The sequence below is a fragment of the Janthinobacterium sp. OK676 genome, from assembly GCF_900103595.1.
In the GTDB taxonomy this organism is placed as follows: domain Bacteria; phylum Pseudomonadota; class Gammaproteobacteria; order Burkholderiales; family Burkholderiaceae_D; genus Janthinobacterium.
The window spans coordinates 1-57671 of record NZ_FNHA01000020.1 but is presented as its reverse complement, the minus strand read 5'-3'; the positions used below and the strand labels follow the sequence as shown (position 1 = coordinate 57671).

The window sequence follows — 57671 nt, the reverse complement described above, 5'->3', positions numbered from 1 at the left end:
CTGCTTTGCCCATCATCGGGCAAGGACCATAATGGGCTATTCGCGCGCCGACTCCCTATCGCTTCTACGGGCTTAAAGGCCACAGACATTCTCGGGTTCTGCCAGCGCCGGTTCGACCTGTTGGCCATCATCGGCATGTTTCGCAATCGTGGTTGGATACTCCTTTTTACGTACTAACTGCTCACTGCTTAGACCGCTTCCAGCTCAGGCTGGTAGTCGGTGCCTTTGGTCATCATCGCCCAGGCGATACGCGCCGTCTTGTTGGCCAGCGCGACCGCCGCGATGTTGTGATGCCGCGTCTCGGCGATATGCGTCACCCAGCGACTCATCCGATCATTCTTGCTGGCCGCTGTTCGTAACACTGAACGGGCCCCGTGAATCAACAACGTCCGCAACTGAGCGTCGCCGCGTTTCGTAATGCCCAGCAATCGCTCCTTGCCGCCTGAGCTGTTTTGTCGTGGCGTCAGCCCCAGCGACGCCGCCATCTGCCTACCACTACTGAACTGCTTCGCGTCGCCAACATTAGCCACAATCGCGGTAGCGATGATCGGGCCGACGCCGCGCAGTTGCTGCAACCGGGTGGCGACCGGATCGGTCGATGCCGCGATTTCTATTTCCTGATCCAGTTCCTTTACTCGCAGTTCCAGGTTCAGCAGATCGAGCCACAAACTGCGCAGCAAGCGTCGGAAACGTTGTGTCAATCCGTTCTCCAGATCTTCCAGCCACAGCGGAATGGCTGCTCGCAGTTGAATCATTTCCTTTGGCGCTACCAAACCATACTCACTGCACAGCCCACGGATCTGGTTGCCCTTGGCGGAGCGCTGACTCACCAGCTCCGCTCTGATCCGGTGTATCGCCTGCAGGTCCTGCTGCTCCACCGATTTGACCGCAACGAAACGCATACTCGGCCGGCTCATCGCCTCGCAAATCGCCTCGGCATCGTTGGCGTCGTTCTTGTTGCTCTTCACGTACGGCTTGACGAACTGCGGCGCGATGAGCTTTACCGTGAAGCCGCGTTTCTGCAATTGCCGGGCCCAATGATGCGCGCCGCCACAAGCTTCCATACCAATCTCACAGCCAGGTTCTATTTTCTCCAGCAATGCCGGCAGCCATTCTGCCCGACTTAGTTTCTTGCGCCAGACAACCTTTTCGCTACGATCAACCCCGTGCACTTGAAAGACACTCTTGGCGAGATCAACTCCGACGCGGATAATCTTCATGGTGGACTCCTTCTTTCAACTGGTTGTGTCGAAACTCCAGTTTAGGCGCTCAGACGCCGACAGGTGAGGAGGAGTCCATCCCATTGCTTCTGGCCGCTTGCCAGCGTTACCAGATTGCGCCGGAAAACAGACGCCTACAACGTATGAATTCATCATACCTGCGCGGCTTTCGCGCAGGCCTGCTTCGCTAAGGAAGCGCTGAACAATTCACTCTCGCGCGCGAAAGTCAGTGCGATCACTGGCTGAGTTTCGCGCTCTGCGGTTTTTGATCGAATCAGATGCTGTGGTGTCTCGAATCAGCCGTTTCGCGCGACATTTGTGGCCAATTTCCGACATCAGGACGGAACTTGGGCGTGCGCCGTTCCGAGGAATCTGCGTGCCAGGACCAGATTGGCGAAGCCGAACAGCGTGAACAGTTGGGCGTTGTTCTTCGCCAGGCCGCGATAGCGCGTCTTGCGATGCTTGAACAGGCACTTCACGACATGAAAGCAATGCTCGACCTTCGCGCGCACGCTGGCTTTGGCCTTTTCGAGCTTCTCCTTGGCTCGGCCCAGTGGATTTTTCTTGAGCGTCTTGCGCACGCTCGGACGCATCGCAACGTGCCAGTCGATTGTCTTGTCCGTGTTTTCCGGACGCTTGCCAACGCCCTGGTAGCCAGCGTCGCCAAGCACCACCTTCTCGCCGCCGTGCAGCAGCGCATGCGCCTGGGTCACGTCGGCTACATTGCCTGCCGTGCCGACCACCGAGTGCACCAGGCCGGTGGCCATGTCCACGCCCACGTGAGCCTTCATGCCGAAGTGCCAGTCGTTCCCTTTCTTCGACTGGTGCATCTCGGGATCGCGCTCTTTGTCGCGATTTTTCGTCGACGGCGGCGCGGCGATCAATGTCGCGTCCACGATCGTCCCCTCGCGCATGACCAAACCTTTCCTGGCCAGGTGCATGTTGATCTCATCGAAAATCCGGCGTGTCAGATTGTGCTTCTCCAGCAGTCGACGGAACTTCAACAATGTCGTCGCGTCCGGTGCCGATTCGTTCGTGAGATCGATGCCGACGAAGCCTCGAATGGACTGGCTGTCGTAGATCGCATCTTCGATTCCCTCGTCCGACAAGCCGAAGCACTGCTGCGCGATGTACATGCGCAGCATGCGCTCCAGGCCCGTCGGTGGACGGCCGCGGCCATCGCCCTTCGGGTAATACGGCAGCAGCGCCGCTACCAGCGGCGGCCACGGCGTCACCGCCTCGATCTCGGCCAGAAATCGGTCTCGGCGAGTCTGCTTCTTCTTGTGGATGAACTCGGCGTCGGAGAACGTGGTTTGCTTCATGGCTGTCTGGAAGGAATCGAAGACGTCATTGTGCCAGTTCGGGATGTCAGGCGGGCCGCTGCTGGTTCAAATCAATGCTTCCCTGGATACTCAACTATTCGGGCACATTCGCCCCTGTTCTGTAGGACCGTCCATAAGCTTATTCAGCTATGATGCTGTTCATCCGAACTCAAGCGAACAACGTCATGCTTGAACCCACGCCCGAAACTATCAGTGCGCTTACCGAACACTATCTTCCCGTGTCGCCAACTGTGCCCTACATCGGGCCAAGCAAGGTGACCCTGGTGACCATCCAGTTCGAACTCACCGCGGACCTGCCGGTTGCGATCCGCAAATGGGAGCAGTTGGGCTTTGTGCGGGTCAACCCGTGCGGTGAGACAGCGCTAGCAGACAACGTGGATCGGAGCGGCTTTCCCTTCGAGGCGGCAGCCATTGGAGCATCTGTCGTTGTGTCTACGGCTTGGCCGGCTCCGCCGCAAGCCGTCTATCTGGCGCCGGCCTCGTCACAGGCACGAGAGGCAGGCCGGACCGTGCGAGGCTATGGAAGCACGACGTTCGAACTTAGTGCGCCGCCCCCGGTTGCAACTTCCCATCTGGAACCGGAGACATGTGAAGCCGCGCGAATTCTGCTAGACCACACGCAGGATTTGCAAGCCACCGTGGAAAAATGGGAAAACGCGGGATTCGTGAGGCTGGGCGCCGCCGATGCGGTCATGAGAAACGATTTGATGGGTTTTTCGCACATCATCGCTTACACGGCCCTCGCGGTGGGGGCAACGCTGGTCGCCCTCCAGGGAACGCCGGCGAAGCAGCGCAGGATCCGGCGCCTGGATGACGGGCATATCGACATGGATGCCGTACATGCGGACCCGCCGGTACAGATGTCCCCGCGCGGGTCGTCGGTGATCCAGGCCGTCTTCCTCGCGCCCACCTCGATCGACGCAAGGGCAAGGGCCGAAGCGGCATTGACCTGTAGCCACGTGCCCACCAACCCTTGAACCGATCAAATCGGCTGAACCGCCTCTGCCAGTGCCTGGTCGTCGCCCAACCAGCATTGTTCCGTCGTGCAGGTAGCTAGATGGCAGTGATTAAATCAGCGGTTCCCTAACGGGCTGGACGCCAATCCCGTGGGATTCCCTCAGGACGTCTTCTGCACGAGCTGTTCGGCTAGCCCGATGAGGATTCCCTCGGGGCCACGGATATAGCAGAGCCGATACATGTTTTCGTACTGGACTACTTCGCCGACCAGCTGCGCGCCGCGTTTGATGAGCCGGACGAGCGTATCGTCGATATCCTCGACGGCAAACATGACACGCAGGTAACCGAGAGCGTTCACCGGGGCGTTGCGGTGATCGGCGACCACGGACGGCGCCAGGAAGCGCGATAATTCGAGACGGCTGTGACCGTCCGGCGTACGCATCATGGCAATCTCGACGCGCATGCCGTGCAGGCCGGTGACGCCACCTGCCCAGTCTCCTTCAATGGGGGCGCGCCCTTCGAGTACGAGACCAAGTTCTGTGAAGAACGCAATGGCGGCATCGATGTCTGCTACCACGATGCCGACGTTGTCCATGCGCTTGACTGTCATGTTGCCTCCTGGATGTCTAACGTATCCTTCAGTCAGGGAGAAGGATCGCCCCGCTACGGCAAGCTGTGCCGGAACGTCGGTTCGATATTACGCGCATGCAGCCAGCGCACGATATCTTCCAGGGTGGCGTCCTGCAACAGCAAGCCCGGCGCAGCGGCGGACGGTGCCGCTGGCAACGGGGCGGCGACGGGCGCAGGCACGGCGTCAAGCAGCCCCGCATGTCCCTGCAACTTGGCCAGCGCCTGCGCGAATTGTCCCGGGTTGATGCTGCGCAAGCTTTCCAGGAAGCCCAGCTGGGCGGCCGGGGGTGGCGGCATGTCCAGGCCCGGCTCGTCGACAAAGGCCGCGCCCATGCTGGGGTGGATGAAGGCGGCCCACTTGCCCGATGGCTGCAGACATGGCGGCAACGCTACCTGCTCCACGTCGGCGGGCGGCGCGGTGGCGAGGATGTCGGTCGAGGCAGGTAAAAAGGTGGAACGCAGCAGCTGCACGAACTGGCGTGCCTGGGCGACGGGCACGGGCGTGGCCAGGGACAGCCACAACTGGAACGCCGTGCCCGAAATGCTGACGGCGGGTGCCGGCAAGTCCAGCTCGTGCTGTACGGCATTGGCGATCGTGCACAGCGCGCTCCAGTGCGCTTCGCCGCCGCCCTTGCCGCCGAACTCCAGTACCAGCGCGCGCGTCAGGCCGCTCCCGGTCACCAGTTGCACCGCCACCGTCTGTTCGCCCGACAGATGGCGCGCCAGCACGGCCGGCGTCAGCAGCTGCGCGCCGCCGTCCGCATCGACGTATTGCTGCTGTTCATCGAACAGATACAAACGGGTGAGTTCGGAAATCAGTTTGTGCATGGGCGGCCTCGTAATGACGTTGAGCTAGACTTGTCAACATGCCCGGATTATAGCCTCCCCTGCCCCGGGTCTCGGCGCGGACGCCGTTGCCGCGCTTGAGCCAGCGCAATCGCCCACCGCACGCCAATAGCCGATTGCGCGTGCGCGCGTTGATCGCGCGGCGGCACAGGTCTATAGTGGCATCTTCCCCACCTGTTCAAGGATAGGATCGCCATGAAACTCTTTTACTCGCCGGGCGCCTGCTCGCTGGCGCCGCACATCATCCTGCGCGAAACGGGCACGCCGTTCACCCTCGTCAAGGTCGACCTGGGCCAGCACCGGACGCCGGAAGGCGGCAGTTACTATGAACTCAACCCCAAAGGCCAGGTCCCGCTGCTGGCGCTCGACGATGGCACGACCTTGAGCGAAGGCCCGGTCATCGCCCAGTACATCGCGGAACTGGCGGGCAGGCAGGATTTATTGCCGCCCGTGGGCAGCCTGGCCCGCTACAAGGTGCTGGAATGGCAGAATTACATCACGTCCGAGCTGCACAAGTCGTTCAGTCCCCTGTTCGATTCGCGCATCGACGCCGCGACCAAGGCCATCTTCATCGAGCAACTGGGCAAGAAATATGCGTGGATCAACCGCCGCCTGGACGGCCGGGCCTACCTGACCGGCGACACGATGACCGTGGCCGATCCCTACCTGTTCGCCGTGACTGGCTGGGCGCCGCAGCTGGGCGTGGACCTGTCGCAGCTGGCCAATGTGCAGGCATTCCTGGGCCGTATGACCGCGCGCGACAGCGTCAAGGCTGCCCGGGAAGCGGAAGGACTTGCCCAGGCCGCCTGAACGCCGTTGCATGGGGTTTCCCCGGGCTGGCGGCGCGCGACAGTCCCGTGCTAAGATCGTGGCGTCGAAAAAGGTGGACCGGCGTGGTGAGCCCCGGTCAGCCGTCCGCCTGCGGACGGTCATATTCCAGCCCTGGGGGGCGCGGACCACGACGAAAAGCGGGCGTGCGCCGTTTTTTCGTCGGCGTGCGTTCCGTCACCCTGCTGCCTGAACGGCGTTCCGCCTGCCGCGAAAAATCACCACGTCCTTGACCGAGTGTGCTCTGCACAACCTCCAGGACGACATCATGAAACCAGCTTCAATCCACACCCCTGTACTCATCATTGGCGGCAGTCTCGTCGGACTTTCAGCCTCGCTCTTCCTTGCATGGCGGGGCGTGCCGCATATCCTCGTTGAAAAACACCACGGCAGCGCCGCCCATCCCCGCGCCACGGGCTTCACGGAACACACGCTGGAATTTTTCCGCTCCGCCGGCATCGCCGAGCGCATTCCCCAGGTACCGCCCGGCGCCACCGTGCGCCGCGCCCGCGTGGAAAGCCTGGCGGGACAGCACTACGAGGAATTGCCATGGACGCCAGGCCAGCCGGAAGAGCGCGACGGCAAGGCTTCGCCCATGGCCGGCGCCGCCATCGCCCAGGACTTGCTGGAACCGATACTGCGCGAGGCCGCCCGCGCACGTGGCGCCGACCTGCGCACGGGCGTGGAACTGTTGTCCGTGCAGCAGGATGCGCAGCGCGTCACGGCCCAGCTGCGCCAGCGCGACACGGGCGCATGCTATGCCGTCACGGCCGATTACCTGATCGCCGCCGATGGCGCGGCCAGCCCCATCCGCGAACAGCTGGGCATCGCGCGCCAGGGGGCCGGTCCCCTGCGCGTGCTGCGCAGCGTGCTGTTCCGCTGCGCGGAAGCGGACGCCTTTCTGGAACGGGGCATCCGCCAGTTCGACATCGACCAGCCAGGCTTCAAGGGTTTCCTGGGCACGTATTCGGACGGGCGCTGGTTCCTCATGTTTGAAGAACAAAGCGAGAGCACCGACGCGCAATTGCGGGCGCTGGTCCGCCAGGCCCTGGGCAAGGACATGGCGATCGAGCTGATCACCACGGGACGCTGGGAGCTGGCCGGCCTGATCGCGGACAGGTTCAGCGAGGGGCGCATTTTCCTGGCCGGCGATGCGGCCCATCAATTGCCGCCCACGCGCGGCGGCTACGGCGCCAACACGGGCATCGACGACGTTTACAACCTGGCATGGAAGCTGCAAAGGGTGGTGCGGCAACAATCGCGCCCTGCCCTGCTCGACACCTACACGGATGAGCGCCGGCCCATCGCCTGGCTGCGGCACCAGCAAACCTTCGCCCGGCCAGACTACGCGAAATGGGTCGGCGACGGCTACCAGGACGCGCCACTGTATGGCAACCTTGCAATGGAACTGGGCCAGCTGACACGCTCCAGCGCCATCCTCGGCGCAGACGCGGTACTGCCGCCGGCCGCCCATCCGCGCGACTGGGCCGGCCAGCCAGGCACGCGCGCGCCCCACGTATGGGTACGGCATCGCGGCAACAGCGTCTCCAGCATCGACCTGTTGACCGAGGATTTCGTGCTGCTGACAGCCGATCCCCGCTGGTCCGCCGCCGCCGCGCACCTGTCGTTGAAGACCTTGCTGGCCGGCGCCGACGTGGTTTTCCCCGCCGACCAGGCGTTCGGCGACACTTTCGGCACAGGCGATGACGGCGCCGTGATCGTCCGGCCGGACGGCATCATCGCCTGGCGCTCGGCCCCGGCGGCAGTACCGGACGCCATGCTGCTGCGCGCCGTGATGGAAAAAATCGCCTTGCCGCACGGCTGACGGCAACGGCGCCGCCGCGCTGTGCGAAAATGCCCGCCTTCACCATTGCCGGACATTGCCCATGCCGCACGCTGCCATTGCTACCCTTGCTACCCTTTCCGAACGCGACGCGCGCCGCATCGCCCGCCATGCCCAGGCGGCCGATGCGGCCCGCTTTTTGCATCCGGTGCAGCAAGCCTTGCTGCACCGGCGCGGCTGGCTGACGATGCTGGCGCCGCGCGGCGCGGGTGGCGCCGAGCTGCCCCTGCCGCAAGTGGTGCGTCTGGAAGAAGCGGTGGCCGCCGTCGACGGCAGCATGGGCTGGGTGCTGACCCTGTGCGCGGGCGCGGGCTGGTTCGCGGGCTTTCTGGCGCCGGACATGGCGCGGGCCATCATCGGCACGCCCCGCGTCTGCCTGGGCGGCAGCGGCGCGGCGACTGGTTACGCGGACGAAGAAGGCGACGGCTACCGCATCACGGGCAGCTGGGACTACGCCAGCGGCGCGCCGATGGCCACGCACTTTACCCTGAACGCCCTGCTGCGGCGCGATGGCCAGCCCCTGCTCGATGCGGACGGCAAGCCGCGCATCCGCGCCTTTCTCGTCCCCGCCGCGCTGGTGCAGCTGGTACCCTCGTGGAACAGCATCGGCATGCGCGCCAGCGCCTCGCACAGTTACCGCATCGATGGCCAGTGGCTCGGCAAAGAACATGGCTTCACGATCAGCGCCGACACCGCGACGGCCGATGGCCCCCTGTACCGCTACCCGTTCTACTCGCTCGCCTACGTGACCCTGGCCGCCAACGTGGCCGGCATGGCCGCGCATTTCATGCAATTGGCCGAGGAGTGCATGCGCCACCGCCGCCACGCGCGCGCCGGCTTGCCGTTGCTGGACGTGCCGGAAGTAGCCGCCATGCTGCAAGGGGAAAAAGATGCCTGCACGGCCGCCCGCGCCCGCTTCTATGCCGTGCTGGACGATAGCTGGGCAACGGTTGCCGCCGGCGCGGCGCTGGACGCGGACGGCATGCAGGCCGTACAGACGAGTTCACTGGACCTGGTCGCCGCCTGCCGCGCGGCAGTCGATGGCCTGTACCCGTACTGCGGCCTGTACGCGGCCCGCGAAGACAGCACCATCAACCGCGTCTGGCGCGACTTTCATACGGCCAGCCAGCATTCATTGCTGCTGCCCTGACGGCCGCAGCTTGAGCGGTTCGGCGATCGTCAACACCACGAGGAAAGTCAGGCAGGAAATGGCCGCCATGAAGCCGAACACATAATCCCAGCCGTAATGATCCAACAGCATGCCGACGATCCACGGCGTGGCCGCGCCGCCCAGCTGGCCGCCCATGTTGACGACGGCGTTCGCCACGGGGAATTTTTCCTTCGACACGAACTGCATCGGATACACCATGTAGGCGGAAAAACCTATGCTCAGCAGCACGCCCGTGAGGAATAGCAGCGCACCGTATTGCAGCGGGTCGGCCGGCGCATGGATCAGCAAATACATCATGACGGCCGTCGACAGGGCGGAAATGAGCATGCCGGGCTTCCTGCGCTTGTCGAGCACGCGGTCGGCCAGCAAGCCACCGAGGATATTGCCGAAGACGGCGCCCACCCACGGCGCGGCCGCCACCATGCCCATGTTCATGATGGAAAACTGTTTGACGGTCAGCAAATACGTGGGGATCCAGGCCAGCAGCACGCTGGAAATGCCCAGCTGGCAGCAATAGCCGAGCGCGCAGCCAAGGATATTCCACGAGGCAAAAACGCCACGGCTGGTGGTAACAGCTGGCACCGCGCGCACGCGGATCAGCCTGTCAAGCCAGGGCATGGGCCGCGATGTGGCCGCCGTGCCGGTGCTGCTGCCATCCGGCGCCTTTTCCTCGATGACGGCCAGTTCTTCCCCGTTGACGAAGCGGCTTTCGCCCGGCTTGTTGGTGACGAGGAAATACCAGAAGATGGCCAGGATCACGCCGGGCACGGAAAACCAGATGAACACTTCGCGCCAGCCCCAGGCGGCGATGATGGCCGCGCCCAGGATGGGCGTGATGACGGGACCGAACTTGACGGCGGACAAGAACAGGCCCGAGGCCGTGCCCTTCTCGCGCGAGGGAAACCAGTGATTGATGGTCGTCGTCACGCCGATCGGCAACGGTCCTTCCGCCAGGCCCAGGCCGATGCGGCACAGCTTTAATGACAGCAATGAACCCACGAGCCCCGTCAGCCCGGTGGCAATCGAGGTGAGGATCATGGAAATGGTAAACACCCTGCGCACGCCGAACTTCGACAGCAGCCAGGCGGAAGGCAGTTGGGCCAGCGCATAGGCGACGAGGAACAGGCTGACGAGCCCGCCCGCGTCGGTATTGCTCATTTCGAACTCCTTGCGCAAAAACGGCAAGGCCACGCCCAGGTTGGCGCGGTCGGCGGCGGCAATCGTGTAGACGATGAAAAACAGGGCCGCGACGACCCAGCGGTAGCGCGTGGGATGGCGGGCGGCCAGCGGTGCGGCCGGCGCCGCAGCCGGGGCGGTGGTAATGGTATGCATGAGATGTCTCCTGATTTTTTTCTAGTGATGGCGGATGTCAGCGCAGTTCCAGCCGGCGCAAGGTCTCTTCCAGGCCCAGCAGGTCGACGGTCGTGGCGCCGTCTCGGATCTGCTGGCGAAATTGCGCTTCCTTTTCTTCGCGCTGGCGGCTTTTCCGCAGCACCGCGTCCACCTCGTTGCGCTTCACCACCACCACGCCGTCCTGGTCGCCGACGATGACGTCGCCGGGATCGATGGCGACGTCGCCGATGGTGACGGTCACGTTCAGGCGCCCCGGCTGGTGCTTGCCCGTGCCCTTGATCGACAAGCCCCGGCTGAAGACGGGAAAGCCGGCCTCGGTCATGGCGGCCGCGTCGCGCACGGCGCCGTGGATCACCAGGCCGGCAAGGCCGATCCGCTGCGCCTGCTCGGTAAACACGTCGCCCCACACGCCCGCTTCGAGGAAACCCTTGGCGTCGACCACCAGCACGTCGCCGGGCCTGGCCTTGAGCATGGCGTAGTGCAGCATCAGGTTGTCGGCCGGGCGCGTATCGACGGTCAGGGCGGGGCCGGCCAGGCGCATGCCGGGCGCAATCGGCTTGATGCCGCTGTCGAGCGCGCCTTTCGCGCCCTGTGCTTCATAGATGGTGGCCGCACCCAGCTGGCGCAGGGCGTGCAAGGTGGCAATGGAAACATGCTGGTCCATGGTGTGCTTTCTGAGAAGTAAATAAAGAGGGAGTTCAGGCGGCCGCGGGCTTGCGCTGCAAGGTGTGGTAGCCGAACTGGCGCCGCGCGTCGCGCAGGGACATGCCATCCAGCGCGGCGGCAACGATGCGCAATTCCACGGCCTGCATGGCCAGGGCGCGCTCGAACACGGCATGCGCCCGACCCGCCGGCACGATGACGACGCCATCCTGGTCGGCCACGACGATGTCGCCTGGCGCCACGCGCACGCCGGCCAAGGTGACGGGTGCGCCGACGGCGTCCACCTGCACCCGGTCCTTGCCGGTGCGCATGAAGCGCCCCAGCGCAAACAGCGGGTAGCCGGCGGCGTCCGCTTCGGCCGTGTCGCGGCACACGCCGCCGATGACGGTGCCGGCCACGCCCCGGTGGGCCGCCAGCTGGCTCATGATGCCGCCCCAGACCGTGCAATCGCCGCGGCCGGCGTTGTCGAGCACGGCAATGGCACCCGTCGGAATATCGTCGAGGTAATCGCCCACCGTGCCGGGCGACTGGCTGTCGACGGGGGCGAAGCGCACGGTGAAGGCGGGGCCGAACAGGCGCCGCGGCCCGGCCACGGGGACGAGGCCGGGCACGCTGCCGGGCAAGCCGAAATAGTCGAGCGCGTCCGATACTTCCGCGCTGCTCAGGCCCTGCGCCTGCGTGAATACACTGTCTTCCATGAAACGTCTCCTCGTCTTGTTGTCGTGGAGCCCAGTTTCATATAAAGTGTTTTCAATATCAAACATCGATTATTGACTCTTGGATCAATAAAAATGAACCTAAGACAGTTGCGGTATTTTTGTGAAGTAGTAGAAGCGGGCAGCGCGACGCACGCGGCCGAGCGCCTGCACGTGGCACCGACGGCCATCAGCATGCAGCTGGGGCAGCTGGAAGCCCACCTGGGCGGCGAGCTGTTCGACCGTTCGCGCCGCCCCATGGAGCCGACGCCGCTGGGCCGGTTTTTCTATCCGCGCGCCAAGGAACTGCTGCTGCAGGCGGCGCGGCTGGACGACGAGGCCAAGGGCCTGGCGACGGGTAGCCACGGCTGGCTGGGCATCGCGTTTACCCGCTCGGCCACGTTTTCCGTGCTGCCGCGGGCCATCCGCCAGTTTCGCGCCGCCTATCCGCAGGTGCAGCTGGACCTGGTCGAGGCCCTGTCCGAATACCAGCCGGCGCAGCTGCGCCAGGGCCGCATCGATATCGGCCTGTCGCGTTTCATCGGCCCCTGCGAAGCGCCGCCCGACCTGCGCCACGCGGTCACGCTGGACGACCCGCTGGTGGCCGCCCTGCCCCTGCGCCACCCATTGGCGGGACGCACGTCGCTGCGCGCGGCCGAGCTGGCGGACATCCCTTTCATCCTGTATCCGAAAGACCCGATCAGCCCGTTTGGCCAGCAGATCGTCGCCGCGCTGAAGGCGGCGGGCGCCGAGCCGGCCGTCGCGTATTCCGCCGTGGAAATCTACACGGCCCTGTCACTGGTGGCCGCCGGCCTGGGCGCCACCTTGGTAGCCCGCTCGATCGCCGAAAACAACCGCACCGACGTCGTCTTCCTGCCCGTGGACGACATCGCTACCAGCACCACCGTGGTGGCCGTCACGCGCGCCGATGAAAAAAGTCGCCTGGTGTCGGCTTTCCTGGAGATTCTGGCGCACGGCGAGGCACGCTGACGGCGCATCAGAGATCAAGGTGTTGCGTCCGTGTTCCAGGCAAAGGCTGGCGGACGCCATGCGGACTGTATTGCCTGATACTATGAGGCATTGCTACTTTTCGCTCTCCCACCCATGCACGTCAACACCCTCAGCAGCCTGGCGCAACTTTTGGCCAGCGCCGAAACGGAAACCCTGGCCTTTCCCACCAGCATCAATACGGCCCTGCTCCTGCAAAAGGAACTGGCCAACCCCGATTGCCACTCGACCGACATCAGCCGGCTGCTGCTGTGCGAACCGACCTTGTCGGCGCGCGCCGTGGCGCTGGCCAATTCGGCCATGTTCGCGTCCGGCCACACGCCCGCCATCACCAGCGTGCGCGCCGCCGTCGAGCGGCTGGGCCACCGCAACCTGTATGCGCTGGCGACGGCGGCCGTCATCCGCCAGCTGAACGCGGGCATCCGCGACGAAGCCTTGCGCGCCCGCGCCACCCAGCTGTGGGCGCACACCGTGCACGTGGCGGTGCTGGCGCATGGTCTGGCAGGCACCGTCACGCGGACGGACGCCGATACGGCGCTGTTCGCCGGCATCGTGCATGAAGTGGCCGGCTTTTATCTGCTGGCCCAGGCGGACAAGACCCCGGGCCTGTACGACCACCTGGAAACGCAGATGGCCTCCACTCTGGAAGTGATCGGCCGCGCACTGATGCGCCAGCTGGGCGTGCCGCAGCCGGTGGCCGATGCCGTCAATACCTTGCCCGGTTCGACCATCATGCTGCCGCCCGAAGGCTTGCGCGACACCCTGCTGCTGGCCAAGGCGCTGGCGCCCGTGCCTTCGCCGCTGCCGCAGGCCGGCATCACCGTCAGCACGTCGCTGCAAGAGTACCTGGAACACGATCCCGTGCTGCAGGCGCTGCGCACGCAGCCATCGGCCGAAGCGAAAGGCCTGATCGAGGTACTGCTCAGCTGATGGCCGATCTGCTATGATGGCGCAGGCCGGGATGGACCCGGTCCGCTTTCATTGATGTTGACTGGAAAACTGCCTTGACTACCTCCTTACGCATGCTCGGCCTGGCCGCAGCCCTGACCATGGCGTGCAACGCCAACGCCGACAGCTTCGTTTCGTCGGCCTCCAGCGCCGGCTCCCAGTCGAGCGGCAGCATTTCCGATTCGCTCAACGGTTCGAGCAACAGCTCCTCGCGCGACAACAAGGTGGCCAATGGTCCCTACCGCATCATCGACGTGGCAGGCACGCCAGGGCGTGACGGCATGACGCGTCTGACCATGCAGGCCGACGCCACGGCAACGCCGCTGGTGCTGGACTTGCCGCAAGCGGCGCTCGACAAGCAAAAGCTGGCGCAAGGCGACATGGTGTATGCGCAAAACCGCGCCTACGGCATCGAATTTTCGCGCAACGACACGCGCGCCGCCTTCTTCCTCGTGCTGGCCGACGACTGGTACGGCGAACTGGCCACGCGTCCCGTCAGCCTTTGATTCGTTTTTTCCCGCGCCGCCCGGCACTGCTGCTGGGCGTTTGCGCCATCTTCGGCGCCGGCGCCGCGCAGGCGGGCGCTTCGCTCGCCTCCTCGCGCTTTTGCGACCGCGCGCAGGAACTCACGGCCACGGAACAGGATCGCCTTTTGCGCTTTGCCGCCGTCGTGCGCGAGGAACTGGCCGCCAGCGAAGGCAGCGTGGCCCTGATCAGCCGCTCCGGCCTGGACCTGGCCCGCTTCGGCATCCGCTATTCGCATGCGGCGCTGGCCTGGCGCCACGACAGCGACAGCGGCTGGTCAGCGCGCCAGCTGTACTACGCCTGCGACGAAGGCCGCCCGCGCATCTTCGACCAGGGCACGGCCGGTTTCGCCATGGGCACGGAAAACCCCGCGCTCGGCTACATCTCGCTCGTCAAACTGCCCGCCGAAACCGTACCGCCTCTGCGCCGCGCCCTGCTCGACCCCGTGCGCGTGCAGCAATTGCTGGCGGGCCGCTACAGCGCCAATGCCTATGCCTACAGCCTGAAATACCAGAATTGCAATCAGTGGGTGGCGGAAATGCTGGCCGCCGCCTGGGGCGAACTGGCCACGGGTGGCGACTTGCGCGCGCGCGCCCAGGACTGGCTGCGCGCCGCGCCCTATGCGCCCGCCCCCGTCGACGTGGGTGCGCGCTGGCTGATGCTGGGATCGATCTTCGTGCCCCTCGTGCACATGGACGACCACCCGCAGGAAGCCATCGGCACGATGCAGCTGGAAGTGAGCTTGCCGGCCAGCCTGGAAGCGTTCGCGCGCCAGCGCCTGCCCGCCAGCGAGCGCGTGGAAATCTGCCACGACGGCAAGCAGGTGGTGGTGCACCGGGGCTGGGATGCGATCGCCAACAGCTGCGTGCCCGGCGCGAACGACCGGGTCATCGCCCTCGACGATACGCAGCACGACAGTCCCTGACGACAGTCCCTAAGCAGCGGCCAGCGCCGCTTCGACTTGCTCGAACAGGCGCGCCGGCTGCAACCCCTGCCCCATCCTGCGGGCCACCTCGACGCACGCCAGCTTGACCTCGGGCGCGGCCAGCAGGCGCGCCAGCTGCCGCCGCATGCGCCCCGCCGACAGGCGTTTCGCCAGCAAAACCTCCCCCACGCCGAGCCGTTTGACCCTCCAGCCATTGTCGAACTGGTCGTACGCGAACGGCACGACCAGTTGCGGGATGCCCGCGCGGAACGCGTCCGCGCTCGTGCCGATGCCGCCGTGGTGCACGACGGCCGCCACGCGCGGCAACAGGGCCGCGAACGGCGCGTGCGCCTGCCACATCACGCCAGGGGGCAAATCCTGCGGCACTTGCGCCGCATGGGGCGTCATGAACAGGCCGCGCCGCCCCAGCCGCCGCAAGACGTCCAGCGCGATGCTGAAATAGCGCTGCGCGTGCTGGTGGCCGGTACCGGGCGTAAAGACGATGGGCGGCGCGCCCTCGCCCAGAAAGCGTTCGAGCTCCGGTGGCAGGGCCGCGGCGCCATGCGTGGCGGCGCCGGCGAAACCAGTTTGCACGAAATGCGGCGGCCAGTCCGCCTGCGGGGCGGCGAACCAGGCGGGAAATAGCCCCAGCGAAGCATCCGGCGCGGCCAGCATGTGCGCAAAAAAATGCGACTCCGGCGGCAAGCCGTGCTGCGCGCGCGCGGCGTTCAGGCCAGGCAGCATCAGCGGGTCGATCATCGTGCGGTGGATCATCCGCCACAGGGCCTGGCGCCAGGCCAGCGGCACCCAGGCGGGAATGCGCAGGGAACCCGTCGTCAGCAAGTCATGGCTGCTGCACACATTCGATGGCGCCAGATATGCCGCGACGATGCGCAGGCCCGGACGTATCGAGCGTGCCAGGGCGGCCATCGGCACGAGGATGGGGTGGCACAGCACCACGCAATCTTCACCGTCCGGCAAGCCTTGCACGACGCCGCGCACGGCGCCCAGGTGCGGCACGAGGCCTTTCCATATCACGCCCCAGCCCTTGCGCTCATCCCACAGGCCGGGGTCCCCGAGCATGGCCTGGCCCTCTGCCGCGCTACCAAAGGTGTGATATGGCAGCCTGGACGCCTGCGCGGCCGCTTCCTGCCAGCCCGGCACCAGCAGCAACACGCGCCGGCCCCGCTGTTGCAAGCCCTGCGCCAGCGCGATAAACGGTTGCATGTCGCCGCCCGTGCCGCTGCTGGCGACAATGACGAGCGGCGCGGTGGCCGCCTGGCCCGCCGATGCGTCAGCCCGGGACAGCATCGAGCGCCTCGCCGATCGCATAGAATCGCCCGCCGGCGATGTAATGCAGGCTGCGCCACGATGGATCGGCGTCCTCGAAATGCCAGTGCCCGTCGCGGAATACGCGCGTGTCGGCCCAGGCGCCCACCACTTCGCCGATGAAGAGGTCATACGCGGCCTGGTTGTGCGGCTCGGGTATCAGGCGGCAGGCCAGCCAGGCGGAACAGCCGGCCACGAACGGCAAATCAAAACCGTCCATGTGCAACAGCCGCACGCCGGCGCGCGCCAGTTTGTCGGGCTGCGCATCGAGGCCGTGCGTGCCGACGGCGTGGGTCAGCTGCAGCTGCGCCGCCGTCGGCACCTGGATGACGAACGTGCCGCTGCCTTCGACGAGCGCGCGCGTGCGCGTCGCCTTGTCCAGCACCACGGTCAGTTTTGGCGGCGAGAAATCGAGGGCGCAGGCCCAGGCGGCGGCCATCACGTTGTCGACGCCGCCATGGCGGGCCGAGACGAGGATGGAGGGGCCGTGATTGAGCAAACGATAGGCTTTTTCCAGCGGCACGGCGGCGACGTGGCCGTGCGCATCGTCCCGTTCATTCAGCGGCAGCAGCATGTCCCACTGGTCGATGCCGGATCCGAAACCGTTCGGCGTCACCTTGACCGGTTCAAAGCCGAAGCGCGCATAAAAGGCCTGCGTATGCTGGCTGGTGTTCATGCTCACCTTGACGACGCCCGGCACGGCGCGGATGGCGTCCAGGCGCGCCTGCGTCAGCGCGCGGCCCAGGCCCTGTCCATGCATGTGCTGCGCCACCATGCCCCAGCACAGGCTGGCGACGGTGCCGCCCGCCTCCAGCGCATGGCCGCCGCAGGCGACGATGTTCCCGTCGCGTTCGATGACCAGGTAGGGATGGGTCGAATTTTCCAGCCAGGCGGCAAAGTCCGCGCGCTCGGACGGGTCGAAAAAGCGCGGCGTATTGCCGTCGAAAAGGGCGAGGCAGGCGTCGCGGTCGCCGGCCTGGTAAGGACGCACTGTTTGCATTTTTTGTACTCAAAAAAACATGAATGGCAATTATAAGGGGCGCGCGGTCAAGCCAGCTGTTCCGGGCCGACGACGTGCACGCCCGGCGTGCCGGCCAGCGCCGCTTCCAGCAAGGCGCTGGCGATACGTGGCGCGGGATTGATGCGCCAGCGGCGCGGCAGCACGGGGCCCAGCACACGCAGGACGCGCAAGGCGGCACCCTCGCCCGCCCGCGCCTCCTCGCGTTCGCCGCCGATCAGTCCGGGCCGCACGTGGGTGAGCGATGCAAAGCCCAGCGCTTCGAGGTCACGTTCCAAGTCTCCCTTGACGCGGTTGTAGAAAAAGCGCGAGGCCACGTTGGCGCCGGCGGCGGAATTGAGCGCATACGTGCGCGTGCCGGCCGCCAGCGCCAGGCGCGCGGCGGCCAGCGGATAGTCATGGTCGACCCGCCAGAACGCCTGCCGCGTACCGGCCACCTTCATCGTCGTGCCCAGGGTGCAGATGACGGCATCCGCCTGCCACCAAGGGGCGTCCAACGGCAAACGGTCGAAGTCGACGCGCGGCGCCTCGAGCTTGGGATGGCCGGGCAACGATTTGCGCACGGGCGCGACGATGGCCGTGACGCGCGCATCCATCAACGCCAGGCGCAGCACTTCGCGGCCCACCAGGCCCGTGGCGCCCATCAGTATCAGTTTCATTCCTTCTCCCCGCAAGCACTGGACGCCACACGATACAGCATCAGGCGCCCGCGTGCGTGTGATAGATCTTGTTCACGATGGTCCATTCGCCCTGCACCTTGAGCAGATTGAAAAAATCGGTGAAGCGGAAGCCCGAGATGTCGTCCGTATCGACGCGCGCGCTGGCCGCCGTGCCCACGATATCGATCCGCGCGATGGCCGCCCTGGCCTGCGGCGACGGCCGGAAGGCGCTGTCGATGATTTCAAACAGGCCTTCGATGGGACCGCCCGTCAGTTGATCGTCGCCGTCGACGCCGAAAATGGTGGCCTCGCTGCTGAAGGCCGGGCGCATGATGCTGCTGTCGGCCTGCGCGCCGCCCGCATTGTATTGATTCAGCACGGCGACGATGGCCTGGTATTCCTGCACATAAGTGGTGGTGTTCATGTTGCGCTCCTTGGTTGGGTGAAAAGAAAAATCAGTACTGGCTTGCGGGCCAGTCGGTGTAGCCGCTGGCGCCGCCGCCGTAATACGCCGCGCGCGGCGCCACGGCCAGCGCCACCCCATGGCGCAGGCGGGCCACGAGGTCCGGGTTGGCGATGAAGGGACGGCCAAACGCCACGGCATCGATCTTGCCGGCGGCATGGCGCGCCTGCGCCAGCGGCAAGTCGTAATGGTTGTTGCCGATGTAGGGCCCATCGAACAGCGCCCGCAACGCGTCGAGGTCGACGCCATCGGGCACGTCGCGCGAGGTGGCCGTCGCGCCCTCGACGAAGTGCAGATAGGCCAGTCCGTGCCGGTTCAACTGTCCGATCAAATAGCCATAGGTGGCCATCACGTCGCTGTCGACGGGCGTGTTGCCCGCGTCGGGCGTGACGGGCGACAAACGGATGCCTACCTTCGCTGCGCCCCAGATGTTCACCACGGCCTGCGTCACTTCCAGGGTCAGGCGCGCGCGGTTGTCGATGCTGCCGCCATAAGCGTCCGTGCGCCGGTTGGTCGAATCACGCAGGAACTGGTCGAGCAGGTAGCTATTGGCCGAATGCACCTCGACGCCGTCGAAACCGGCGCGCAGCGCGCATGCGGCCGCATGCGCATACTGGGCGACGATGCCGGCGATTTCCCGCGTTTCCAGCGCGCGCGGCATGGAGACAGCTTGCATGCCGCTAGCCGTGTAAGTGCTGCCCTCGGCCCGGATGGCGGATGGCGCGACGGGAGCGGCGCCGCCGGGCTGCAGGCTCGTGTGCGAAAAGCGTCCCACATGCCACAGCTGGCAGACGATCTTGCCGCCGGCCGCATGCACGGCATCGGTGACCAGCTTCCAGCCCGCCACCTGCTCGTCCGTCCATATCCCCGGCGTCAGGGCATAGCCGCGTGCCTGGGGCGAGATGTTCGTCGCCTCGCTGATGATCAGGCCGGCGCTGGCCCGCTGGGCGTAGTACTCGGCGTGCATGGCGTTCGGCACGCCATTGTCGCCCATGCGGCTGCGCGTGAGCGGCGCCATGACGATGCGGTTGGCCAGGGCCAGCGCGCCCAGATCGACTGGAGAAAATAAATCGCTTTCATGCTGTTCGCTCATCGTATTGCTTTCGTATTCTGTGAGAAAAACCGGAAATAACTGACCGGTCGTCTAGTACATGGTTAAAAAAACGGCTAGGACAGCAGCCGTTGCGTGGTCGACATGGCGGCGTCGAACGGTCCGCCGTTCCGGGCCACCTTGACCATCAGCGAAGCGCCCAGCCACAGCTGGTACAGCGATTCGGCCAGCACGCGCGCCGGCGTCGCCGCCGCCACGGAACCGTCGAGGTGGCCCGCTTCGATGCATTGCGTCAGGCGGTCCAGGATGGCGCCCGTGCCCTGCTGCAGCACGGCGCCCATGTCCACGGACAGGTCGCACACTTCGGCACCCAGCTTGACCACCAGACATTTGCCTTCCGGGGCGCTGTCGGCCTGGGTCGTGCTCCAGTAGTCAAAATAGGCCAGCAGGCGCTCGCGGGCATTGCCAGGCCCCGCCAGCAAGGCGTCGACCGTCTGCAGATAGGTGGTGAAGTAATCGTCGAGCAAGGCCTGGCCAAACTCTTCCTTCGACTTGAAGTAATAGTAGAACGAGCCTTTCGGCACGCCGGCCGCCGCCACCAGTTCGGCCAGGCCCACGGCCGTATAGCCCTTCTCAGCCATCAGGGCCTTGGCGATGTCGATCAGGTGCTGACGCATGTCGGCGGAAGATTTTTTGCTCATGCGGCCAGTATAGCAAAAAATCTGACCGGTCGTCTAGTAAGCCATTGCCTGCTCCGCCATCACCCCAGGCGCAGGGCCAGCGCCGCCAGGGTCACGAGCAGCACGGGCACGGTCAGCACGATGCCGACGCGGAAATAGTAGCCCCAGGAAATGTGGATGTTCTTGCTGTCGAGCACATGCAGCCACAGCAAGGTGGCCAGGCTGCCAATTGGCGTGATCTTCGGTCCCAGGTCGCTGCCGATGACGTTCGCGTAGATCATCGCTTCGCGCACGGCCCCCTGCACCGTCGTCGGGTCGATGGCCAGCGCGCCCACCAGCACCGTCGGCAGGTTGTTCATCACGGACGACAGCAAGGCCGTCAGCACGCCCGTCCCCATGGCCGCGCCCCACACGCCGTACTGCGCGAAGTGGTTCAGCATGCCCGTCAGGTAAGCCGTCAGGCCCGCATTGCGCAAGCCGTACACGACCAGATACATGCCCAGCGAAAAGACGACGATCTGCCACGGCGCATGGCGCAGCACGTGGCGCGTGGAAATCACGTGGCCCCTGCCGGCCACCACCAGCAGCAGCGCGGCGCCCACGGCGGCGATCAGGCTGATGGGCACGCCCAGGTGCTCCTGCGAGAAAAAGCCCACCAGCAGCAGCGCCAGCACCAGCCAGCCGGCGCGGAAGGTAGCAAGGTCGCGGATGGCGGCGTCCGGGCGTTTCAGCTGCGCGACTTCGTAGTCGCGGGGGATATCCTTGCGGAAAAAGAGCAGCAAGGCGGCCAGGGTCGCCAGCACGGCGACGGCGTTGACGGGCACCATCACGGACGCGTACTCGGCAAAGCCGATCTTGAAGAAATCGGCCGACACGATATTGACCAGGTTCGACACCACGAGCGGCAGGCTGGCCGTGTCGGCGATGAAGCCGGCCGCCATCACATAGGCCAGGGTGGCTTTCGCGGAAAACTTCAGCGCCCGCAGCATGGCGATGACGATGGGCGTCAGGATCAGCGCGGCGCCGTCGTTGGCAAACACGGCGGAGACGAGCGCGCCCAGCAGGACCAGCAGCACGAACAGTTTCCTGCCGCTGCCCCCGCCCCAGCGCGCCACGTGCAGCGCGGCCCACTCGAAGAAGCCGGCCGCATCCAGCAGCAGGCTGATGATGATCACGGCAACGAAGGTGCCCGTGGCGTTCCACACGATATGCCAGACGACGGGAATGTCGCCCCAGTGGATCACGCCGGCCAGCAAGGCGACACAGGCGCCGATGACGGCGCTCCAGCCGATGCCCAGGCCGCGCGGCTGCCAGATGACGAGGATTAAGGTGGCGAGAAAGATGAGGAAAGCGGTCAGCATGGGGTAAGGGTAAGGTCCCGTGTATGCGGCATCGCGGGCACCATGCGCCGCAGCCTTGGATATTCAATACTTCAATGATAGTGGAATTATTGAATTAATGCAAAATCCCATGACCTGTATGCCGGGGCAAAAATACTCTGGCCTTCCAACCTTGTTGTTATCTTTAGGCAACTAATTCAGTGTATAGTCGAACGGCAACATGACCCGTGAAAAGAGGCGCCGGTGACAACCGTATATCAGACATCAACGATGGGCGAGGCGCGCGTGCGCATCGCCCTGGTGGACCGAGACAGCGCCGACCTGCTCGTCCACCGCGTGGGCAGCCGGGGTCTGGCGCAGGGCGACGCCCTGTGGTTCATCACGCGCGAGCCCCAGAACGCGAATGTCCACGTGTACTTCACGTCGCAAGGCATGGCACAGCTGAGAATGTGTTTTGTCGACAACCGTGGTGAAGCAGGCTGGACAAAACCACATCCTTTGCATGGCCGGCTATAAGAATGCAATGCTGTTTTCCCGATGACAGGAGTGATCACCATGGATTTGATTTTGCTGGAACCCGGCAACGGGGACCTCGTGTTCGGCAAGACGCCGGGCGATGGCAGCGGCAGCATTGGCGGCAGCCTTGTGGACGCCGGCTGGCGCGACAACCCCGCCCTGCGGGACCTCGGCCGCTGCATCGAGCTGGTCTCGCTGCACCAGGGCATGAAGCAGCAAATCACGACGGACGTCAGCAATTCGGCACGCACGTCGGGGCGGCCCGTGATCACGGAATTTACCTGCGTCAAATATGTCGACCGGACCTCCGTCAACTTGTACGACCTGTGCCTGCGCGCCGAACCACTGGGCAGGGGTGCGGCCCAGCCGACCAAGCTGTACATCGCACGCAACTCGGACGACAGGACGGCCAACATCATGACCATTTGGCTGCGCGACGCCATCATCAGCGAAATCCAGCTGCAAACCCATCCCGATGACATGCCGACCGAGCAGTTCAAGCTGAATTTCACGGAAATCCTCTGGAGCCACAGCGTGCAGCAGGCCGACGGCAAGCCTGCCTCCCAACACACGACAGGCTGGAGCCTGGCGCGCAACCGGCCGATCGGCGCCTTCACAGGCTAAACAAGGCGCCTACTCTTCCAGCCCTCCCCCCAGCGCCTTGTACAAGGCCACGGCCGACTTGAACTGGTCGCGCCGGACGTCGAGCAAGGCTTGCTGGGCCGCATACGACTGGCGCTGCGCGTCGAGCAATTCCAGGCGACTGTCCTGGCCCGCGTCGTAGCGCAGCTGCGACAGGCGCAGGCGCTGCTGCGCCGCCGCGACCACGCGCTGCTGGGCATCGATCTGCTGCGCGTACGTGGCGCTGCCGGCCAGACCGTCGCGCACGTCTCGGAAGGCCGCCTGGATGGCCTGCTCGTACTGCAGCACGGCGACGTCCTTGCGCAAGCGCGACAGTTGCAGTTCCGCGCGCAGCTGGCCGCCCTGGAACAGCGGCTGCGTCACTTGCGGCGCGAACGACCAGCTGCGCGCGCTGCCGCGGAACAGGTCACCGAGCTCCGGGCTGGCAAAACCCAGCGACGCCGTCAGCGACAAACGCGGGAAGAAGGCGGCGCGCGCGGCGCCGATTTCCGCGTTCGCCGCCACCAGCGCGTATTCCGCCTGCAGGATGTCCGGGCGGCGCGCCAGCAAGTCCGACGGCAGGCCGGGCGGCAGCTGCGTCAGCACGGGCTGGCCATCAAGTGCGCGGCCGGGCGGCAGGTCCGTTGGCAGCGGCGCGCCCAGCAGCAATTCCAGGTTGTTGCGCGCCAGGGCACTGGCCCGTTCGCGCGCCTGCACGTCCGCTTCCGCCGTGGCGACCTGCCCTTGCGCCTGCGCCACGTCCAGGCCACTTCCCTGCTGCGCGCCGTGCAGGCGCTGCGTCAGGACCAGCGCCTGGCGCCAGTCAAGCAGGGTTTGGCGGGCCAGCGCCAGCTGTTCCTCGGCCAGCCGCTGTTCCAGGTAGGCGTCGGCCACGGCGCCGATCAGGGCCATGTGCGCGGCGCGCTGGCCCTGCTGCGTGGCCAGGTAGCGGGCAAACGCGGCGTCCGACAGGGAACGCAGGCGGCCGAACAGGTCGATCTCGAACGCGCTCATGGCGATGCCGGCAGTGAACTGATTCTGTGTCACCGCATCGGCGCCGCGTTGGCGCACGCCGCCCGCATTCGCGCCGATGGCCGGAGTGCGGCCCGCATCCTGGATCTGGTACTGGGCCCGCACGGCTTCCACGTTGAGGGACGCCACGCGCAAGTCGCGGTTGTTTTCCAGCGCGATGTCGACCAGGCGCTGCAGGCGCGCATCGAGCAGCATCTGGCGCCAGCCCAGGTCCGCGGCGCTATCTGACGCGGAGACTTCCCCATAGCTGGCCGGTATCGGCGCCGCCGGCTTGACCAGCGGCGGCGTCAAGGAACACGCCGACAAAGCCAGCGCGGCCAGGGGCGTCATAAAGAATAAACGCATTACAATTCTCCTTCCACCGCCTTGACGGCGATGCGATGACTGCGTTTGTTGAAGTACTTGCTCATCTTGTCGACGGCGCCCAGCACCACGACAAAGAACACGGGCACGAAAAACACGGCCAGCACGGTGGCGGTGATCATGCCGCCGAACACGCCCGTGCCGATCGCGTGCTGCGTCTCGGCGCTGGCGCCCGTGGCCAGCATCAGCGGCACGACGCCCAGCGCGAACGCCAGCGACGTCATCAAGATCGGGCGCAAGCGCAATCTAGCCGCCTCCACCGTCGCTTCGACCAGTCCACGTCCTTGCGCCTGCAGCTGGCGCGCATATTCGACGATCAGGATCGCGTTCTTCGCCGACAGGCCGATGATCGTGATCATGCCCACCTTGAAGAACACGTCGTTCGGCATGCCGCGCAACATCACGGCCAGCACAGCGCCCAGCAATCCCAAAGGCACGACCAGCATCACGGAGACGGGAATCGACCAGCTTTCATACAGGGCAGCCAGCACGAGGAAGACCACCAGCATCGACAGCGCCATCAGCATGGGCGCCTGCGAGGCCGATTCCTTCTCTTGCAGCGACTGGCCCGTCCACGCGAGCGCGAAACCGGGTGGCAGCTGCTTCACGAGCCGCTCCATTTCCAGCATGGCGTCGCCGCTCGACACACCCGGTGCCGCGCTGCCCGAAATGCGCGCCGCAGGATAACCCTGGTAGCGCACCAGCTGCAGCGGCGACTCGCTCCATACGGGGCGCACCAGTTCGCCCAGCGCCACCATGCCGCCCGCGTTATTGCGGATGCGCAGGGCCAGCACGTCGTTCAGCTGCATGCGCGACGGCGCATCGGCCTGGATGATCACCTGCTGCATGCGGCCGGCATTCGGGAAATCGTTGACATAGGTCGAGCCCATGGCCGCCGTCAGCATGTCGGCAATGGCCGTAAACGACACGCCCAGCGCTTCGGCCTTGGTGCGGTCGATATCGAGGCGCACGCTGGCGCCGGGTGGCAAGCCGTCCGGATACACGCCGGCCACCTTGCCGCTTTGCGCGGCCAGTCCCAGCAACTGGTTCTGCGCCGCCTGCAGGGCAGCGATGCCCTGGTTGGCGCGGTCTTGCAGGCGCAGGGAAAAGCCGGACGAGTTGCCCAGTTCATCGATGGCGGGCGGCATCAAACTCATGATGACGCCCTCCTTCGCCTGCGACATGGCCGCCTGCGCCAGCGCCACTTCTTCCTGCGCCGTGGCGCCGTTGCGCTGTTTCCAGTCCTTCAGCATGGTGAACGCCAGGCCCGCATTCGGCCCCGCGCCGGAAAAACTGAAGCCGAGAATAGACTGGTTCACTTCGATGCCGGGCCGCGTGGCCACGTGCTGCTCGTACAGCTTGACGACGTCGAGCGTGCGCTCCATCGTCGCGTCGGACGGCAGCTGGATCGAGGTGATGAAATATCCCTGGTCTTCTTCCGGCAAGAAGGCCGACGGCAGCTGCATGAAAGCCACGCCCAGCGCCGCGACGATGGCGCCATACAGCACCATCGAGCGGCCCGCGCGCTTCACCATCGCCACCACGCCCTTTTCATAACGCGCCGTCATGCGTTCAAAATGGCGGTCGAACCACAGGAAGAAACCCTTCTTGTCGTGGTCGTGCGGGCCGATCGGTTTCAACATGGTGGCGCACAGGGCCGGCGTCAGGCTCAAAGCCAGAAACGCCGAGAACAGGATCGACACGGCCATGGCCAGGGTGAACTGGCGGTAGATCGCGCCGACGGAACCGCTGGCCAGCGCCATCGGGATGAACACGGCCGTCAGCACCAGGGTGATGCCCACCACCGCCCCCGTGATTTCGCGCATGGCCTTCGACGTCGCCTCCTTCGGCGACAAGCCTTCGGTGGCCATCAGGCGCTCGACGGCTTCCACCACGACGATGGCGTCATCGACGATAATGCCGATGGCCAGCACCATGCCGAACATGGTCAGCACGTTGACGGAATAGCCGGCCATCAGCATGACCGTAAAAGTGCCCATCAGCGCGATCGGCGCGACGATGGCGGGAATCAGGGTATAGCGTATCTTTTGCAGGAACAGATACATGACGAGGAAGACCAGCACCATCGCTTCGAGCAGGGTGACGACGACCTTCTCGATCGAGATCTTCACGAACGGCGCCGTGTCGAACGGCACCGAATACTTGATCCCGGCCGGCATGGTGTGCGCCAGTTCGGCCATGCGCGCACGCACGGCGCTGGCCGTCTGCACGGCGTTGGCGCCCGGCGACAGCATGACGGCGGCGCCCGACGCGGCTTGCCCGTTTTCGCGGATGCTGAAGTTGAAGCTTTGCGCGCCCAGCGACACTTTCGCCACGTCGCCGATGGTCACTTTCGAGCCGTCCGCATTCGCGCGCAGGACGATGGCGGCAAATTCGGCCGGCGTTTGCAGCTGGCCCTGCACCGTCAGCGGAATGGTCACGCGCTGGCCGTGCACGGCGGGCGAATCACCGAGGCGGCCCGGGGCGATCTGCGCATTTTGCTGCGCGATGGCGGCCGTCAGCTCGCCCATGGCGATGTTGTACGACACGAGCTTGGCCGGATCGACCCAGATGCGCATGGCGCGCTCGGAGCCGAACAGCTGCACCTTGCCCACGCCGGGAATGCGGCGCAGTTCTTCCGTCACGTTGCGCGCCAGGTAGTCGCCCAGCGCCACTTCATCGTGCTGGCCATTGTCGGAAATCAGGCTGACGATCATCAGGAAGCCCGACGACGCCGATTCCACCGTCAAGCCGTTTTGCCGCACGGCTTGCGGCAGGCGCGGTTCGATGGCTTTCAGGCGGTTCTGCACGTCCACCTGGGCCATTTCCGGATCGGTGCCGGGCTGGAAGGTGACGGTGATCGAGGCCGAACCCGACGTATCGGTGGACGACTCGAAATACAGCAGGTGCTTGACGCCCGACAGTTCGCGTTCGATCAGGCCGACCACGGAATCGTTCATGGTTTGCGGCGTGGCGCCAGGGTAGTTGGCGCTGATGCTGACGCTGGGCGGCGCCACCGAGGGGAAGCGCGCAATCGGCAATTGCGGTATGGCGATCAGTCCGAACAGGACGATAAAGACCGCCACCACCCACGCAAAGACGGGGCGGTTGATGAAAAATTGAGGCATGTCGTTAAACTTTCAATATGTACGAGTCAGCGCACGGCACTGACGACAGGTGCGGTGGCCACGGCGGCGGCGCGCTTCCACGGTTGCGGCGCGGCGGTGGCGCCCGGCTGCAGGCGTTCCTGGCCTTCGATGACGACGGTTTCGCCCGCCTTCAGGCCGCCGTTGACCACGTACTGATGGTCGATTACATCGCCCACGGCGATCGTTTTCAGGCTGGCTTTGTTCGTGCCATCGAGCACCCAGGCCTGCGCCTGGCCGCCGCTGCTGCGCAAGACGGCCTGCTGCGGCAGCAGCACGCCATTTTCCTGCACGGCGCGGGCGATGCGGGCGCGCACGAACATCCCCGGCAACAGCTGGCGCTGCGGATTGTCGACCAGCACGCGGATGACGGCGTCGCCCGTGCCCGCATCGACGCTGATGCCGGAGAACAGGATGCGTCCCGTGACGGGATGCGGCTGGCCATCCGCGCCCAAAATGGTCACGGGCAGCTTGTCCGCGCCACCGTTGCCCGAAGCTTGCAAGGCGGCCAGCGCGGCGGCCGGCTGGCGCACGTCGACGTACACCTTGTCGATCTGCTGGATGCGCGCCATCGGCGTCGCATCGGCCAGGCCCACGAGCGCGCCTTCCGTCACCAGTTCGGAGCCGATGCGCCCGGCAATCGGCGCCTCGATGCTGGCAAAAGCGAGGTCCAGGCGGCGCCGCGCCAGGGCCGCGCGTGCCTGCGCCACGGTGGCCACGGCTTGCTCGCGCTGGGCCACGGCGTCGTCATACGCCTGGCGGCTGATGGCGTCCGCTTCGACCAGCGGTTTCAAGCGCTCGGCCTGGCTGCTGGCGCGCTTCGCCGTGGCCACCGCATGCTGCAGGGCGGCGGCGGCCGAATCGACGTCCGCCTGGAATGGCGCCGGGTTCAGCTGGAACAGCTTCTGTCCCGCTTTCACTTCGGCGCCCTGCTCGAACTGGCGGCGCAGCACGATGCCGCCCACCTGCGGGCGGATATCGGCCGTGCGGAAGGCGGCCACCCTGCCCGGCAATTCATCGCTGAGGACAACGGGCGCCGCTTGCAGCTTGAGCACGGTGACGGCGGCGGGCGGCGCGGCGCCTTCTTCCGGCGCGGGTTTGGAACAGGCGGCAAGGCTGAGCAGTGCCGCGGCGATCAACATGTTTTTCCTGGTGAGGTACTGTACTGGCATGACTTTTCTCTATGGCTGATCCCAACCGGCGGTCCGGTCGACAGATAGGCCGCAGCATAAAAGTCTTGCGTGGATGTTCCGTCAAAGAAATGTGGAGATTCGATGGAGACAGCGAAGAATGCTAGACTATTTGCATGAACTATCATCACAGCGCCAGCCAGCCCTCCTTCCTTGCCACCACGCCGCCTTCCGCCCTCGTCCTGATCGCCGAAGATGAACCGCAAATCGCCCGCATCCTCGCCGGCTACCTCGAGCGCGACGGCTACCGCACGGCCTTCGCGCACGATGGCCAGGAAGCGCTGAACCAGCACCTGGCGCTGGCGCCGGACCTGCTGCTGCTCGACGTGCAAATGCCCAGGGTCGATGGCTGGGGCGTGCTGGCCGAGGTGCGGCGGCGCGGCGAGACGCCCGTCATCATGCTGACGGCGCGCGACCAGGATGCGGACAAGCTGGCCGCCCTGCGCGTGGGTGCCGACGACTACATCATCAAGCCCTTCAATCCGGCCGAGGTGGTGGCCCGCGTGGCGGCCGTGCTGCGCCGCTCGCGCGTGCGCCACCACCCGGTGGGCGGCCAGCGCCTGCGCTGCGGGTCCATCGAAATCGACCAGGAAACGTACGTGGCCAGCGTGCTGCACGATGGCATGGCCGTGGCGCTCAGCCTGACGTTGACGGAGTTCCGCCTGCTGGCCCACCTGGCGCGCACGCCGCGCCGCGTCTGCAGCCGCCTCGAATTGCTCGAGTCGTGCATGCCCGAGAGCAATTCGATGGAACGCACGGTGGACAGCCACGTCAGCAAGCTGCGCAAGAAGCTGGAAGAAGCGGGCGTAATGAACATGCCGGCCAGCCTGCGCGGCGTGGGTTACCGCCTGGAAAGCGAACTCTGATGCGCTTCACGGGCCTGAACCGGCAAATCATCCTGTCGATGTCCGTGCTGATGGTCAGCAGCATCCTGATCATCTGGATCGGTTCCTGGACCTTCTTTGCCATCGCCTTCAAGATCGATCCCGGCATGCTGTCCGAGCCGGACGACTGGTCGCCCAGCACCGTCGAGTGGCTGTGGATCTTCGCCATCACCATCTTCGGCCTAGGCCTGGCCGCGTTTTTCGCCCTCAAGCTCGCTTCGCGCATCCTCAAGCCGATCAATTCCGTGATGGACAGCGTGCGCCGCGTGGCCCATGGCGACCTGTCCGCGCGCGCCTTCGCCGGCGACCGCAGCCTGGGCGAAACGGCCATGCTGGTCGACGATTTCAACAGCATGGCCGAACGCCTGCAGCGGGCGGCCAAGGAAAGCGAAACGTGGAACGCGGCCATCGCGCACGAACTGCGCACGCCCGTGACCGTCCTGCGCGGCACCTTGCAAGGCGTCGTCGACGGCGTCTTCAAGCCCGAGGAAGTGCCGTTTTCCAGCCTGCTGGCGCAAGTGGAAGACCTGGGCCGCCTGATCGAGGACTTGCGCACCCTGAGCCTGGCCGACAGCGGCCACATGCAGCTGCGCATGGCGTGGACGGACCTGACCCTGGAAATCGAGGAAGTGCGCCGCCTGCTGGCGCCGGACATGGCGGCGGCAGGCTTTACCCTGCAGCTGCACCTGTCCGACCATCCCGTCTGCTGCGACGCGGCGCGCATCCGTCAAATCGTGCTGGCCCTGCTCGACAATGCGCGCCGCTATGCGCATCCGGGCCTGCTGCGCGTGCGCACCCGCGTGCTGGCGGGCCAGTACTACCTGAGCGTCGAGGATGCGGGCCCCGGCATCGCGGAAGACCTGGCGCCGCACGTGTTCGAAGCGTTCCGTCGCGGCGACAGCGACGGCGGCGACCTGAACGCGGGCAGCGGCCTGGGCCTGGCCGTGGTCGAAGCCATCGCCCGTGCCCACGGCGGCAGCGCCGTCTGCACGCGTGGCAAGGCGGGCGGCAGCCTGTTTACCATCAAGTGGCCGGTCGAACATGTGGCGCCGCCGCCCGCCGGCTGAATGACTAGGCCCCCGGCACGCGCAGCATGTCGACAAGGGCGCGCAGGACGGCCGGCATCTGCCGCCGGCCCGGGTAGTACAGGAAGTAGCGCGACGGCGGCGGCAGGCAGTTCTCCAGCACGCACGCCAGGCGCCCGGCCGCGATATCGGCGCGCGCATCGGCCTCGTACACGTATGCCAGCCCCGCGCCATCGCGCGCCGCGCGCAGCATCAGTTCATCGTCGTCGAACACGAGCGGCCCGCCGACGGCGATGCTGACGGCTTCCCCCGCCGGCTCGAACTCCCACGCATACTGGCGCCCGCTGGGAAAACGCCGGCCGATGCAGGCGTGGTTCAGCAGCGCGCGCGGCGTGCTTGGTGCGCCATGCGCGGCCAGGTAGGCGGGCGAACCCACCACCACGAACGGCTGCGGCAAGCCCACGGGCACGGCGATCATGTCGGCCGCCACCTGCTCGCCGAAGCGGATGCCCGCGTCAAAACCGTCGCGCACGATGTCGATCATGCCGTCGTCGGTCACCACTTCCACCTGCACGCGCGGATAGCGCGCGACAAAACTGGCCAGCATGGGCGCCAGCAGCAGGCGCGCGGCCGGACGGGGCACGTTCAGGCGCAGCTTGCCTGCGGGCACATCCTGCAAGGCGCTCAAGTCGAGCAAGGCATCGTCGATTTCGCGCATGGCCGGCGCCAGCCGCGCCAGCAGCAGCTGTCCCGCCTCCGTCGGCGTGACGCTGCGCGTGGTGCGGTTCAGCAGGCGCACGCCCAGGCGCTCTTCCAGCGCGCGCAGCGCGTGGCTGAGGGCGGAGGCGGACACGCCCCGTTCGAGGGCCGCCTTGCGAAAGCTGCGCAGGCGGGCGACGGCCGCAAAGGCCGTCAATTCATTGAGATCAGCCATTATTCATGAGTTTCATTCAGTAATACATGCAGGATAAGGCATCTTATCGCATGCAGTTCCTTCGTCCATACTCCTGGCATCTTTTTTTGAAAAGGAATGACAATGGAACACAGAACACTGGGTAACTCCGGCTTGCGCGTCGCTCCCATCGGCCTGGGCTGCATGGGCATGAGCTTTGCCTACGGCGGCGCGGACGAGGCCACCTCGCTGCGCGTGCTGCACCGCGCCGTGGAACTGGGCGTGACCCTGATCGATACGGCGGAAGTCTACGGCCCCTACGCCAACGAGGAATTAGTAGGCCGCGCCCTGAAGCAGCTGCGCGGCAAGGTCCAGATCGCCACCAAGTTCGGCTTCAAGATATTGCCCCACGGCCAGGGCGTGGAACGCATGGCGGGCGTGGACAGCCGTCCCGAACACATTCGCCAGGCGGTGGAAGCGTCGCTGTCCCGGCTCGGCACCGAGTGCATCGACTTGCTGTACCAGCACCGCGTGGATCCCGCCGTGCCCATCGAAGACGTGGTCGGCGCCATGGCCGGTCTGGTGCAGGCGGGCAAGGTGCGCCACCTGGGGCTGTCGGAAGTGTCGGCCGCCACCCTGCGCCGCGCCCACGCCGTGCATCCGATCGCGGCCGTGCAGTCCGAATACTCGCTGTGGAGCCGCGACGTGGAAGCGGAAGTGCTGCCCGCCTGCCGCGCGCTCGGCGTCGGTTTCGTGCCCTACAGCCCGCTGGGCCGGGGATTTCTGACGGGCCAGCTCGCATCCAGCGCCAACCTGGCGCCAGACGACTATCGCCACAGCCTGCCCCGCTTCCAGCCGCCCGCGATGGCGGCCAACGCCCACCTCGTTGCCCAATTGCAGCGCCTGTCGGCCGCGCGCGGCGCCACGGCGGCCCAGCTGGCCCTGGCCTGGCTGCTGGCGCAAGGCGACGACATCGTGCCGATTCCCGGCGCCCGCAGCCTGGCGCACCTGGAAGAGAACGTCTCTGCCACGCAGGTCCTCCTCAACGAGACCGAGCTGGCCGCCATCGGTGCCGCCATCGCGCCCGCTGCCGTGCAGGGCGCGCGCTACCCGGCGGTGGAACTTGCCATGCTTGGCCTGTAGACAACCGTGCATGCGTGCGCTATACCGGTACTTTTTTGTCCAGCGCACTTGAAATGCCCGAATCCGCTATCATTTCCAATCTGAACTATTCATTATGAAAGGGATTTACATGTCCGCACTGCTCGAAACACTGCAATGGCGCTACGCCACCAAGAAGATGGACCCGACGAAAACGGTGCCGCAAGACAAAGTCGAGCGCATCCTGGAAGCCGTGCGCCTGACGGCCAGCTCCAGCGGCCTGCACCCGTACGAAGTGTTCGTGGTGACGAATCCGGCCCTGCGCGAGCAGATCAAGCCGCACGCATGGAACCAGTCGCAAGTGACGGACGCCTCGCATTTGCTGGTGTTTGCCGCCTGGGACAATTACACGGTAGAGCGCATCAACGCACGTTTTGACCTGGTCAATGAAGTGCGCGGTTTCAAGAACGAAGGCTGGGAAGCGTACCGCCAGCAAATCTTGGCCACGTATCCGCAGCGCGATGCGGAAACCAACTACCAGCACGCGGCGCGCCAGGCCTACATCGGCGTGGGCACGGCCCTGATCGCCGCGGCGCAGGAAAAAGTCGATTCGACGCCGATGGAAGGTTTTGATCCGGCCAAGGTCGACGAGATCCTGGGCTTGCGCGAAAAGGGCCTGCGCTCCGTCGTCATGCTGCCGCTCGGCTACCGCGCCGACGAAGGCGACTGGCTGGTGGACCTGAAAAAAGTGCGCCCCGCGCGCGAGCAATTCATCACCGAGCTGGCGTAAGCGCTTCGCCTGTGCCTGAAAAGCGGATGCCCTCACCGGCATCCGCTTTTTTTTGGCCCGTCACGCCGCCTGCGGAAAACGCACCGTCACCTGCAATCCCCGCCCCGCCTCCCCATCGGCCAGCGCGATGTCGGCCTGGTGGTGCTCGGCGATGTGGCGCACGATGGACAGGCCCAGGCCGCAGCCCCAGGCGTCGTTGCCGTCGGGGCGGAAGAAGCGGTCGAACAGGCGCGCATGGTGCTGGCGCGGCACGCCGGGGCCGTTGTCGGACACGCGCAGCAGCGGCCTGCCCTCTTCCACCGCCGCCTGCAAGTCGACCCTGCCTCCCTGCTGCGTGTAGCGCAAGGCATTGTCGATCAGATTATTCAGCAACACTTGCAAGCCGTCGGGATCGGCCTGCACCAGCACCTTCGCCGGCAATGTTTCCACCACGCCCAGGTCGATGTCGCGGCTGTCGGCCAGCGCGCTGTGGTCGGCCACGGCCGCTTCCAGCAACTGGCCCAGGTCCACCGTGTGCAACTGGCTGGCCGTGAGCGCCGTTTCATGGCGCGCCAGGCTCAGCAGCTGGCGCACGAGATGCGTGCTGCGGTCCAGCCGTTCGTGCAGGCGCGCCAGCGCCACGCGGCGCTCTTCCTCGCTGGCGGCCCGCTCGGCCACCTGCAGCTGCAATTTCAGCGCCGTCAGCGGCGAGCGCAATTCATGCGCGGCATCGGCGACAAAGGTGCGCTGCGCCGTCAGCGCCGTCTCGAACTGCCCCATCAGGCTGTTCAACGCCAAGGCCACGGGCCGCAATTCGGGCGGCATGTCGTCGGCCGCCAAGGGCATGAGCGCATCGGGCGAACGGCCGGCCACGGATTCGGCCAGCCGGTGCAGCGGCGCCAGCGTGCGCCCCACGACGGCGACGATCAGCAACGCCAGGATCAGCGCGAACACCAGCAGCGGCGCGCCGGCCCGCACGGTCATTTGCCAGGCCAGCTGGTCGCGCACGGCCTGCGCCTGCGCCACCTGCACGTAGCGGCCGCGCCGCGTCTCGCCGTACAGGCGCCAGTCCTCGCCGTGCAACGTGACATCGGCAAAGCCGGCCAGCGCATAGCGCGGCAATGCCGGCTGGCCCTGCAGGACGGGCAATGGTTCCCCGTCCTCGTCCCACGCCTGCAGCACGAACGCTTCTTCCGGCTCCTGTGCGGCGGCCAGGCCCGTCTGCGGCTCGAACTCGTCGGGCAAGGCCACGGCCAGCTGGCGCAGCTGCAAGTCGGCCAGTTCATTGGTTTCTTCCAGCAGCGAGCGGAACAGCGAAATGCCGGCACCGAGCACGCACAGCAAGGTGGCGGCCAGCAAGCCGAGCAGCAATTGGCGGCGGATGGTCAGCATGACGCCAGCCGCATCTTGTAGCCCACGCCGCGCACGGTCTGGATGCAGTCCGCGCCCAGCTTCTTGCGCAACTGGTACACGTAGACGTCGACGGTATTGCTTTCCACTTCGCTATCCCAGCCGTACAGCTTTTCGCTCAGCTGGCGCTTCGACACCACCTTGCCCGGATGGTCGAGCAAGGCGCGCAGCACGGAAAACTCGCGCGGCGGCAGCTTGATCTGCTCGCCTTCGAACGTGACGTCGTGGCTGGCCAGGTCGAGGATCAGCGCGCCATGCTCGATGACGGAACGCGTACGGCTGACCCGGCGGCGCAGCAGCGCGCGGATGCGCGCCAGCAGTTCGTCGAGGTCGAAGGGCTTGACCAGGTAATCGTCGGCGCCGCTGTCGAGCCCTTCCACGCGGGCCGGCGTGCCGTCGCGCGCCGTGATGATCAGCACGGGCAGCTCGGCGCCCCGCGCGCGCATGGCGCGCAGCACGTCCATGCCCTGTTTGCCGGGCAAACCCAGGTCCAGCAGCATCAAATCGTAGGCGAAACCGGCCAGCGCCAGCTCCGCATCGTGGCCGTCGCGCACCCAGTCCACGGCATAGCACTCGCCGCGCAAGCCCTCGACCAGGCTTTCTCCGATCATCGGATCGTCTTCCACCAGCAACACGCGCACCCGGGCCCCTGTTTATCTTGAAAATACCGCTATCTTAACGTGGCTGGAAGAAGCTCGCCGGGCGCACCGCAGCGACAGCATGTGTCCGTCGCGACGCGCACGAATTCACGATGCGGTGACTATGTGCGCATTTGGCGCATTTTTTATGCGGTATATTTTCCTTCCCTTCATGCATCTGGAAAGGCGCGCCATGTCCAGTTCCTCCCAAGATACCGTCATCGTCAAGGCGGCGATCTATCCGCCCATCGGCATTGCCCGCGTGGGCAACAGCCCCCACGAATACTTTCTGGGACCGGAGGTGCCGGAACCGGCGGCGCGGCCTGCCGGCTACTACCGCGATGCGTCCGGGGCCATCAAGCGCCAGGCGGCGATCTTTCGCCTCTATGGCCTGAATGCGGCCGGCGTGGCAGTGGCCGAATTGAACGCCAGCAATGCCGACATCGAATGGTCCGTCACCCTGGCCAACACCAAGGCGGCGTGGTACCAGTTCCAGATCGCGCTCGATATTCCCGAGGCGCACGTCACCCAGCCCTCGTTCCTGCGCAACATGGCCGTCACCGACCGCGCGCAATTGTCGATCACGCCGGGCGAGCGCAAGATCAACGGCAAGGAACAGCCGGCCGTGACCTTCGACAGCGGCAGCTTCCTGGGCACGCCCGTCTACCTGGGCGAATTGCGCACGGACGCCATGGGGCGGCTGATCGTGCTGGGCGGCCATGGCAAGTCGGCCTCGTGGAATGGCGCGCGCGCCATCACGTTTGCCAACAACGAAGGCTGGTACGACGACACGGCCGACGGCCCCGTCTGCGCCACCGTGCGCTACCAGGGCCAAGCCCTGCCCGTCGACATGGCCTGGGTGGTCGTCGCGCCGCCCGACTACGCGCCGCAGCAAAAATCCGTGCGCACCATGTGGGACTTGATGCGCGACTTGTTTGTTTCCGAAGGAAAAATTGCCGCGCCTGCCATTCCCTCGTTCCAGGACGATATCCGCCCCATTTTCGAGCGCCTGTCCAACCTGCAATGGGTCAATGCGGGCTTCGCGGCCGCCTTCGGCTGGGACGGCAGCACGCCGTTCAGCCGCGACGAGTGGATGGCGCGCCTGTCCAGCCCGTCGGCAAGCCGCAGGGAGTGGCGCAACGTCATCTATAACCAGTTCCGTCAGTTCGAGCGCGACGCCTGGGCGCCATCGCCGTGGCCGTGGCTGTATGGCGACGCGATGGCCATCCCGCCGGCAGACACGCCGCGCCAGAACTGCGCGCTGAGCAATCTGCAATTGTGCTTCCTCAAGCAATGGGCGGACGGCAAGTTCACGGACGACTACGCACCCGGCAAGGTGCCGCCGCAAAGCCTGGCCGACGTGGACGTGGCGCAGCAACCGGACACCCTGCTGCGCGCGGCCATGGAATTCTGCCTGGCCGATGCCTTCCACCCCGGCTGCGAAATGACCTGGCCCATGCGCCAGGCCAGCATGTACAGCGCGCCGTTCCGCCTGGCGCACCGGCCGCCGGGCTGGGTGGAGCCCGACTACGGCGCCGTCCTGACGCCGGACAATATCGGCAGCCCCTGCTCGGCGCAGATCGCCGGCGGCGTGACGCGCTGGATGGCCGTGCCATGGCAGACGGACACGGCCAGCTGCCGCTCCGGCTACCAGTCCGACTACGATCCCTACGTGCCCACGTTCTGGCCCGCGCGCGTGCCCAACCAGGTGATGAGCAAGCTGGCCTACGACGCGGTGATGAACCGCGAAGTGCCCATCGATGACCGCCTGGCCGCCTTTGCCCGGCGCGCCGCGTGGATACGCCCGCTGGGCAACATCAGCTATGAAGAGCAGATCAACAACATGATCGCCGACCTGGCGCAGGTGGGCGTGGTCGAGGTGCGCCCCGGCCCCACGGACGTGGCCGGCTTCCCCGCCTTCCTGCAGGTGGAAAACCTGCCGCCGCCGGTAGCCAGCAAGCACCAGCTGCGTGCGGCGGCGGCCATACCGGACGAGTTCGTCGACGTCGACCTGGAAGGCACGGAAAAAGCGCGCCATCTGCAGCGGCACCGCTTGTGACCGTGCTGCAGGCCGACGTGCTCATCGTCGGCGCCGGTCCGGCCGGCGCCACGGCCGCGCTGAACCTGGCGGGGCGGCACCGGGTCTTGCTGGTCGACCGGCTGGACGCGCCGCAGGCGCGCATCGGCGAATCGCTGCCGCCGGCCGCCGCGCGCCTGCTGAAGGACATGGGCTTGCTCGACGCCTTCCTGCGCCAGGGCCATGCGCCCTACCACGGCAACCGTGCGTGGTGGAACGGTGCCTGGACGCAACACCACTTCCTCAGCGATCCCGATGGCCACGGCTGGCACTTGGCGCGCGGCACCTTCGACCGGTGGCTGCGCGACGAAGCGCGCCGGCGCGGCGCCGCCCTGCTGACCTCGGCCACAGTCGCGGGCATCGCGCAGGAAGATGGCGGCTGGAGAGTACGGCTGCGGACGCAGCATGGCCCCTGCGACGCGGCCGCGCGCATCGTCATCGACGCCACGGGACGCAGCGCCCGGCTGGCCCGCGGAATCGGGGCACGGCGCCAGCGCGGCGACCGGCTGGTCTCGGTATGGCAATACGGGCATGACCGCACGCCCTCCGCGCGGGGCTTAGCCCACATCGAAGCTTGCGAAGACGGCTGGTGGTACAGCGCGCCCCTGCCCGGCCAGCGCCGCGTGCTGGCCCTGCATACGGATGGGGACTTGCTCGCCAGCGGCGCCTTGCGCGACGCTGGCTGGCTGGAAGCGGCGGCGCGCCTGCTCCCCGCCACGGGGGAATTGCTGGAGCGGCAAGGCTATGCGGCCGATACACAAGCCATGGCCACGCCCGCCCATACGGCCAGCCTGGACGCCGGTGCGGGCCCAGGCTGGTTCGCCGTCGGCGACGCGGCCCTGAGCTTCGATCCACTGTCGTCGCAAGGCATCTTCAACGCCCTGTACACGGGCCTGGCCGCGGCCGAGGCAGCCGACCGCACGCTGCAGGGAGAGCTGCAAGCCTGTCAACACTACAATGGGGAATTGGCGGCCATCGGCGCCGCATACGAGCGCCACCTGGCCTACTGCTACGGCCAGGAAACGCGCTGGCCGTCGGCGCCGTTCTGGAGCCGGCGCCGGCCAGGCGACAGGCCCTGAACAGTGCAGGGCCTGGTATTACAGTTACTGCGCCAGGTAGCGTTCCGAACGGGGACCATACAGCAGGCCGTTCGGCACGCCAGCCGACAGCAGCCGCGCATTCGCCGTGCCAGCCAGCGGATGGCTGGCATCGGTGCTGGTATTGATGATCTGCTTGACGGCCGCCGTCACCAGGGCGCCGATCAGGCCGCCGCCGCTGTTGTTGTTGCCTTCATTGCTCGATGCGCTGGCCGCGCCCTGCCACAGCAAGGTACCCGTCTTCAGGTCGACCAGCTTGGCATCGACCGACACCACCGTCACGCTGTCGATCACGGCGTACGTCGTGCCGTACTTCGAGATCGTCACGTACAGGCCCGCATCGGCGCCAAAGATCTCGTTGAGCTTCTTGGCATCGACGCCGTGGATATCGGCGGCGTTCGTCAAGCCGTTCTGCTTGAAGGTTTCACCGACCACGGCCACCGGCAGCACGTAGTAACCCGCTTCGGCCAGCGGATACGTTACTTGCGCGTAGACGCTGTTGCCGGCATTGACTTCCGGCGAATTGTTCAACGGCGGCAAGACCACGATCGAGCGGGGCTTGGCTGCCTTGAAGGCGGTGTAATCGTATGCCGCCTGCTTGGTGGCGCAACCGACCATGAAGATGGCGGGACCCAGGCACAGGGCCATTTTCAACATGCGCGACATCATAATTTCTCGCCTTTCTTCAATTTACCCAACAGGAAGTCCATGTACGGCGTCGATTCCGGGAAGAGTTTCTTCTCGTCTTCGAATTGCGCGGCAACCTGCTCCGGCTTGCCCGCGATCGAGTACAGCATGCCCAGGTGGGCATGGAAGCCCGGCGGCGCATGATTGCCTTTCGCGGCGATCATTTGCAGGTCTTTTTCCATGGCGGCCATCTGCTGCTCGGGGCTTTCACCCTTCAGGTACTCATACACTTGCGGCTGGTAGCCTTCCCACTGGTACAGGGTCTTCGATTGCGTGGCGCAACCGGTCAGGGCGGCACAGGCGAGCATGGCCAGCAGGGCCGCGCCCTTGTTCATCATTGTTTTCATGGGATACCTTATTGTTTGCGCAATGCGCCCGCTTCGACGCCAGCCACCAGGCGCTCGACCGCTTCGCGCATGGCCAGGTCCAGGACTTTGCCGTTGAGGGTGGCGTCATAGCTGGCGGTGCCGCCAAAACCCAGCACTTCACGGTTCGACAGGCTGTATTCGCCGGCGCCGCCGGCCGAGAACACGACTTCGGACGTGGCGATATTGACGACGTTCAAGGTGACCTTGGCATACGCCACTTGCGTCTTGCCGCGGCCCATGATGCCGAACAATTGCTTGTCGCCCACTTCCTTGCGGCCGAATTCGGTCACGTCGCCCGTGACGACAAAGTCCGCGCCCTTGATGTTCTGGCCTTGCTTCTTGAAGTCGGCTTCCTGCTTGAGCTCGGCCATGTTGTCGCGGTCGAGGACGTTGAAACGGTTGGACGTCTGCAGGTGCGCAATCAAAATCGTTTTCGACTGGCTGCCCAGGCGGTCGACGCCATCGGAAAAGATGCCGCGCATGAAGTTGGAGCGGTTGTCGAACTTGCCGACAGCGATCAGGGTGCGGGGACCGACGTAAGGACGGGCCGCGCTGGCGACTGTGGGAACAGCCAGGGCTTGGGACGATTCGGAAGCGCAGCCAGCCAACGCCGCGCCAATCAGCGCTGCGATCAACAACGCGCCAGGTTTATTCTTGTTCATAGTGCCCTTTAGATATGGAGGATCAGGAATAAGCCGCAAAATTGAATTTTGGCAAGTTAATTTCCTGATTGCAATTATATGAGATTGCAAGTCTCACAATTCTCTCCAAAAGTAACGATGGCGAAGATTGCATTGTTGTCCGCCACATACAGACGCGACCCTGCTTGACTTCCCCGTTCCGATTCATTAACTTAGCAGTAAAAAAGCGTGTCGTCCGCGCCACTTCCACCGCACGCTATCCCCTACCTGGATGGGTCTCAGGCCATGCCGATACACGATCATTCCCCGTCCCATCCGCTGGCCACGGCGCTGGCCCTGTCGCTGGGCGCCGCCGTCGCCCTGGGCCTGTCGCGCTTTTCCTATGGCTTGCTGCTGCCGCCCATGCGTGCCGACCTGGGCTGGTCCTACCTGCTGGCCGGGGCCATGAACACATTCAATGCGCTCGGCTATTTTCTAGGCGCCCTGGCCACACCGGCGCTGATGCGCCGCCTGGGCGTGTGGCGCTTGCTCATCATCGGTTCCGTGCTGGCCAGCATCTTCATGCTGATGTCGGGCCTCGTCAGCGACACGGCCACCCTGTTCCTGCAGCGCGTATGCGCGGGCGTCGCCAGCGCCTTCATTTTCATCGCCGGCGGCGTGCTGGCGGCGCGGCTCGGTTCCATGCACAGCCAGCGCGCCGGCTTCTACATCGGCCTGTATTACGGCGGCACGGGCTTCGGCATCGCGCTGTCGGCCCTGCTGGTGCCGGCCGCATTGGCCGCCGCGCAAGACCATGGCGCCGCGCACGCCTGGCAATGGCCGTGGCTGGCACTGGGACTCGCCTGCCTGCTCGCCACCGCCATCATGGCACTGCCGGCCAAGGCGATCGGCGAAGCGCCGCGCGCCCTCGACACGCCGCGGCGCTTCGCCTGGCGCGACTTTGCCCCCAGCCTGGCCGGCTACTTCATGTTTGGCGTCGGCTACATCGGCTACATGACCTTCGTCATCGCTCTGCTCAAGCAGCAAGGGATGAGCGCCACCCTGATCACCGTGTTCTACACCTTGTTGGGGTTGGCGGTGGTGGCGTCGTCGCGCATCTGGGCGCACATGCTGGACCGCTACAAGGGCGGCGAATCGCTGGCGATCCTGAACGGCGTGCTGGGCGCGGTCACCATCCTGCCCGCGCTGACGAGCTTTGCGCCCGTCGTGTTCCTTTCAGGACTCGTGTTCGGCGCCGTGTTCCTGTCGGTGGTGGCGTCGACCACGGCCCTCGTGCGGCATAACCTGCCGCAACAATCCTGGACGGCCGGCATCAGCGCCTACACGACGGTATTCGCGCTGGGCCAGATCGCCGGCCCCATCGCGGTCGGCTGGATCGCCGACGGCCCCGCCGGACTGGAGCGGGGCTTGATCGCGTCGGCCATCGCCCTGTTCATCGGCGCCGCATTGGCTTCGCGGCAGAAGGCGCTGGCGGCGGGCGTGTGAACGGCGTCTTCAGTTGCCGCCCTTATTGCGGTTTGGCATACCTTGCGACGCCAGTGACATCAAACAGGACACAACGCTGGTTGCCAACCACCCAGGCATCGTGCCCCGGCGGCATATAGAAGACGTCACCCGGTCCATATTCCATTTCAGCGCCATCATTCATCCGTACCACCATCCGCCCCTCGAGAACCATGCCGGTATGCGCTGCCTGGCACGAATCGGTTCCCACAATCGGTTTGACATGCAGGCTCCAGCGCCAGCCAGGCTCAAATTCACCGCGCCCCATCGTCTGTTCGCCCAGCGTAAAGACAGCCATCCGGCCGGCGCCATCCTTGAATGGGCGCACTTCATCCGGCTTGTCGATGGATTTCTTTTCTAAGATCGCACTCATGACTCGTCCCCCCTTTTGATTTTCTGGAAGTATTCAATTTCCGAATCGGAATAACTGACATGATATAAAAATCACATCATTTTCCAATATAGTTTAATAAAGGAAATTTACAAGCAGAGCACCCGCCGCATTTGTCTCTCACGAGGAGCGGGACTCGTACAATTGACACTTCCCGGCCAATACCGCAATATCCATTTAACCTTCGCAGAAAGAACACGATGAACACCGACGCACGAAAACTCCCGCCAGCGATGGATGCCGAAACCCTGGAATTCATCCAGGGCCTGTTTGCCCTCGTGCGCGAAGGCGACACGCAGCAGCTGGGCGCCATGCTTGCCCAGGGCGTGCCGGTCAATTTCCGCAACGAAAAGGGCGACAGCCTGATCATGCTGGCCAGCTACCATGGCCACGTAGAAACATCGCGCCTGCTGCTCGAAGCGGGCGCCGACGCCAACGTCCCCAACGACCAGGGCCAGACGCCGCTGGCCGGCGTAGCCTACAAGGGTTACCAGGACATCGCCGAACTGCTGCTCCAGCACGGCGCGCATGTGGAAGGCGCCAGCCCGGATGGCAAGACCCCCTTGATGATGGCCGCCATGTTCAACCGCCTCGCCATCCTCGACCTGCTGCTGCAACACGGCGCCCGCATCGATGCCGTGGACAGCCGCGGCATGAACGCCGTCAAGCTGGCCACGAGCATGAATGCGCAGGAGACCCTGGCTCGGCTGGTCAGCCTGGGGCAGATGGCTTAGGCTTCGTGCCCAGGCTGGCAACCCGGCATTATTGCCGTTGCATGGCCGTGATCGGACTTGCAGCGTGGCGGTGCATGCCGCTACACTGCGGCGCAAGGAGCAGCATGCAATGTCCCCCTATAAACTGCTCATACGCGCAACGCTTTCCCTGAACATATTGTCCTCATATTCCAATTGCATGGGAAATATTCCAGTTGCAACCGTGACCGTGAAATCGCAGCTCGTCCACGCGGGTTGATTCTGGCTGACCATCAATCGCCGATTCGAGCTCAGCAATTCATGCATCTTCATCTCCTCATCCCTGGTGAAAATTGACCTTCCTTGACACCATGGTGTGAATACGACTCCTGCTGACCGACATCACCTTCCGGCGACAGCGCCGCGATCAGCAAAATGGTCTTGACCTGGCTTGGCCAGGATAGGCCTGGCGCGATATTGTCCATGCAAGAAGCAGGCGTGCAGCGCGCCCAAGTCTTCATCGCAGAGCGTGGCATCTCCAATGAATTCGGACAACCTCCGGATACCGACCACGGTGGCCGGCTGCGCCCGTCGACCATGAATTCCCTGGCCGTGCGGCTATGCGAACGTGCCGTCAGCCATGCCGTGAAAACGATGTACGGCGCCACCATTACCACGATGATGGCCATATCCACGTGTACGAGCGTACTCATGCCGCAATTACTGGGCCACACCGCAGGCATAGTCCCCGTCGCTTCCGGCACCTAGGCCGGGGCCCACGCGGTCAGCTGGAATGCCACATTGCCTGGCCCTGCGCCCGCCTGTTAGTCCCCTGCCCTGCCTTGCCTGTCGCTTGCCCCGCAAGGAAAAAAACTTGAAAAATCAGGCGCCAAGATAAAGCATTGCAGACCTATAAAATTCGGTACAGCGCCACCGGCCCGTCCTGATACACCAGCGCAAACGACTGGTCGAAGCCCGCCTGAGTGGTAATACCCGGCCAGCGCGTGGCATGCACCAGCATGCTATCGTTGCCGCGTTCGCGCAAGGCTGCCGCCAAGGCCGCCGGCGTCAGCGTGGCGAAATCGCGGTAACGGCCCGGTCCGAAATGGTCGCCCGACGTCTGCAACGGCGCGTAGTACAGCGCATCTTCCAGGCCAAACTGGTAGGTTTGCCGCATCGGATGCTGGCGCAAATACGCCAGCACAGGGTAGCCGGTGATCTTGCGTTCCAGGATCGCTTCGCGCGCCGCCATGGTCGGTGCGATCAGGGCCCAGTTGCCCGCCCATTTGTTGGCGACATTCGGCAGCAACGCCAGCAGCGTCAACACCGCCAGGGTCGCAGCCGCGCGACGCTGAATATTAGCGATGCGCACAGGCGCCGGCGATCTTGCCAACCCGCCGATCTTTTCAAGTCCGGCCATGAACAGCCAGCGCCACACAGCCGCCGCAAGCAATGCAAGGATGGGAAAATACGGCATCAGATAACGCGCATAGTGCGATGTCAGATACCAGACCACCATCGCATACGCGCTCAGCATCATTGCCGCGCGCGCCACAGGCAATTGTCGCAGGCCGGGAACCAAGGGTGCTAGCAAGGCTGGCCAGAGCACGAAGTGCGGCCAGTCCGCATGCATTTTGAGGTCGATGAATTGTCCGGCATAATCCCCCGGATTCCAGTCCGTGAAGCCGAACAGTTTGCCGCCGACAGGCGCAAACGGATCGCCCGTCATCAGATAATTGCGAACGTACCAGTAAATGCAGGGTAGCAGCAGGCTGAAGCTGGCCACAAGCCAGGCACCGGGTTTGCGGGTTCGCAGCAACAAGGCCACGGCCAGCGGCAGCAGCACCGTCAGCGACTGGTATTTGGCGCCCACTGCAACGCCGAACAGAAATGCCGCGCTGGCCAGCCAGCCAAGTTGCCGCGGCTGTTCCATCCAGCGCACAAAACCCAGGCAGCCGGCAAACATGAAGGCTGTCACGCCGAGGTCGATCATCGCGCTGTCATAGTCCCAGCGCGTCAACACCAGGAAAATGATGGTTGCCAGGCAAGCCAGTCCGGCACCGCCATGACGCTTGCCGGTCTGATACACCAGGAAGGTGGCCAGCCAGCCCATCAGCGCGTTGAGCATGTGTGGCATCACATCGTCCTGCATCAGCATGCCGCCGGCAAACAGCACATCGATATTGTAGGGAAACAATGGATAGCGCAGCCACGCGTTGACCGTGAGTTTGCCATGGAGTACCCACTGCTGGGCATGCGGCAAGTGATACATCACTTCGTCCCACGCCAGTGGCGGGCACAGGGGGGCGAGCAGCGTGGGTAACAGCAGCAATGCGATGATCAGTCCGGCGCCACGCAAGGGCCAGCTGGCGGCGCGCCAGCGCTTGCCCCACGACGGCCAGGCCAATGGGCCTAGCGCGCGTAGCTGCACGGCACCCATCAGCGCGCCAGCCACTACGATGCCGAGCACTGGCGCGTGACGGAATTGACCCGCAATTGCCAGCCATTGCAGGAAGCAAATCGACATGCCGATGCCGACCATGGCGCTGTACGCGTGCAGGAAGGGGCCATCGGAAACGGTTGATTCGGATGCCGGTATCGACGGCAATGGCGGTCGCGTGAAACGCCGCAGCAGGAAATGGCCATAACCCCAGCTTGAGAACAGGAAGGCCAGCAGCGTCAGGTAATGCAGGGCGGCATAGCCGAATTTATCCATCATGAATTTGCCACAACAAGATGGGTCATCGTATGCTCACCAGTACACTAAAATTATCAACTATAATTATTGATGATGCGTATCATCGCGTCAAGCGCGGTGCATGATGCCCCCTTCACACTGGCAGGCCTTCCTCGGTACGCTTTCGCCCCATGACTACCCCCCCCACAGGAACAACTTAATGATCCAACAGCAGCAAATTGCAGTCCTCATTCCCTGTTACAACGAAGAAGTCGCCATCGGCGCCGTAGTCCGTGATTTCGTGGAGGCCCTCCCTGGCGCCACCGTGTATGTGTTCGACAATAACTCCAGCGACCGCACCAGTGAAATTGCCAGGGAAAATGGCGCGGTGGTGTATAACGTGCCGCTGCAAGGCAAGGGCAACGTGGTGCGGCGCATGTTTGCCGACATCGAAGCAGATGCCTACGTGCTGGTCGACGGCGACGACACCTACGCGGCCGCGAGCGCACCGGCAATGCTGCACAGCCTGTTCGCCAATCAACTCGACATGGTGGTGGCGCGTCGCATCACCGAAGAAGTCGCGGCGTACCGGGCCGGACACCGGCTCGGCAACTGGCTGCTGACCGAGTGCGTGGCGCGCCTGTTTGGTCGTTCCTTCAGCGACATCCTGTCCGGCTACCGCGTGTTTTCACGACGCTACGTGAAGTCCTTCCCCGCCCTCGCCAACGGTTTTGAAATCGAGACCGAACTGACGGTGCACGCGCTTGAACTGCGCATGTCGGTAGATGAAATTGCATCTGCGTACAAATCGCGTCCCGTTGGCTCGCATAGCAAATTAAACACCTATCGCGACGGCGTGCGCATCCTGCTGATGATAGTCAAGCTGTTCCGGCTGGAGCGTCCACTCGCATTCTTTGGCGCCATCGCCGCGCTGTTGGCAGTATTGGCGGCCTTGCTGGCCATACCCTTGTTCATCACCTACGCGGAAACGGGCCTGGTGCCGCGCTTCCCGACCGCCGTGCTGGTAACGGGCATGGGCATCACGGCAGCGCTGTCGGCTGCCTGTGGACTCATACTCGACACCGTCACTCGTGGCCGCCAGGAAATCAAACGTCTGATCTACCTGCAAATCGCCCCGCCACAACGCCCGAGATGAGCCAATTTGTCCGCTTTTGCCTGGTCGGTGCGTTGGGCTTCCTCATCGATGCGGGCGTGCTGCAAGTATTGCTGCGGACGGTAGCCACGAACCCGTACAAGGCGCGCATTTTCTCGTTCCTGGCGGCAGCCAGTTTCACCTGGTTTTGCAACCGGCACTACACCTTCCGCACCGCCAACCGGGCCAGCCGCGCCGAATGGCTGCGTTACATTGGCCTGATGGCGCTGGGCGCCCTGGTCAACTACGCGGTATATGCCCTGTGCATCGTCACCATGGCGTACGCACGGGCGCAGCCATGGACCGCGGTGGCGGCGGGTTCCGTGGCCGCCCTGGGAGTTAATTTCACGCTGTCTCGTTTGCTGTACCGGCCAAAATCGTCCGGCAACTGATACAGACGGGACGAGACTGCCCGAAACTACCCGATGCCACTTTGCCGCAGGACATGGCGGACAAAAACCCTTAAAAGTCAGTGGCTTGGCTGTTTCATTGACCCGGCGTTACCTTACGCTGCCGGGTTAAAAATTATTCCCACTCGATGGTCAATGAGGTGGGTAAACGTTTGATTTTTCCGCGCTTTTCAAACCATTCAGTTGCCGATACCCTCAAAAATACCCTCACCAGAAAAATCCGTCATTGCCGGTTTGTCACGCCAAGGATTAATGGAACCAGTCTGCGCACTCACACTCGTCACCAATTTCTTCTGTGCAATGAAGTCTTGTGTCGGCACATCAGCAATCGTAGCGTTCCGAGAACTTCAAAAATACGCCGAGGCCGCAACGCAGAGCAGTGACACCGTCATTAGCGCAATACCAAATCCGTAACTGTGATAGAGACGAGGCGATGGCACGCGCTTATCTGTCTACCGCTTTTACCATGTCTTATATCGCGGTCGCTTTTCACGTCTCGAGCCGGACAGTCAATCGGGCCTTATCGGCATTTAATAAAGCGCAACTTGCTGCAGATCGAGACGCCCAAGCCTGAGATCTTGTACGAATAGCGAACCTGACCCCGCCCCCTTTGTTACTAGGCAAAAGAACCTGTCATTCAATACGGTATCTACCCCCGGCTCCTTGACATCTATAGTTACATCTGTCTTGCTTCACTCGCAATTTTGTAGAACGTCTCGGCTGCATCATCGTCTAATGGCTCGATTTCTCTTGCGGTAATGACCCCAATAGTAATCTCTTTGAGCCGGGACCTGTCGGTGACAGACCCGCTATCTATTCCAATGAGATACTCGATTTGTCGTGACACCGACAAAAGTGCAGTGCTACTTGGGTATTGGGCAAGTAACATACCGCATTTATGCCTGCCAAGCTTTAAAAGTTGCTGTCTGCTCATGGTTTTGGCACCTCTATAAAAACACCTTTATTCGGCACAAAGAATTGTATCCCGCCACCTTGCGTCATATACGGCTGACTTGGTACCGTCCACGTATCAAGGATATCAGCGGCCGTACTCCGTAATGCTGGAGCAGCAGTCGTTGGCGTGTAAAGCGTCGGCACACGTCCCGCGGGATTGATACCTATGGTCTCTGCTGGAGTACCAGGTGTCGCGAAATAATTACCCATTTTTCCGCCCATCGGATACTGCAGATAGTTTGTGCCCGGCATAAGTTCTGTAAGTGATACCGGTTTCATAAAGTCGATTCCCGCCAAGTGGCCTGCAGCTCGATCCGCGCTAAAGCCAGCATTTGCATAGAAATTATATGCGGTCTCATAGCGGCCTAACTGCTCAAATTGTGACGACGCTCGTGCTGCTTGGCTATCTGCGACATTGCTGAGTACCCGCGCGCGTATCGCTGCTGAGTCTGCAACGGATGCACTATTTACCCCATCCTTCGACAAGGCAGGTACAGTCTGTTCCCATGCATTGGTCAACGGATTCTGGCGCGCTATGACTTTTCCATCCGCGCCAATCAACTCCGCATTTCGTATAGGAATTGAGCTAGTGTCGATAGTTCGCTCTGCTACCTGAGCAGTATTGCGCGAAAAATCAATGGATTTCCCAAGTTTTTTTACCGCACCAACAATGCCACCAATGCCAACCGACAGTATAACAGTAGTGCCATTGGCGCCATGTTGAACATCGCTGCCTACGTAACCTGCTCTCTCAAATCCTCCAGCAAGGAGATCAGTCATTTCCCCTGTCACCTTGTCGATCATTTTTTCTACTACGGGAACCCGCTTGACACCAAAGATCACAGGTCCGGCCATGAAGTCCGCCCCTTCCAAGGCAAGTTTCGCGGCTGGCTTACTCTCAATAAAATTACCAAATTCTTCGACCACAGACCCGACATGCTGGGAACCTTTGTCGAGATATCGAGATAGCAAGAATGCGTCTGGCTTCGCACTGCTCGCATCTGATAAATTTTCATTCGAAACGTCCGAAGCAGGAACAGTGTGTACCTCTACATTAGGATTTTTAATGAAGCCTGCCCGCACATACGATTCATGGATATCCGCAATTTGTTCAGCTGTTGCCCCCCGTAAGCTCAAATAATTGTCTACTCGACGCAGTCTTTCAGCGGGCGAAATATCCTGCGATGAAGGGTCGTGCTGCAGATCAGTCACTTCCTTCAATACTTTATATTCGTCAGGTGAACTAAACGCATTGAGGCCTAGCTCAGCTCCTATATACCCGATTTGAGCCTGCTGCTCTAATGACAACGACTTGAAAGAATCCGGTAATTTTGGACGATTGAGTAAGCCAGAAGCACCGGTGCCAGCCGCATTTACTGCTGCGCCAGTCAAACCACCGCTCAGCGCACCAATCGCCGTGGAGGCCAGCAGCCGGGAAGTGCCCCCCTCAGCCCAATCGCTCTCAATCTTTGCTGCCTGGAGCAACATTTCTTTTCTTTTCGTCTCGTCAGGCTCACGAAACGCTGCATCCTTCAAACTAAATGCTTCCGCCAGCTTGCCCTTGGCGTAATCCTCCACCTCATTTGCCGCCGCAGCAGCAAATGCCGCAGTCACATCCATCGTTGCCTGCAGCTTGGCCTTATCGAAATTATTGCCGATCTTGCCGCTGCTATCCACTCCGGTCGTCACATCGCGGTTCACACCCGCGATGGATTCTTCCACCCCCTTGCCCGTCGCCGAGCGCTGGGCCGCGTCATCGGTGATGACGAGTGTGCCGCCGCTGATGCCGCTACGCGTGGTGCTGCTGGAATTTTCGCTAGTCCCCACGATAATTGGCAAACCTGCGGTTTTGGCATCCTTCTCACCGCCGACGTTGGTGAGGTTATCGTTTTTAGGCCCCGTACCTGCGAACGACATTCCACCCGACACCCCCACACTGCTGCCCTTCGAAATCGCATGATTGGCGATATCGCTGTGCGTCAGAGTCGCGGTGGCCAGGCTGCTGTCCAGCTTGCCCGCCTCCGTGGCGCTGATGACGGCGCCCTTCAAGTCCGTATTGCCGCCCACCGTGATCTGGAAGCCGCCATTGCCCGCCTTGATGCCGCTCTGCTCCTGCACGCTGGCGTAGTCGTTGTGCATGTTGCTCTGGCTATAGCTGGCACTGAAACTGGCGCCATAGCCGACCGTGCCGCTGGCGGAGAAACTCTGGCTCTTGCTGTCGAACTTGGCCGTGTCCTGCAGGCTTTCCAGGTTCAAATTGCCCTTGATGTCGGCAATGACCTGGTTGGCACTGGCCACGGCACCCTTGATGTTGGTGTCGCCACCGCTTGTGATAACCAGCTTGTCGCCAGCATTCACATGGGTGTTGAGCTGCGTCGTGCCATCGCCGTCCTCATGCCCCTTGCTGCCGCTGACGCTGGCAGTGAAGCCGAAGGACATGCCCTTGGTGCTGACGCTGGCCGCCACGCCAGCCGACGCGCTCATGCTCGAACTCTTGCTGTGCTGGCTTTCCGTATCCTGCGCCGCCAGCAAGTTGACATTGTTATCGGCATGCAGGCGGATATCGTTCTTCGCGTTCAGGTCGCTGCCCAGGATATTGATATTGCTATCCTTGCCGCCGCCCAAGGCCGTGATGTTGATATTGTTACCCGTCAGCACGCTGCCGCTATGCGTGGTGCTGGCCGTCGTTTGCGTCTGTATGCTTTCAGAATGGCCCGCCGTCAGGCTGATGCTGATGCTTGGCCCACCTTCCTTCATCATGTCCTTGGCCGCACCGTTCGCCGCCATCGCCGTGGTCGCCGCAGCCATTGCCGTGACACGGCCATCCTTGGCGGTGCTGGCTGCCTTGCTCATGGTTTGCAGGGTCTGGATGGCGCTGATCACGCTGCCGCCCAGGGCCAGGGTCAAGCCATCCTGCGTGGTCTTGACTTCAAACTTGCCCTTCTCATTGTCCTGCCCCGGCTTGATGGTGACGCTCTTGCCAATGATGTCGAGGTCCGTCGCGGCAAGAATATCGCTGCCGCCTATCGTCACGTTATTGCCGGCGACCATCGTCAGCGCGCCGCCCGTGGCGCCGATCGAACTGCGCGCCTCGCCGCTTTGCAGGGTGGCGTCGCGCTCCTGGTCTACGGTCGTGGTCTTGGTACCGTAGCTGAAGCCAATGCCGCCACTGCTCATGAAGCCGCTTTTCTTGGTGCTGGAATGATGCAGTTCGTACACGGTATTGGTCGCCGCGTCGATCGTGATGTTATTACCCGCGAACAATTTCGTCGCATCGTCGCTCAAGATGCTCGAACCCGTCACCTGCAGATCGCGTCCCGCCTGCACAGTCACGCTGCTGCCGCCAAGCGAGGTGCCGATCGCCGTGGTGGTATCGACCACGTCATGCTTGATGGTGGTGGTCTTGTTCCAGAATCCACTTTTCGTCGACTTGCTGGCGACATCGCTCACTTCGTTCTGCAAACCATTAACCAGGCTGATGTCATTGCCCGCCGCTAGTCCCAAGGTGCCGCCCGCCTGCACGTCCGCCGCGCGCGCCGTCAGGTCATTGCCCGCCTGCAAGTTGACATTGCCGGCACCCATGATCTGGCTGCCCACTTCGCTGGTCTTGCTCTGCTTGCTGTAATTGTCCTTATTGCGCACTTCGTTGTGCGTTGAGGCGACGGTGACCGTATTGAGGTTCAGGTTATTGCCTGCGATTAAAGCAGTCTGACCATTCACGCCGGCATTCGCGATGACGCCTGCCGTCACGGTAATATCGCGTCCCGCCTGGGCTATCAAGGTGTTGCCCTCGCCACTGCCGGTGACATACATACCAGCCACCTTGTCGACTACCGTGCTACTGTCGCTGATGGTGTTTCTGCCATCCATCCGTACATGAGAGTCGCTGACGGTCGTCGTCACCAGATTAATATCGCGGCCCGCGCTGGCCTGCAAGTGATTGGCGGCAGTGAAGGTGCTACCGTTATTGTTGATATCCCGGCCTGCAATCACCGCCAGGGCCGTACCCGCCTGCACGCTCGAGTAACGGGAATTGATGTCGCCCCCGACATTCATGCTCACGCTGCCGGCACCGGTAATCGTGCTGCCCGTTTCCTGGGAAGTGCCAGCCTTGCCCGCACTGTAGTCCCCACCCCAAACCAGATTGGCATTATCGCCAGTCGTCAGGGTTCCCAGGGCCAGGTTGCCGCCCGCCTTGATCACTGTAGCGCCGTTTTTGCCGCTGTTGTTAATCTCGCCGGCCAGCAGGGAGATGTCGCGGCCGGCCGAAGCAGCCAGCGTGCCACCTTCATCGCTCACGTACAGGCCCGCCACCCGACCAATGCCCGTGCCCGTCAGCGCGGCATCGCCTTGACGCCCGGTATTGGTATTGATCGTCGATGTGATGTTGATGTCACGGCCCGCAGTGACAATCAGTTCACTGTTGGCAGAAATAGCGCCACCGATATTGTTGAGATCGTTCCGGGCTGCGATGCCGACGGCATCGCCATCAATGCGCCCACCCATGTTTTGTACGTTCTCCGCCGTCAGGCGGACGATGTCGCGCCCCGCGATGGTACCGCTATTGGTCAGGTCTCCCTTCAGATTGATGTCAATGTCCTTGCCTGCCAGCAGCGCACCGCTTCCGTCTATGTCGCCTTCGCGCAAGCGCACATACACCTGCGGCACCAGCGCTTTTTGTGTCGAACCATCGGCCAAAGTGACATCCTGCTCCACCAGCCAGACGATATCGCTGGTCAAGGCCGCCATTTGCTCGGCAGTCAAGGCCACGCCAGGGCGCAAGTTCCATTGCTTGGCAAAGTTTGCACCCGCATCCATCAAGCCCTTGTATTGCTCTTCATCGCCGGTGTAGTCGCCGACGAAACGCTGGCCCGTCAACTGTGCAATCTGCTCGCGCACCAGGCGTTGCTCGTAAAATCCGTCGCCCAGGCGTTTCTGCGTCACGGACGGATCCAGTTGTACCTGTGCCAGCATGTAATCCGAGCCGGTCCATTCACGCTGATTGGTAAAACGTGGATCCGTTTCAACCAGGAAGCGCGCGCCAGGCGCAGGACTCAGTTTGAACAGGCTGGCGGTAGGCAATTGCATCGATGGCAGGGTCGTACGCACCACTTGCGCGCGGCCGGACGGGCTCGCCAATGCGACCTGGCCAACTGCCTGTACCCTGGTCCCGGCAGGGGTGTTCGCCCCGGATGCGGCGTTGACGGCTTCGCCTGCTGCCACGCCGACCACGGCACCGGCCAACGATCCGGCCGAATTTCCCGCCGCCGCAGCGCTGGCCGCTTCCGCCTTGGCACCGCTGGCTACGCTAATCGAGCCGGGCTGGCCCGCACTGCCCGTGCGGTCGCTGGCATGCGGTCCATTGACCGCAGCCACCGTTCCAGCAGCGCCGCTATGGACGGCACCGGCAAGTGCCGATGGGTCGGCCATGCCTGCCGCACCGCCATTCGCCGCGCCTGCGCTAATGCCAGCTACCGCCGCAACAGCACCACCGCGTCCCGCATCGCCTGCCCGATCGCTACGATTAACGGCTCCGGTGCCCGTAATTGCACCGGGCGCCTTGCCATTTGACACTGGTTCAAAATTCTTTGCATCTACCGCGCCCACCGTTCCGCCATTTGCAGAGCCAGCGGCAACGCCGGCGACCGCAGCAACAGAACCGCCGCTGCCCGCATTTCCCGCCCGGTCGCTATGATCAATGCCGGCCGCGCCCATGGTCGCACCTGGTGCCTTGCCATTTGCAGCGCGCTCCAACGCTTTTGCATCGACGCTGCCGTCTGCAGTAACAAGCGGGTTCGCATTGCCTGCCGTCGCGGCGCCGACAGCACTGACCGTGCCACCCTTGACGCTATCAGCAAGCTTGGCAGTGTTGTTGGCATCACGGCCTTGTGCAGCCGTGCTCACGTCCGATGCCCGCGACAGGCCGACGCTGCCATGCGCCGCGCCGCCCTGCACCGCAGCAACTGTCGTCCCCCCCGCCTTCGCTACATCGCCTGCCTGGCCGGCCGATCCTGCGCGATCGGTCGAATTGACCGCCCCCGCCCCCGTTGCAGCCGTCGCACCTTGTCCATTGACATTTTGCACCGTGGCCACGCCCGTGCCGCCTTGCGCTACGCCAGCCAGGCTGACACCCGCATTGGCCTTGCCTGCGCCGCTGGTACCTGACAGGCCGCCTATGCCAGCAACGGCATTCGGTCTCGTTCCAGTAGCGCTTACCGCCGTGTTGCCCTCGACGCGTCCGGCAGTAACTGGTGCCGCCTGACCTGCAGTTTCCCTTGTATAAAGTTCGCTACCAAGCAATTCAGGCACCGATTCCATTGGTATATCCATGCCGCCACCGATTTCGGTTGGAATGCGATATCGATCGGCGTAACCACTTTCAGTGACTTTGGAAACGCTTTCTGCGGATTTATTCACCAGCGCACCTGGCGTAATGCTCAGCAATCCGCCTGCGATGATATGGCTGTTTTCATTAAAAACAGTACCTGATGAAATAGTCAGACTCCCCCCGGCCACGATCTTTCCTGGATCAGAGGTCAATATAGTGCTGTTGGTGGTCGTACGCGTATATCCGTATTCGGTAAACTCGATGTAATCACCGCGCCACTTCTGACATCCTGGCCCCATGCAGTTAGGCAAAGGAATCGTGGTTCGGCGCCCTTCTTCACCCTTCACTTGGTACTCAACGATCTCTTCAACCGTATTCGCCCCCAATTGCAGGGTGAAATGCTTGTTCAGGTTATCAACACGCGCCACATCGAGCCGCATATTGCCCAGCGCCTCGATCTCCGCACTGGCGTTGGTCAACTGGACAGCTTGCCCTACCGCAAAGCGGCTGGCATCCAGCGCTCCGCCGATCGCCATATCGCCACCGCTGAAAATTAACGCATGTTCATTGTTGTTGATCGTCTGCGCGCCGATGTCCAGACGCGTACGGGCCGCGATGACGGCGGCCTGGCCCGCTTCCACATTGTTGTCGATGGCGCCTGCGGCAATGCTCAGGTGATCGCCATAAATGCGACCGGAACCGACGTTATTTAGGACCCCCGCATTGACTTCCGTATTGATGCCATCGATCAGGCCGCGATTGTTCAAGGTCCCGGAAGTACTCACCCGGGTTGTTGTGGCATGGATATCGCCAGCCATCGCGTTGTCGAGACTGCCGGCACGCAAGTCAAGCAAGCCGCCAGCCTGCAACACGCCCGCATTGCTGAGGTTTCCGCCAACCACAATGCTGGCGTTGCCGTTGGCTGTAATCTTGCCGCCATTCCCATGGCTGTAGTTCCCAGACAAATCCAGGGTCAAATCCTGTTGCGACAAAAGACTGCCATCGCCACTCAGGCTGGCAGCACGCACCTCAAGATTCTTACCGGCAATTGCGGTACCGCCACTATTGCTGAAGGACAGGCTGCGTGCGGGGCCAAGGTCACGGATGCTCAGCGCATTCCCCGCACTGATCAGTCCTTGATTGTTAATGACACCAGAGCTGAGTAGCGTCAGATTATTGTCGGCGCGCAAAGCGCCCTGACTGTTGATGACATTGGATGCGGTCAGCGCGAGGTTGATACCCTCGATGCCCTGGTTGCTCGTTTGCGTATTGCTATTGTCGATTGCGGCACCGCTCAGGGTGACGTTGCCGCCGCTGCGCATCAATCCTTGCTGATTTGCAATTGTTCCAGCCGTATTCAAGCCAAGATCGCCAAGCACCTGAATTTGTCCGCCTTGATTGTTCAAGCCGCCGATAGTCAGATTCAGGGTGGACTGGCCAACGATTGCACCATTGGCCGTGTTATCGATCTGCCCGGCATGGCCTGTGATGGCGCCGGCCGCGCCGATATAGCCACCGGCATTGTTTACATTGCCCACCGCAAGATTGACAGTACCGCCGCTGGTGATATTGCCGGCATTCGCATTGTTCAGCACCTGGCCATGGGTATCCACGGACAGCGAAGTGCCGGCCTGCATGCGGCCACCGGCATTCAGAATGGCGCCGGTCTGCAGATTGACGCTCTGCGTGCCCGCAATCGTTCCCAGGCGATTATTCAACTCCTGGCCATTACTATCGATAGCTACATTGCGCCCGGTAATGCTCGCGCCATCGCTGTTCGTCAAGCCGTGGTTATTCAGGATCACATCGCCACCAGCCTGGACTTTGCCGCTGGCGTTATGCATGAGCCCCGACAGCGTGGCCTGCACATTCCCGCCGACAGACGCGAGCGTGCCGCCAGCATTGTTCAGCGAGGCGCCCGTTACGATGACGTTGCCTGTGGCTGCCAACAGGCCGCCGGCATTCTCGATACCGTTCCCGACGCCCACCTCCAGAGTAGTGCCAGCCGTTACTTTACCTTGTTGATTTAAGAGCTCGCCGGCAGTAATGGAGACTTTTCCGCCAGCTGCGATCAAGCCCTTGTCCGCACTGTTCAGTTTGCGGTTGTCCAAGGTGCCCGTAATCGCAAGATCGAGCTGCGCAGTTCCAGCTGCCTGCAAGGTGCCGAGCCGGTTATCCAGGTCGCCAGCCTTGATCGCGATGTCTCCATTACTGGCGATGACGCCCTCGTTATTGTCGAGCCGTCCGCTGACCTTGATATCGCTGTGCACCGTGCCCAGCTGGGTGATGCTGCCTTTGGCATTATTGAGCGTTTGCGCCTCGATGCTGACTTGGCGGGCGACCAGACTTGCGCCGCCATGATTGAACGTGCCTGCATCGATTTTCACCGAGCCGTTGGACGTGATCCAGCCGCGGTCGCCGGTAAAGCTGCCGGCACCAATGGCAAAAATGCCGGAGGACGCATGCTCCATTTTTCCGTCGACGTTCAGCAGCGTTTTGGCAGTCAGACTGAAATTATTGGCATTGACGGCAATGCGCCCGCCCGTATTGTCCAGGATGCCTGTCACCGAACTCACACTGATGGCGCCATCGCCGGTGCCGGACTGGATGATGGTGCCCTTGCTGTTATCCAGGTTGGCCGCGTGTACCGACAATTGGCCGGCACTCGCCTCGCCCATGCGGTTAACCCAGCTCTGGCCATCCTGCGTGCCCGCATTGACTGTCAACGCACCCGATGCACTGACGACCGCGCTGCTGGTCGTTACGTTACCGGTATTGGCGGTGAGCGTGATATTGGCGGCGCTCGTCTTGCTGCCGCTGATATCCACCGAAGCACCGGCGAATATGGCATTGCCGGTCGCCAGATTCTGCCCCCCGGCGAGCAGCTCCTGGGTGGCGGTGATGTTCAAGTAGGCCGAATTGGACAGCGTGCCGTCCGCCTTAATACCCGCTCCCAACAGACTCGCCGCTCCCTGGCTACGGAAGCTGGCAGCGTGTAGATCCGTATTGCCCAGGGCCGCGATCACGCCTGAGTTTTCCACACTTCCACTGGCTTGCAGGACCTGGTTACCGGCCGCATACAAGCTGCCACTGTTGCTCAGGTTCACAACAGTCGATTTCAAGTCATGGCCGGCATACACGCTGCCGCCCTTGTTGCCAAAGTCAGTGGCTTGCAAGGTGACATCGCCGCCAACAGCCCGCAGATTGCCGCCTTGATTGTCGATGGAAGCTGCACTCAGCGACAAATCCTGTACTGCCGCGATGACACCATCTGTATTGACGAAAACTGAAGTAACATCGATGCTCGCGCCTTGATTGGCGCTGATCTGGCCGCCAGCATTGCCGAGCGTAGCAGCGTGAATGGCCAGCATCCCGTTGCTCGCAATCTCGCCCAAGCCATTGTTCAATGCCTGGCTCACCTTGACGTCTGTCTGTCCCAACCCGGTCTGGACAAGATGACCGCCACGGTTGTCCAGGCTGCCCGCCTGGATCGTCACCTGCTGCGCCACCAGGGTCGCGTCGCGGTGGTCGATGCTGCCGGCGTCGAGGCGCAGCGCGCCATTGCCGATGAGTTTGCCGCCTTGTCCGTTCAGGGTGCTGGCCGTGATGGC

The 57671-nt window shown here is 63.7% G+C and carries 48 protein-coding genes and 1 pseudogene; 20 read left to right on the top strand and 29 right to left on the bottom strand.

The window, feature by feature from the left end:
• Window positions 1-188 precede the first annotated feature (188 nt).
• Window positions 189-1220 carry an IS110 family RNA-guided transposase gene (locus tag BLU39_RS27355; protein ID WP_092707913.1) on the bottom strand — a complete coding sequence of 344 codons (1032 nt, stop codon included), beginning with the start codon at window positions 1218-1220 and terminating at the stop codon, window positions 189-191.
• A gap of 335 nt (window positions 1221-1555) precedes the next feature.
• Complete coding sequence (locus BLU39_RS27350) at window positions 1556-2542, bottom strand: IS5 family transposase (protein ID WP_092719427.1); 987 nt, start codon at window positions 2540-2542, stop codon at window positions 1556-1558.
• A gap of 149 nt (window positions 2543-2691) precedes the next feature.
• Between BLU39_RS27350 and BLU39_RS27345 the strand changes: the two genes are divergently transcribed.
• A complete protein-coding gene (locus tag BLU39_RS27345; protein ID WP_092719424.1) occupies window positions 2692-3540 on the top strand; it encodes a hypothetical protein in 849 nt (282 codons plus the stop codon).
• A 140-nt stretch (window positions 3541-3680) separates the two neighbouring features.
• Here BLU39_RS27345 and BLU39_RS27340 read toward each other — a convergent pair whose 3' ends face one another.
• A complete protein-coding gene (locus BLU39_RS27340; protein WP_092719421.1) occupies window positions 3681-4130 on the bottom strand; it encodes a VOC family protein in 450 nt (149 codons plus the stop codon).
• A 53-nt stretch (window positions 4131-4183) separates the two neighbouring features.
• Complete coding sequence (locus BLU39_RS27335; RefSeq protein ID WP_092719419.1) at window positions 4184-4978, bottom strand: TOTE conflict system archaeo-eukaryotic primase domain-containing protein; 795 nt, start codon at window positions 4976-4978, stop codon at window positions 4184-4186.
• A 213-nt stretch (window positions 4979-5191) separates the two neighbouring features.
• Between BLU39_RS27335 and gstA the strand changes: the two genes are divergently transcribed.
• From gstA to BLU39_RS27320, 3 genes are all read left to right on the top strand, one after another.
• Window positions 5192-5806: a glutathione transferase GstA gene (gene gstA / locus BLU39_RS27330; protein WP_092719416.1), complete on the top strand. Its 615-nt coding sequence runs from the start codon at window positions 5192-5194 to the stop codon at window positions 5804-5806.
• Between the two features lie 286 nt (window positions 5807-6092).
• On the top strand, window positions 6093-7649 hold the full coding sequence (locus tag BLU39_RS27325; protein WP_092719414.1) for an FAD-dependent monooxygenase: 1557 nt from the start codon (window positions 6093-6095) through the stop codon (window positions 7647-7649).
• Between the two features lie 61 nt (window positions 7650-7710).
• Window positions 7711-8817, top strand: a complete 1107-nt coding sequence (locus tag BLU39_RS27320; RefSeq protein WP_092719411.1) for an acyl-CoA dehydrogenase family protein — start codon at window positions 7711-7713, stop codon at window positions 8815-8817.
• Here the strand turns inward: BLU39_RS27320 and BLU39_RS27315 are convergent.
• Genes BLU39_RS27315 through BLU39_RS27305 form a run of 3 tightly spaced genes read right to left on the bottom strand, consistent with a single transcriptional unit; the run spans window position 8800 to window position 11552 of the window.
• The gene (locus tag BLU39_RS27315) at window positions 8800-10170 is read right to left on the bottom strand and encodes an MFS transporter (RefSeq protein ID WP_092719408.1); all 1371 of its coding nucleotides are present in this window, start codon (window positions 10168-10170) and stop codon (window positions 8800-8802) included. The two genes, BLU39_RS27320 and BLU39_RS27315, sit on opposite strands and share 18 nt — an antisense overlap.
• Window positions 10171-10207: 37 nt before the next feature.
• Entirely contained in the window at window positions 10208-10855 is a 648-nt protein-coding gene (locus BLU39_RS27310) for a 4-carboxy-4-hydroxy-2-oxoadipate aldolase/oxaloacetate decarboxylase (RefSeq protein ID WP_092719405.1), read from the bottom strand.
• A 34-nt stretch (window positions 10856-10889) separates the two neighbouring features.
• A complete protein-coding gene (locus BLU39_RS27305) occupies window positions 10890-11552 on the bottom strand; it encodes an RraA family protein (RefSeq protein WP_092719402.1) in 663 nt (220 codons plus the stop codon).
• A 93-nt stretch (window positions 11553-11645) separates the two neighbouring features.
• On the opposite strand from BLU39_RS27305, the gene BLU39_RS27300 reads away from it, so the two are divergent.
• The 4 genes from BLU39_RS27300 (at window position 11646) to BLU39_RS27285 (ending at window position 14955) form a co-directional block, all read left to right on the top strand.
• Window positions 11646-12539 carry a LysR family transcriptional regulator gene (locus BLU39_RS27300; protein WP_092719399.1) on the top strand — a complete coding sequence of 298 codons (894 nt, stop codon included), beginning with the start codon at window positions 11646-11648 and terminating at the stop codon, window positions 12537-12539.
• Window positions 12540-12653: 114 nt separating this feature from the next.
• On the top strand, window positions 12654-13487 hold the full coding sequence (locus BLU39_RS27295) for an HDOD domain-containing protein (protein WP_254789076.1): 834 nt from the start codon (window positions 12654-12656) through the stop codon (window positions 13485-13487).
• A gap of 92 nt (window positions 13488-13579) precedes the next feature.
• Complete coding sequence (locus tag BLU39_RS27290; RefSeq protein WP_092719397.1) at window positions 13580-14011, top strand: hypothetical protein; 432 nt, start codon at window positions 13580-13582, stop codon at window positions 14009-14011.
• A gap of 26 nt (window positions 14012-14037) precedes the next feature.
• The gene (locus BLU39_RS27285) at window positions 14038-14955 is read left to right on the top strand and encodes a DUF2145 domain-containing protein (protein WP_254789077.1); all 918 of its coding nucleotides are present in this window, start codon (window positions 14038-14040) and stop codon (window positions 14953-14955) included.
• Window positions 14956-14964: 9 nt separating this feature from the next.
• On the opposite strand, the gene BLU39_RS27280 is transcribed toward BLU39_RS27285, so the two are convergent.
• From BLU39_RS27280 to BLU39_RS27250, 8 genes and pseudogenes are all read right to left on the bottom strand, one after another.
• On the bottom strand, window positions 14965-16266 hold the full coding sequence (locus tag BLU39_RS27280; RefSeq protein WP_092719394.1) for a glycosyltransferase: 1302 nt from the start codon (window positions 16264-16266) through the stop codon (window positions 14965-14967).
• Window positions 16250-16858, bottom strand: coding sequence for a flavin reductase family protein (locus BLU39_RS29120; protein ID WP_175539436.1), 609 nt, complete (start codon window positions 16856-16858; stop codon window positions 16250-16252). The genes BLU39_RS27280 and BLU39_RS29120 overlap by 17 nt, the downstream gene beginning before the upstream one ends.
• Window positions 16859-16867: 9 nt before the next feature.
• Window positions 16868-17284: pseudogene (locus tag BLU39_RS29115) on the bottom strand (GNAT family N-acetyltransferase); the annotation flags it as partial.
• Between the two features lie 47 nt (window positions 17285-17331).
• Complete coding sequence (locus BLU39_RS27270; RefSeq protein WP_092719388.1) at window positions 17332-17961, bottom strand: Rossmann-fold NAD(P)-binding domain-containing protein; 630 nt, start codon at window positions 17959-17961, stop codon at window positions 17332-17334.
• A gap of 40 nt (window positions 17962-18001) precedes the next feature.
• Window positions 18002-18385: a nuclear transport factor 2 family protein gene (locus tag BLU39_RS27265; protein WP_092719385.1), complete on the bottom strand. Its 384-nt coding sequence runs from the start codon at window positions 18383-18385 to the stop codon at window positions 18002-18004.
• Window positions 18386-18416: 31 nt separating this feature from the next.
• Window positions 18417-19517: an alkene reductase gene (locus tag BLU39_RS27260; RefSeq protein ID WP_092719381.1), complete on the bottom strand. Its 1101-nt coding sequence runs from the start codon at window positions 19515-19517 to the stop codon at window positions 18417-18419.
• Between the two features lie 74 nt (window positions 19518-19591).
• On the bottom strand, window positions 19592-20176 hold the full coding sequence (locus BLU39_RS27255; RefSeq protein ID WP_217635119.1) for a TetR/AcrR family transcriptional regulator: 585 nt from the start codon (window positions 20174-20176) through the stop codon (window positions 19592-19594).
• Between the two features lie 59 nt (window positions 20177-20235).
• Window positions 20236-21516, bottom strand: coding sequence for an arsenic transporter (locus BLU39_RS27250; RefSeq protein ID WP_092719378.1), 1281 nt, complete (start codon window positions 21514-21516; stop codon window positions 20236-20238).
• A gap of 222 nt (window positions 21517-21738) precedes the next feature.
• Here BLU39_RS27250 and BLU39_RS27245 point away from each other — a divergent pair, with 222 nt between their 5' ends.
• Complete coding sequence (locus BLU39_RS27245; protein ID WP_092719375.1) at window positions 21739-22011, top strand: 7(1) septoil knot domain-containing protein; 273 nt, start codon at window positions 21739-21741, stop codon at window positions 22009-22011.
• A gap of 39 nt (window positions 22012-22050) precedes the next feature.
• Window positions 22051-22635 (top strand): Hcp family type VI secretion system effector, encoded by a 585-nt coding sequence (locus tag BLU39_RS27240; RefSeq protein ID WP_092719373.1) that lies wholly within the window; start codon window positions 22051-22053, stop codon window positions 22633-22635.
• Between the two features lie 9 nt (window positions 22636-22644).
• On the opposite strand, the gene BLU39_RS27235 is transcribed toward BLU39_RS27240, so the two are convergent.
• The 3 genes from BLU39_RS27235 to BLU39_RS27225 are packed head-to-tail and all read right to left on the bottom strand — an operon-like array spanning window position 22645 to window position 28315.
• Window positions 22645-24009: an efflux transporter outer membrane subunit gene (locus tag BLU39_RS27235; RefSeq protein ID WP_092719370.1), complete on the bottom strand. Its 1365-nt coding sequence runs from the start codon at window positions 24007-24009 to the stop codon at window positions 22645-22647.
• Entirely contained in the window at window positions 24009-27155 is a 3147-nt protein-coding gene (locus BLU39_RS27230; protein WP_092719368.1) for an efflux RND transporter permease subunit, read from the bottom strand. The genes BLU39_RS27235 and BLU39_RS27230 overlap by 1 nt, the downstream gene beginning before the upstream one ends.
• A 26-nt stretch (window positions 27156-27181) precedes the next feature.
• Window positions 27182-28315, bottom strand: coding sequence for an efflux RND transporter periplasmic adaptor subunit (locus tag BLU39_RS27225; RefSeq protein WP_254789075.1), 1134 nt, complete (start codon window positions 28313-28315; stop codon window positions 27182-27184).
• A 164-nt stretch (window positions 28316-28479) separates the two neighbouring features.
• Here BLU39_RS27225 and BLU39_RS27220 point away from each other — a divergent pair, with 164 nt between their 5' ends.
• Both BLU39_RS27220 and BLU39_RS27215 read left to right on the top strand, forming a co-directional pair.
• The gene (locus BLU39_RS27220) at window positions 28480-29229 is read left to right on the top strand and encodes a response regulator (protein ID WP_092719362.1); all 750 of its coding nucleotides are present in this window, start codon (window positions 28480-28482) and stop codon (window positions 29227-29229) included.
• On the top strand, window positions 29229-30314 hold the full coding sequence (locus BLU39_RS27215; RefSeq protein WP_092719359.1) for an ATP-binding protein: 1086 nt from the start codon (window positions 29229-29231) through the stop codon (window positions 30312-30314). Before BLU39_RS27220 ends, BLU39_RS27215 begins: the two co-directional genes overlap by 1 nt.
• Before the next feature lie 4 nt (window positions 30315-30318).
• Here BLU39_RS27215 and BLU39_RS27210 read toward each other — a convergent pair whose 3' ends face one another.
• A complete protein-coding gene (locus BLU39_RS27210; protein WP_092719357.1) occupies window positions 30319-31206 on the bottom strand; it encodes a LysR family transcriptional regulator in 888 nt (295 codons plus the stop codon).
• Between the two features lie 102 nt (window positions 31207-31308).
• On the opposite strand from BLU39_RS27210, the gene BLU39_RS27205 reads away from it, so the two are divergent.
• Both BLU39_RS27205 and BLU39_RS27200 read left to right on the top strand, forming a co-directional pair.
• Window positions 31309-32307, top strand: coding sequence for an aldo/keto reductase (locus BLU39_RS27205; protein ID WP_092719355.1), 999 nt, complete (start codon window positions 31309-31311; stop codon window positions 32305-32307).
• Between the two features lie 109 nt (window positions 32308-32416).
• Window positions 32417-33055, top strand: a complete 639-nt coding sequence (locus tag BLU39_RS27200; RefSeq protein WP_092719352.1) for an NAD(P)H-dependent oxidoreductase — start codon at window positions 32417-32419, stop codon at window positions 33053-33055.
• Between the two features lie 60 nt (window positions 33056-33115).
• Here BLU39_RS27200 and BLU39_RS27195 read toward each other — a convergent pair whose 3' ends face one another.
• Both BLU39_RS27195 and BLU39_RS27190 read right to left on the bottom strand, forming a co-directional pair.
• Entirely contained in the window at window positions 33116-34426 is a 1311-nt protein-coding gene (locus BLU39_RS27195) for an ATP-binding protein (protein WP_092719350.1), read from the bottom strand.
• A complete protein-coding gene (locus BLU39_RS27190) occupies window positions 34420-35085 on the bottom strand; it encodes a response regulator transcription factor (protein ID WP_092719347.1) in 666 nt (221 codons plus the stop codon). Before BLU39_RS27190 ends, BLU39_RS27195 begins: the two co-directional genes overlap by 7 nt.
• 190 nt (window positions 35086-35275) lie before the next feature.
• Between BLU39_RS27190 and BLU39_RS27185 the strand changes: the two genes are divergently transcribed.
• Both BLU39_RS27185 and BLU39_RS27180 read left to right on the top strand, forming a co-directional pair.
• On the top strand, window positions 35276-37141 hold the full coding sequence (locus BLU39_RS27185; RefSeq protein ID WP_139178506.1) for a LodA/GoxA family CTQ-dependent oxidase: 1866 nt from the start codon (window positions 35276-35278) through the stop codon (window positions 37139-37141).
• Window positions 37138-38238 (top strand): tryptophan 7-halogenase, encoded by a 1101-nt coding sequence (locus tag BLU39_RS27180; RefSeq protein WP_092719341.1) that lies wholly within the window; start codon window positions 37138-37140, stop codon window positions 38236-38238. Before BLU39_RS27185 ends, BLU39_RS27180 begins: the two co-directional genes overlap by 4 nt.
• Window positions 38239-38262: 24 nt before the next feature.
• On the opposite strand, the gene BLU39_RS27175 is transcribed toward BLU39_RS27180, so the two are convergent.
• From BLU39_RS27175 to BLU39_RS27165, 3 genes are read right to left on the bottom strand one after another with little or no spacing between them, the layout of a single operon-like run.
• Window positions 38263-38874: a DUF799 domain-containing protein gene (locus tag BLU39_RS27175; RefSeq protein WP_232731366.1), complete on the bottom strand. Its 612-nt coding sequence runs from the start codon at window positions 38872-38874 to the stop codon at window positions 38263-38265.
• A 47-nt stretch (window positions 38875-38921) separates the two neighbouring features.
• Window positions 38922-39281 carry a DUF4810 domain-containing protein gene (locus BLU39_RS27170; RefSeq protein WP_198511281.1) on the bottom strand — a complete coding sequence of 120 codons (360 nt, stop codon included), beginning with the start codon at window positions 39279-39281 and terminating at the stop codon, window positions 38922-38924.
• Between the two features lie 17 nt (window positions 39282-39298).
• Entirely contained in the window at window positions 39299-39973 is a 675-nt protein-coding gene (locus BLU39_RS27165; RefSeq protein ID WP_046684981.1) for a CsgG/HfaB family protein, read from the bottom strand.
• 264 nt (window positions 39974-40237) lie between these two features.
• Here BLU39_RS27165 and BLU39_RS27160 point away from each other — a divergent pair, with 264 nt between their 5' ends.
• Window positions 40238-41437, top strand: coding sequence for a YbfB/YjiJ family MFS transporter (locus tag BLU39_RS27160; protein ID WP_092719335.1), 1200 nt, complete (start codon window positions 40238-40240; stop codon window positions 41435-41437).
• A gap of 22 nt (window positions 41438-41459) precedes the next feature.
• Here BLU39_RS27160 and BLU39_RS27155 read toward each other — a convergent pair whose 3' ends face one another.
• Window positions 41460-41828 carry a cupin domain-containing protein gene (locus BLU39_RS27155; protein WP_092719330.1) on the bottom strand — a complete coding sequence of 123 codons (369 nt, stop codon included), beginning with the start codon at window positions 41826-41828 and terminating at the stop codon, window positions 41460-41462.
• A gap of 218 nt (window positions 41829-42046) precedes the next feature.
• On the opposite strand from BLU39_RS27155, the gene BLU39_RS27150 reads away from it, so the two are divergent.
• Window positions 42047-42580 (top strand): ankyrin repeat domain-containing protein, encoded by a 534-nt coding sequence (locus BLU39_RS27150; RefSeq protein WP_092719328.1) that lies wholly within the window; start codon window positions 42047-42049, stop codon window positions 42578-42580.
• Between the two features lie 287 nt (window positions 42581-42867).
• Here the strand turns inward: BLU39_RS27150 and BLU39_RS28440 are convergent, their stop codons facing one another.
• Window positions 42868-43251 carry a hypothetical protein gene (locus BLU39_RS28440; protein ID WP_139178504.1) on the bottom strand — a complete coding sequence of 128 codons (384 nt, stop codon included), beginning with the start codon at window positions 43249-43251 and terminating at the stop codon, window positions 42868-42870.
• Window positions 43252-43448: 197 nt separating this feature from the next.
• On the bottom strand, window positions 43449-45257 hold the full coding sequence (locus tag BLU39_RS27140) for an ArnT family glycosyltransferase (protein ID WP_092719321.1): 1809 nt from the start codon (window positions 45255-45257) through the stop codon (window positions 43449-43451).
• 178 nt (window positions 45258-45435) lie between these two features.
• Here BLU39_RS27140 and BLU39_RS27135 point away from each other — a divergent pair, with 178 nt between their 5' ends.
• Together BLU39_RS27135 and BLU39_RS27130 are read left to right on the top strand one after the other, a co-directional pair.
• Window positions 45436-46371: a glycosyltransferase family 2 protein gene (locus BLU39_RS27135; RefSeq protein WP_092719318.1), complete on the top strand. Its 936-nt coding sequence runs from the start codon at window positions 45436-45438 to the stop codon at window positions 46369-46371.
• Complete coding sequence (locus tag BLU39_RS27130) at window positions 46368-46760, top strand: GtrA family protein (protein WP_092719315.1); 393 nt, start codon at window positions 46368-46370, stop codon at window positions 46758-46760. The genes BLU39_RS27135 and BLU39_RS27130 overlap by 4 nt, the downstream gene beginning before the upstream one ends.
• Window positions 46761-47454: 694 nt before the next feature.
• On the opposite strand, the gene BLU39_RS29275 is transcribed toward BLU39_RS27130, so the two are convergent.
• On the bottom strand, window positions 47455-47667 hold the full coding sequence (locus BLU39_RS29275; RefSeq protein ID WP_092719313.1) for an immunity protein Tsi6 family protein: 213 nt from the start codon (window positions 47665-47667) through the stop codon (window positions 47455-47457).
• Between the two features lie 41 nt (window positions 47668-47708).
• Window positions 47709-57479, bottom strand: coding sequence for a hemagglutinin repeat-containing protein (locus BLU39_RS27120; protein WP_217635118.1), 9771 nt, complete (start codon window positions 57477-57479; stop codon window positions 47709-47711).
• Window positions 57480-57671 lie beyond the last annotated feature (192 nt).

Bases quoted from the DNA above. Each gene is read 5' to 3' on its own strand.
- BLU39_RS27220 (WP_092719362.1), top strand. From the start codon at position 28,480: ATGAACTATCATCACAGCGCCAGCCAGCCCTCCTTCCTTGCCACCACG.
- BLU39_RS27340 (WP_092719421.1), bottom strand. From the start codon at position 4,130: ATGACAGTCAAGCGCATGGACAACGTCGGCATCGTGGTAGCAGACATC.
- BLU39_RS27325 (WP_092719414.1), top strand. From the start codon at position 6,093: ATGAAACCAGCTTCAATCCACACCCCTGTACTCATCATTGGCGGCAGT.
- BLU39_RS27155 (WP_092719330.1), bottom strand. From the start codon at position 41,828: ATGAGTGCGATCTTAGAAAAGAAATCCATCGACAAGCCGGATGAAGTG.
- BLU39_RS27140 (WP_092719321.1), bottom strand. From the start codon at position 45,257: ATGATGGATAAATTCGGCTATGCCGCCCTGCATTACCTGACGCTGCTG.
- BLU39_RS27205 (WP_092719355.1), top strand. From the start codon at position 31,309: ATGGAACACAGAACACTGGGTAACTCCGGCTTGCGCGTCGCTCCCATC.
- BLU39_RS27300 (WP_092719399.1), top strand. From the start codon at position 11,646: ATGAACCTAAGACAGTTGCGGTATTTTTGTGAAGTAGTAGAAGCGGGC.
- BLU39_RS27240 (WP_092719373.1), top strand. From the start codon at position 22,051: ATGGATTTGATTTTGCTGGAACCCGGCAACGGGGACCTCGTGTTCGGC.
- gstA (WP_092719416.1), top strand. From the start codon at position 5,192: ATGAAACTCTTTTACTCGCCGGGCGCCTGCTCGCTGGCGCCGCACATC.
- BLU39_RS27215 (WP_092719359.1), top strand. From the start codon at position 29,229: ATGCGCTTCACGGGCCTGAACCGGCAAATCATCCTGTCGATGTCCGTG.
- BLU39_RS27345 (WP_092719424.1), top strand. From the start codon at position 2,692: ATGATGCTGTTCATCCGAACTCAAGCGAACAACGTCATGCTTGAACCC.
- BLU39_RS27355 (WP_092707913.1), bottom strand. From the start codon at position 1,220: ATGAAGATTATCCGCGTCGGAGTTGATCTCGCCAAGAGTGTCTTTCAA.
- BLU39_RS27170 (WP_198511281.1), bottom strand. From the start codon at position 39,281: ATGATGAACAAGGGCGCGGCCCTGCTGGCCATGCTCGCCTGTGCCGCC.
- BLU39_RS27160 (WP_092719335.1), top strand. From the start codon at position 40,238: ATGCCGATACACGATCATTCCCCGTCCCATCCGCTGGCCACGGCGCTG.
- BLU39_RS27200 (WP_092719352.1), top strand. From the start codon at position 32,417: ATGTCCGCACTGCTCGAAACACTGCAATGGCGCTACGCCACCAAGAAG.
- BLU39_RS27130 (WP_092719315.1), top strand. From the start codon at position 46,368: ATGAGCCAATTTGTCCGCTTTTGCCTGGTCGGTGCGTTGGGCTTCCTC.
- BLU39_RS27260 (WP_092719381.1), bottom strand. From the start codon at position 19,517: ATGAGCGAACAGCATGAAAGCGATTTATTTTCTCCAGTCGATCTGGGC.
- BLU39_RS27335 (WP_092719419.1), bottom strand. From the start codon at position 4,978: ATGCACAAACTGATTTCCGAACTCACCCGTTTGTATCTGTTCGATGAA.
- BLU39_RS27310 (WP_092719405.1), bottom strand. From the start codon at position 10,855: ATGGACCAGCATGTTTCCATTGCCACCTTGCACGCCCTGCGCCAGCTG.
- BLU39_RS29120 (WP_175539436.1), bottom strand. From the start codon at position 16,858: ATGCTGCTGCCGCTGAATGAACGGGACGATGCGCACGGCCACGTCGCC.
- BLU39_RS27150 (WP_092719328.1), top strand. From the start codon at position 42,047: ATGAACACCGACGCACGAAAACTCCCGCCAGCGATGGATGCCGAAACC.
- BLU39_RS28440 (WP_139178504.1), bottom strand. From the start codon at position 43,251: ATGAGTACGCTCGTACACGTGGATATGGCCATCATCGTGGTAATGGTG.
- BLU39_RS27350 (WP_092719427.1), bottom strand. From the start codon at position 2,542: ATGAAGCAAACCACGTTCTCCGACGCCGAGTTCATCCACAAGAAGAAG.
- BLU39_RS27230 (WP_092719368.1), bottom strand. From the start codon at position 27,155: ATGCCTCAATTTTTCATCAACCGCCCCGTCTTTGCGTGGGTGGTGGCG.
- BLU39_RS27210 (WP_092719357.1), bottom strand. From the start codon at position 31,206: ATGGCTGATCTCAATGAATTGACGGCCTTTGCGGCCGTCGCCCGCCTG.
- BLU39_RS27265 (WP_092719385.1), bottom strand. From the start codon at position 18,385: ATGAACACCACCACTTATGTGCAGGAATACCAGGCCATCGTCGCCGTG.
- BLU39_RS27225 (WP_254789075.1), bottom strand. From the start codon at position 28,315: ATGTTGATCGCCGCGGCACTGCTCAGCCTTGCCGCCTGTTCCAAACCC.
- BLU39_RS27280 (WP_092719394.1), bottom strand. From the start codon at position 16,266: ATGCTGTCCCGGGCTGACGCATCGGCGGGCCAGGCGGCCACCGCGCCG.
- BLU39_RS29275 (WP_092719313.1), bottom strand. From the start codon at position 47,667: ATGTTACTTGCCCAATACCCAAGTAGCACTGCACTTTTGTCGGTGTCA.
- BLU39_RS27320 (WP_092719411.1), top strand. From the start codon at position 7,711: ATGCCGCACGCTGCCATTGCTACCCTTGCTACCCTTTCCGAACGCGAC.
- BLU39_RS27250 (WP_092719378.1), bottom strand. From the start codon at position 21,516: ATGCTGACCGCTTTCCTCATCTTTCTCGCCACCTTAATCCTCGTCATC.
- BLU39_RS27315 (WP_092719408.1), bottom strand. From the start codon at position 10,170: ATGCATACCATTACCACCGCCCCGGCTGCGGCGCCGGCCGCACCGCTG.
- BLU39_RS27235 (WP_092719370.1), bottom strand. From the start codon at position 24,009: ATGCGTTTATTCTTTATGACGCCCCTGGCCGCGCTGGCTTTGTCGGCG.
- BLU39_RS27165 (WP_046684981.1), bottom strand. From the start codon at position 39,973: ATGAACAAGAATAAACCTGGCGCGTTGTTGATCGCAGCGCTGATTGGC.
- BLU39_RS27175 (WP_232731366.1), bottom strand. From the start codon at position 38,874: ATGGTCGGTTGCGCCACCAAGCAGGCGGCATACGATTACACCGCCTTC.
- BLU39_RS27295 (WP_254789076.1), top strand. From the start codon at position 12,654: ATGCACGTCAACACCCTCAGCAGCCTGGCGCAACTTTTGGCCAGCGCC.
- BLU39_RS27290 (WP_092719397.1), top strand. From the start codon at position 13,580: ATGCTCGGCCTGGCCGCAGCCCTGACCATGGCGTGCAACGCCAACGCC.
- BLU39_RS27255 (WP_217635119.1), bottom strand. From the start codon at position 20,176: ATGAGCAAAAAATCTTCCGCCGACATGCGTCAGCACCTGATCGACATC.
- BLU39_RS27185 (WP_139178506.1), top strand. From the start codon at position 35,276: ATGTCCAGTTCCTCCCAAGATACCGTCATCGTCAAGGCGGCGATCTAT.
- BLU39_RS27135 (WP_092719318.1), top strand. From the start codon at position 45,436: ATGATCCAACAGCAGCAAATTGCAGTCCTCATTCCCTGTTACAACGAA.
- BLU39_RS27270 (WP_092719388.1), bottom strand. From the start codon at position 17,961: ATGAAACTGATACTGATGGGCGCCACGGGCCTGGTGGGCCGCGAAGTG.
- BLU39_RS27305 (WP_092719402.1), bottom strand. From the start codon at position 11,552: ATGGAAGACAGTGTATTCACGCAGGCGCAGGGCCTGAGCAGCGCGGAA.
- BLU39_RS27195 (WP_092719350.1), bottom strand. From the start codon at position 34,426: ATGCTGACCATCCGCCGCCAATTGCTGCTCGGCTTGCTGGCCGCCACC.